The organism is Microcoleus sp. PH2017_35_SFW_U_B, assembly GCF_020737865.1.
Lineage (GTDB): Bacteria > Cyanobacteriota > Cyanobacteriia > Cyanobacteriales > Microcoleaceae > Microcoleus.
The window spans coordinates 1-57,671 of the sequence record NZ_JAEQDE010000116.1 but is presented as its reverse complement, the minus strand read 5'-3'; the positions used below and the strand labels follow the sequence as shown (position 1 = coordinate 57,671).

Below are 57,671 nucleotides of genomic sequence, written 5' to 3'. Positions count from 1 at the left end.
CATAGAGGTATTGTTCGAGCGGCGCGTATCCTGGGGAAAGCAAGTTAGTGTGAGTTTGTTTCGTGTCGGCGATAAAGTCGCGAGCAACACCGAAGTCTATCAACATTACTAGATGAGAATCGGCTCGCCGGATCATATTTTCTGGATTGATGTCTCCGTGTAGCAATCCGCTGTGGTGAACTGTACTTACCGCTGAGGCTATTTGCCGAATGTAGTGCAGGGCCTGGGCTTCTGGTAGCGGCTGACTGGTTTCGACTATTTGGGCGAGAGTTTGGCCCGGAATGTAGTCCATCGCGATAAAAGACTGTCCGGCTTCTTCAAAAAAGTCAATTACCCTGACGATGTTTGAATGCTGGCATCGAGACAGGCGCTGGGCTTCGGCAATAAACTGCTGCTGAAACTGGGCAGAGGCTGGGTGTTGGCGCAGACTTTCGTTGAGGGTTTTGAGTACGACGGTTTGGTTTAATTGGGTGTGGGTAGCTCGGTAAGTGATGCCGAACCCTCCTCTGCCTAAAGTCGCGTTAATTGTGTATTTGCCCTTTTGCAGGACTGTTGCTGGCGCTAAGTTCATCTTTAGTTGATGCCGGTTCCCAAACTATGCTACCGCCTTTGGGTTATGAAAGCAGAGTTAGGGGTGAGGTTCGATCGACGATCGGCGCCCTAGGGCGTCGGTTTTGCTCTGCCAGGTCATCTTTGCCTCTGGCGGTTATTTTATCTGTAGCCGTCGTCTCAAAACTTAACACAATTTTTTGCCAATAAAAATCCCGCTCTTGTGGAACGGGAAAGCCATCAGGGTGCATCTATATGACTATGACTATAGCCCATGGGGGGTATAACCCCTCTTGCCTTTATCAAATCTTTACCAATCGCAGGCTTATGTAAAGATTTAGGTTTTTATTTGACTTGTGGTCACTGTTATGATATATCTTTTCAAAAAGATGAAGTATTGACCAATCAATCCCTCAATCCCCAATCTCAAATCGAAAAATGGAAAATCTCAACTTGTACCTCCAGAAAGCTGAGAAAGTCTATAGAAGGGAGTCCTACTTATACCATTTATCAAAAGTAGTGCTACAAAACAAGTGTTCGGTTTGTTCGATCGACTCTGTAGGTAAGATTCGTTGCCGCTCGAAAAGTGAATTAATTTTAGGGATTGTTGATGTATCCGCACCTTACGAATAATGTTGCCAGAGTTTTGAAAATTCATATTACAAACATGGTTGTTTGGTGAAAGCGCAATGGCACAGGTGCGTCGCTACTTGAAAATAGAAAAGTCTATTTTTTTGACTAATTTTTAATAGCAGTGTACCTTATACTATTTTTCTAAGCTCTCATATTCGCGGACGTTGTTGGGAAGAGAGCCCTCTTGGTTTCAGTGGTTATATAACCTGTCAGTCATACCTCACCTTTTTGAGAAAGGCTATACGACGACAAGAGATTGTAATTTATAGACTTTCCGTATTTTCTAAAGTCTGTTATAAATTTAAAAAAATGGTATTAGGACTCCAGCGTATTGAACTTTAATCTTCCTTACAATAAAAAATTTGTTTAAAGCCTATGGGTTTGGCGTATAAATTAAAATCAGACGATTCATTACCCCAATCCTCGGGCTTCCAGGTAGAAGTTGCTGTCAATTGTCAACTGTCAACTGTCAACTGAATTACCGTGCTTCGGCAAATGGTGCAGCAAATACCAAAACACCGCTATATTTGCGATAAAAACCACCAGCTTAAGTACGGTAAAACCATGAAATAACTCATATATTTCGGGCGGGATACTGATACCTACCAGCGCTAAAACCAAAATAGTCGCCCACCCTTTTTCGTACCACAAACCAACTGCTTCAAGAGCAGTTAAAGCGGCATAAAGTCCTGCTGCAAGTCCGCTAAATAGTAATGTTTTAGGCTTTACACTTAGAACTTTATCTAGTAGAAGCTCAATTATTTTTAATTTACTTTCCAAGAAGTACGATTCCGAAAAATCTTCCAAGGCTTGATGATTCTTCAGCGCTAAAAGTAAAGCGACGGAAGTTACTGTCAAGAGGGCTGCTACAAAAGTTTTGTAAACGACAATTGCGATTAAACCAGGAGGACGCTGTTTTTTCACGTAAATTCTCAAAAAATCTAATAATGTGCGACGATCGGCTTGTGAATAAGGAAGAAAAAAGTTCGGCAACGAATTCGCTGGCGCGAGATTTAACGGATATAAGATGGCTGTGCGGCAACGAGTCAGTGTACCCGATTAACGGATACAAGATGACGGTAAAATTCAGCAATTATTAGCCGATATATTTACAAAAAATAACGTGCTGCTGACATATAGCCTTTCTCACAAAGATGAGGTATGACTGACAGCTTATATAACCTCCCAGACAAAGAGGGCTGAAGCCCAACAACGTACCTCATATGAGAGCTAGAGCCGCTATAGCAGACTAAGATTGAGGGTAACGTTGTGCTAAGAAAGAGATCGCGCTAGCCCGATCGCCCAAATCGCCATCCAACGCAGCCGCCAACAAATCATCCAACATTACCTTAAACCCAGGCCCGGGCTTGTAACCCAAAGCCTTCAAGTCATTGCCGTTTAAAGGCGGCTCAACATTCGCCAACCGGGTGATATATTGCCAAATCTGGCGGCGGGCGCTGCGGGGGCTTTGCAGGGCGATCGCAATTAACAGCGGCAACTCATAATTCCTCAACAGAAACACTAATTGACTGGGTAAATTACACTTCAGTAAACCCTTTGCTAATTCCTGATTTCCAGCTTCCAAAACTTCCAGCCGCTTAATACTGTCAGCAGGTAACTGAAGATTTGTAGCCACTTTAACCCGATATTCCGGTGCTAAATAAGCGATCAAAACTTCCAGCCGCATCAGCCAATCTGGAATATTGATAATTGGGAATTGGGAATTGGGCATTGGGAATTGGGAATTGGGAATTGGGAATTGGGCATCGGGCATTAGGAATTGGGCATTGGGAATAGTTTGTTCCTTCTTCCTTCTTCCTTCTTCCTTCTTTCCTCTTCCTTCTTCCTTCTTCCGACTTCCCTCTTCCTTCTTCCGACTTCCCTCGGATTTCTTCCTTCCATTCAAACATCGATCGAGCAAACGCAGTCGCCGCCACAACGGACGATCCAAATCTAAAGTAGGATGAATACAGCGCAAAGCTTGCAAATCTCCCAACATCTGCAAAGCAACCTGCCAATAAGGAGCTTGCAAAATGTACTTCAATTCACTTTTGAGGCGAGTTTCCAAAGCCGGAGCTCTGCCGTTTTCCCCCTGAATTCGGTAATAAATTCCGCTTTCCAAAGCGTGGCGGATGTATCCTTCAGTCTGCGATTCAATGGAAAATCCCAGCCGTACCGCAAACCGCACCGCCCGATAAATCCGCGTCGGATCTTCGATAAAACTGTTAGCGTGCAAAACTCGAATTTGCCGCGATTCCAAATCTAGCAAACCGCCAAAAAAATCCAACAATTCGCCGCTGCGGGGAACTCCCAACCGCACAGCCAGCGCATTAATAGTAAAATCCCTGCGGTACAAATCTTGGCGGATCGAACTCGCTTCAACTTCGGGATTTGCAGCCGGATAGGGATAAAATTCAGTACGAGCCGTAGCGATATCCAGCCACAGCGAGCCGAAAGCAGAGTCTTTGTGCCACAGCAGCGCGGCGGTTTGAAATTGACCGTGAACGTCTAAACGCGAGTCTGGGTATAATTTCTGGAGCGCTGAGGCTAATTCGACACCGGCACCGGAATCGTCGGTACCGCAGTTGCCATCAACTACCAAATCAATATCAGTTAGGGTAACAGGCAAGATGCCTGTTCCACAAGAGTTTAATGTTGTGGGGTGGGCATCTTGCCCGCCCTTGGTGTCATTCAAAGCTAATAATAAATCGCGGACTGCTCCACCGACAATATAAAGTTGCCAGCCGCGCTCTCGTGCAATGTTGGCAGCGATCGACAATAATTGCCATAATTCGCTACTAATGCCCGATCGCAACAACTGCTCAACCGACTCAGATACAGGATAATTAGACAATTGAGAATTACTTCCACTATCGCGCGCTTTTTGCTGGTGCAATTCCCGCAACACGTCAGTGCGAGTCACAATTCCCACCAGTTGGCCGTTTTCCAATACTGGCAAACGCCCGATATCGTATGTCACCATTAAAGCTTCAATTTCTGGCAGCAAGGTATCCGGGGCGATCGTTTTTAGCTGCGGAGTCATGTAACCCTTAACCGGAGCGTGACTGAAACCGTGGTGGAGGGCGATATCAATGTCGCGGCGCGAGATAATGCCTGCCAGTAGATCGCCCGTATCGACCACTGAAAGTCCAGAATGTCCGTAACGTAGGAGGATACGGTGAGCCTCTCCCACGGAGATTTCCGGGCGAATGCTCCTCACTGGGGATGACATTAATTCGCGGGCGGTGGGAGGGTGCGGGATTTGAGCTTTGAGTTCGTCGGCTAATTGATTTAAAGTCAGCAGGGCGTCAACATCTCGGGTGGCGAGGGATGCGGCGCGGGCGTGGCCTCCGCCGCCGAAAGGTTTGAACAATTCGCTGAGGTTTGTGCCTTCGATACGCGATCGACCGATAATAGCTAAGCGGTTGGAAACTGGCGATTGGGCGATGTTGCGGTTGTCGTTTTCGCTAAATTTATAAACATTGCCTAAAAGTAGAGCATCGGTTTCAGTTAAATCCAACAAGCGAGAAGCTAGCGCCGAAAGTCCGGGCACGTAGGCTTCAGTAGAAAGTAATACCCAAGCTACTGTATAACCGTGCAAGGTTTGCGATCGCAAATTCTCCAATGCTTCTCTGAGCAAATCCTGCAATTGCGGAGACAAACCGGGTTCTACATATTCAGAGATTACCCGCAAACTTGCTCCTTGTTCCATCAACCACGCCAAAGCCATTGCATCTCGCGCGGTTGCGCCGTCGAAGGTGAGGGAACCGGTATCGACGTGGATACCGAGGGCCATGACTGTGGCTTCTGAAGGTAAAAGCCGGGATACTGTATCGCCGTTTTCTGCTGAATTTTTGAGTTTTTCGCGGAGTTTTTCGACAATTAATGTGGTGGTTGCGCCGACAGCTTCGATTTGGGTAACAGTCGCGGGGATGTCCAAATCGGCTTGGAGATGGTGGTCAAAAACCGCTATTTCGTTGAGGTGTGGCAAATCTAGCCATTCGGCGGCTTTTCCTAAACGATCGCGCCCCGAGGCATCTACTATAGTAATCGATCGAATTTGTTGCGGATTGACCGATCGGCGTTCGATCAGCGGGTACTCGTCGCGGTGCAGCGCCAAAAAATCCCGCACTGTCGGGTGACAACCCCCAGTCAGCACAATTCTGCTACCGGGGCGCAGCACGCAAAGTCCCACCGCTGCTCCCAAGCTGTCAAAATCTGCTGTTGTGTGGCACAAAACTAAGTCCATAGCCGGAAAATCTCGTATCTCTCACTCCCACACTAGCAATTTCTGGGGCTTTGATACCGGGCGATCGCACTATAGCAAAACTTACGCATGGGGCTAGAAACCGGGTTTAGGTAAAAAAATTGCGACGAGGAACCAGAAATCACCTAATAAACCCGGTTTCCGAGGTTTAATGCGACCTCGACTGCTTAACTCAGCCTTCAGCCTGTCTTGAACCCAGTGTTCTGTCAAGTAGCGAACAATGATAAAATTGATGTAAATCTCAAGAGCCGCTGGCGCCTGTTCGCGCAACGCCCGAATTTGCAAAGTCTCTTTCGTATCAATCAACCGACAATTTCTGGATTACTATCGGGATACAGTCAGTCGATTGTAGATTGTAGATTTTAGATTTACTCCACAGATCGATCTGGGAGATGCAACTTTGGTCTAAGATTTTGAAATCTCCACGACGTAAGTCGGGGAAGTGAACCCGTTTTTAAATGGGTCAAAAACTATAATCTGGAATTTTTATCCAGATTATTACAAACTATTTCTCGTCAACGCACGGCTATATCGAAAGGAGAAAAAATGTTATCAATTCTGTTTCAATTGGTTTTACTGGCTCTCGTACTGCTGTCTTTTGTGATGGTAGTTGGCGTGCCTGTTGCTTATGCCTCTCCCCAAAACTGGAATCAGTCTAAATCCTTGATTTTTGTAGGTTCAGGTCTGTGGTTCTTGCTGGTTATTGCAGTGGCTGTATTGAACTTTTTGGTAGTTTAAGCTCGCCCATCGCTCTCGAATAAAGAAGGTAAAAGATAGAAGGCTGAAGGCATTAACCAGAATTTTGAAGGTATTCGGTATTCGGTACCCACTAAAAAATTTCCAATCCGCGCGATCCTGTATGTTTGTGCACTTGAGATTAAAATCAGATGTTTCTGCTTTCTAAACTTTACCTTCTGGCAAACAAAAATCTAAAATCTAAAACCTAAAATCTAAAATTAGAGCACTATGGCAGTTTTCGAGGGAAATTTTACTCAAACAGAATCTTTGCGATTTGCGATTGTCATCGGTCGTTTTAACGATTTGATTGTCAACAAACTTTTGGAAGGATGTCAAGATTGTTTGAAACGCCACGGCGTTGATATCAATCCTCATGGAAATCAAGTTGATTTTTATTGGGTTCCCGGATGTTTTGAAATTCCTTTGGTGGCCCGCAAAGCTGCTCTTTCTGGCCGCTACGATGCGGTAATCTGTCTGGGTGCGGTAATTCGCGGTCAAACTCCGCATTTCGATTTTGTAGCTGGTGAGGTTTCTAAAGGAATTGCTGCTGCTGCTTTTCAAAGTGGTGTCCCGGTGATTTTTGGCGTGGTGACGACTGACACGATGCAGCAAGCTTTGGAAAGGGCGGGAATTAAGAGCAATTTGGGCTGGAATTATGGGATGAGTGCTCTGGAAATGGGCACTTTGATGCGTCAAGTTAATAGTTTGGGTGGAAGTTCTTACGATCGATTACCGGAGGCTGCTGCTGTTCAAGTGCTCCCGGGCGATCGGGCTTAATATATCTTCTCAGATAACTCGGCGATTGAAATCGCGTCTACAAAAACAAAGTCCGCGCAACGCGAGACTAAGAAATAAAGTAGGTAAGGAAAGCTACGAATAGTGTCACCGCGAAAAGATTCTCGATCGCAGAATATCACCGTTTGGGAAAACTGGGATTTTTCGCTCCCGATGAGCAAGTAGAATTGATTCGCGGAGAAATTATCATCAAAGCTGCTAAAACTACGTTTCATTCTGTTTGTAATTCGCTACTATTAGGAGAGTTGTGCACGCTGGCGATAAAAAAGGCGATCGTGCGCGGTCAAGAGCCGATAATTTTATCTACTACAGATAGCGAACCAGAACCTGATGTGGTTATCGCCCGCAATCGTTCCGATCGTTATTTAGCTTCTCACCCGGAGCCTGCGGATATCTTGTTAGTAATTGAGGTTTCTGATTCTACTTTAAAGTACGATCGCGAAACAAAGCTATCTCTCTATGCCGAATCTGGAATTGCTAATTATTGGATATTTAATTTAGTCGATCGTCAACTCGAAATGCACAGCGAACCTTATCAAAAAAGACAAGGTGATTTCAATTATCGATCGCAAAAAGTCGTTCTGCAAAATGAGGCTGTCGTAATTCCGGGGTTTCCCGATTTGTCTCTGGATTTGTCTTTGGTGTTTCCAGCCTAAGCTGAATTGACTTTAAAACACTCCCTGAATTTTCAGTATAATTTTATACATTTATTGTCAATGGCGATCGCCCTTTGGCTTACTGAGTATCCTAGAATACATAAATTTCCTCAAATACTGATTTATCTGTAAATTTTTTAACTAAAAATCGCCCATTATCTAATATTCCTCAACAGTTTTATGAGATTTATCTAAATTTGGTTGCACAAATATGAGAAATTCGTTATGTTAAGTTTTGTGTAAGCATTGAGGCCGTCTCAACTCGATCCTAGGATGGCTTTCAGTACAAATGCTGTACAAACAGTATTTAACGTATTCTTAACAAACAGGTTTGAAAGTGAACTTTCAGGTCAATTGTTAACGTAATATTAAATAATTAATTTGTCCAGTTAATACCTAGGAAGCTTACCAACAAAGGGATTGATAATTTTGAGGTTCGCCCGGATACTTACAGTTACTTACCAACATGAAAGTGAAAAAAATTTATGGGTGACATTCAAGCTACGTTTACAGCTACCGATCGCGCTTTTCACATTGAAGGGTACGAAAAAATTGATTTCAGTCTACTCTATGTAGATGGCGCTTTCAAACTCGAAAATCCAGAAATTGCGGATAGCTATCGGCAATTTGGTCGCTGTCTAATGGTTGTAGACCAGACAGTGTATGGTTTGTACGGCAAGCAGATGCACTCTTACTTCCAGTATCACGAGATAGATTTAACCGTCTTTCCAGTGAGTATCAAGGAACCAGATAAAACCTTAACCACCTTTGAAAGCATCATAGATGCCTTTGTTGATTTCGGACTGGTGCGGAAAGAACCTGTCTTGGTAGTCGGTGGTGGATTGACTACTGACGTAACAGGTTTTGCCTGCTCCTCCTATCGCCGTCGGACTAACTACATTCGCGTACCAACAACCCTAATTGGGCTGATTGATGCGAGTGTGGCGATCAAGGTAGCTGTGAATCACGGTAAACTAAAAAACCGCCTCGGTGCTTACCATGCTTCGCAGAAAGTAATTTTAGACTTCTCTTTCCTGAAAACTCTGCCGATCGACCAAATACGCAACGGCATGGCAGAGTTAATTAAGATCGCGGTTGTTGGCAACAAAGAAATCTTTGAATTGTTGGAAAACTACGGCGAAGCATTGCTGCACAGCCACTTTGGGTATCTAGATGGCACATCAGAACTGCGAGAAGTGGCGCATCGCTTAACCTACAATGCGATTCAATCAATGCTAGCCTTAGAAGTACCAAACCTGCACGAGCTAGATTTGGATCGAGTGATTGCCTATGGTCACACTTGGAGTCCGACGCTGGAACTAACACCGGAAATTCCGATGTTCCACGGCCATAGTGTCGCCATCGATATGGCTTTTTCGGCGACTATTGCTCAACAACGGGGCTACATTTCGATCGCCTCGCGCGATCGCATCCTAGGATTAATGAGTCGCCTCGGACTAGCAATTGATAGCCCTCATCTTACATCAGAATTGCTCTGGAAAGCAACAACATCCATCGCCCGTACCCGTGACGGTCTCCAACGTGCGGCGGCTCCATGCCCCATTGGTGACTGCTTTTTCATGAATGATTTGACTCGGACTGAGTTAGATGAAGCCCTAGCGGTGCATCAAAAAATCTGTCATGGCTACCCACGCAATGGCGATGGCGAGAATATGTATGTGGTACTGAACAAAGTTGGAACTCCTTCCACCGCAGGGGTATAAGGATGAGACCTGTTACCCCAGTCGGGATTTTGGCTGCGAAACTGGAAAGTCTTGTGCAGCAGGTAGAGTCAATTGATGCGATCGATCGAGCTTTCAAGGCAGAATTACAACAAGCCTACGAATTGGCAAACGGTCTCGATCCCTACCTGAACCTTTGTACCACAGCAGAATCTCCCGCCTTAGCCACCTTAGTCAAGCGCACCCAATCAGAAGATTGGAGTAAGCGATTCTCCGACGGCGAGACAGTGCGCCACCTCGAACAAGAGATGCTCTCCGGCCATGTGGAAGGGCAAATGCTCAAATTTCTCGTCCATCTGACGAAGGCACAGCGCGTACTGGAAATCGGGATGTTTACTGGTTACTCAGCACTAGCGATGGCTGAAGCCCTTCCCGTTGATGGAAAAGTAGTCGCCTGCGAAGTAGATACTTACGTCGCTGAATTTGCCCAGAAGTGTTTCGACGAATCGACTGCTGGCCACAAAATATCAGTGAAAGTGGCACCAGCTTTAGAAACCATGAAACAATTGGCTGCTGCTGGAGAAGTGTTCGATTTAGTGTTTATCGATGCTGACAAAGGTGGATACACAGACTATCTCGACTTACTTCTGACGACTGGTTTGTTGGCTCCCAATGGCTTGATTTGTGCCGATAATACTCTGATGCAGGGACAGCCCTATTTGTCGGATACTGCTACTGCTAACGGAATTGCGATCGCTAAATTCAACCAGGCTGTAGTTGACGATCCGCGCGTAGAGCAGGTGTTAGTGCCATTGAGAGATGGGATTACCTTGATTCGGCGCGTTTAGGGATTTAATATAATTCATCTGCGTTTATCTGCGTTTATCTGCCTGTATCTGCGGTAAAAAAAGGGAATTTATTAACCGCAGATGACAATGGATTAACGCGGATTCACGCAGATGAATAAAAGAGAGATATGAATAATTTCGATGAAGGGCGGATTTGATATTGCCTTTAATTAGAGTACCTACTTACTAGAAAATTATGATCAAAACAATTTCAGTTGCAGCGATGCCATCTGAACAGGAAAAAAATGCGGGTAATCGGCGCTTCCAAACAGCACTTAAAACAATAGCAACTCTAACTTTGTTGCTATTAGTAATGCCCCTGAATCTAACTTTGACAATAGTGGCATTACTGAGATTCATCATCATCAAACCGTTCCAGTCTCGATCGCTCGCAGCCACTCCGCAAACGATTTTGATCAGTGGCGGCAAGATGACTAAGGCATTACAGCTAGCCCGATCGTTCCACAAGGCCGGTCATCGGGTAATTTTGGTTGAAACTGAGAAATACTGGCTGACAGGTCATCGTTACTCTTGGGCAGTCGATCGCTTTTATACAGTACCAAATCCCCAGACAGACGAATACCCGCAAGCACTCTTAAAAATCGTTCAACAAGAGAAAGTTAATGTTTACGTGCCGGTTTGTAGTCCAGTCGCCAGTTACTACGATGCCGAAGTCCAAAGCGTACTTTCTCCCCACTGTACGGTAATGCACGTAGATGTGGAAATGCTGCAAAGATTGGATGATAAGTATACATTTGCCGCTGCTGCGATCGCATTAGGGCTGCGAGTCCCGAAGTCTTACCTAATTACAAATCCCCAGCAAGTAATTGATTTTGACTTCACTGGTGCAAAGCGTCCATATATTATCAAAAGTATTCCCTACGATTCTATCCGCAGATTAGATCTCACTAAATTACCCTGCGAAACCCCAGCCGAAACTGCCACTTTTGTCAACTCTTTACCAATTTCCGAGAGTAAACCTTGGATTATGCAAGAGTATATTCCGGGACAAGAGTTCTGCACTCACAGTACCATCCGTGATGGTCATGTTCAGTTGCACTGTTGCTGTGAATCATCAGCATTTCAGGTAAACTACGAAAATGTCGATCGCCCAGACATCGAAAATTGGATTCGTCAGTTTGCCAAAAGCCTCAATTTGACTGGACAAGTTTCCTTTGATTTCATTCAGGCGGCGGATGATGGACAGATTTATGCGATCGAATGTAATCCCCGCACCCATTCAGCTATCACGATGTTTTACAACCATCCCGATGTCGCCAAGGCTTATTTAGATCGCGACTCTTTACCACAAACTGTGCAGCCCTTGGCATCTAGCCGCCCGACTTACTGGATTTACCACGAAATTTGGCGATTGGTGACTAATTTGTCGTCGCCAAAGCTAGTTTCTGAGCGGTTACAAATTATTGTTCAAGGTAAAGATGCCATCTTCGATTGGAACGATCCATTACCATTTTTGATGGTGCATCATTGGCAAATCCCATTATTGTTATGGGGAAATTTGCAGAAGCCGAAAGAGTGGATTCGGATTGATTTTAATATTGGCAAACTTGTGGAAATAGGAGGAGATTGAGTATGTCAGTATTACGGGTTTTGCATTTAGTTGGATCGGCAGTCAGTGATTTTTACTGTGACTTGTCACGCCTTTACGCCCAAGATTGTTTGGAGAATACGGCTAATTCAGCACTGTATGAATTTCATATTGCCTATGTTTCTCCCGATCGCACCTGGCGTTTTCCGACATCTCTCGATAAAAGTGCGATCGAGGCCGCTCATCCCATGTCTTTAGCGGGCGCTGTGCAGGTGCTGACCGACCTCCAAATTGATGTAATGATCCCCCAGATGTTTTGCATCCCAGGCATGACTCAATACCGCAGCTTGTTCGATCTCCTGAATATTCCTTATGTGGGTAATCCCGCAGAGTTGATGGCGCTGGTGGCTGACAAAGCAAGGACAAAGGCAGTGGTAGCAGCCGCTGGGGTAAGTGTACCGTTGGGAGAAGTTGTCCGTGCGGGCGATCGAACTTTGATTGATTTCCCGATCGTCCTCAAGCCACTAAATGGTGATAATTCCATTGGAGTTACCTTCGTTAAAGATGCCGCTGACTATGATGCAGCTTTGCAGAAAGCATTGACTCATTCAGATGAAGTATTAGTAGAAAAATTCATTGAATTGGGTAGAGAAGTTCGCTGTGGAATTATCGTCAAAGCAGGCGAATTAGTCTGTTTGCCACTAGAAGAATATGCTCTAAATGCTGAGACAATGCCGATTCGGAGTTATGCCGACAAGCTGAAACAAAATGACGATGGCAGCTTGGGTTATGCCGCTAAAGATAGTACCAAATCGTGGATAGTTGACATCAGCGATTCGGCAACTGAGAGAGTTTGGGATATGGCCAGAAAATCTCATATAGCTTTGGGTTGTCGCGATTATAGTCTATTTGATTTTCGGATAGATCCGCAGGGAAAACCTTGGTTCTTGGAAGCGGGGCTTTACTGTTCTTTTGCTCAGAAAAGTGTACTTTCTGCGATGACGAAAGCATCGGGAACTTCTCTGGATACTTTTTTTGAAAGTATGTTGCAAAATGCTTTATGTAAAATCCCAAATAACTAAGGAATGATATAGAGGAGACGGCAATGCCGTGTCCCTACAGTATTATTGTGGGTAGGGACACGGCACTGCCGTCTCCTAATTTCTTGAGCCATAATACAGTTTCTGTAGGGTGCGTCGCGATCGACTAATTCAACGCACAGCGACAATCTCATGGCGACGCACCTGACAATCACGGCGGTGCGTCGCCATGAGATTATGGGAGGGAGATTACGGAAAAATTTGCCAGCGACGCACCCTACTTTCTGGGGGTCAACTAAATACTGATTTTTGATTTAGTCGATCGGCGCGATCGGTATTTTGATATTATGGACACGAGACTATAGCAGACTTCACTTCCTATGTCAAGAGTTACTGATATTGATACGAGTAACTCTTGTGTAATATTTGAGCTTTCCGCATACTAATCACCAGACAGAGGAAACCACAACATGATCCAAACCATATCCAAAACAATCACGTTTAACAATCACGTTTGATGAGTTCGTTGCTTGGTATCCAGAGAACTCTGTCCATAAGTACGAACTACATAATGGAGTAATTGTTGAAATGCCTTTAGGAACCGGCGACCATTCGGAAGTTACGGGTTTTATACACTCAAAACTAGCAGTTGAAATTGACCGTCGTGAATTACCCTACTCAATTCCAGGTGACTGCTTACTCAAGCTTTCCCGTAACGAAGCAGGTTATCAACCAGACGTAATAGTCCTAGACAGAACCGCACTTGCAAATGAACCACGCTGGAAAAAAGAATCTATCATCACGATGGGGTCTTCGGTGCGATTGGCTGTAGAGGTTGTCAGCACGAACTGGCAAGATGATTACCTGGTTAAAGTAGCTGATTATGAAAGATTGGGTATCCTGGAATATTGGGTTGTGGATTATGCTGCTTTGGGCGGCAGACGCTTCATTGGCAATCCGAAACAACCTACTATCTCGGTTTACCAGTTGGTTGACGGGGAATATCAAATCAGCCAGTTTCGGGGAGATGACATAGTTGAGTCGCTGGCATTCCCAGAGTTGAAATTAACGGCAGAACAGATTTTTCGGGCTGGTCTGCCTGCAACCGAGCCAAGTTAGAATGAATAAGGCGATCGGTATCAAAAGGATATCAAATGGGGTACAAAACAACCCCAATTTTTTAACAAATCTGCGTTTTGTACCAAGTGCTGTTCTGTCAGGACGGGCGATCGGACTCACATCAGCTACAGTCCAATTTGTCAATGATAGCATCTATCGTTGTGTCATCTTTTAGCTTTCGGCATACTAATCACCAGACAGAGGAAACCACAAACAATCACGTTTGATGAGTTCGTTGCTTGGTATCCAGAGAACTCTGTCCATAAGTACGAACTACATAATGGAGTAATTGTTGAAATGCCTTTAGGAACTGGCCGCCATTGCCGCGTTATAGCTTTAACCAGGGACGAAATCATCGCAGAAATCAGGCGACTGAAATTGCCTTGCTTTATCCCCGCCCACTACCTGCTCAAACCCGTCCGCAACGAGGCGGGCTACCTGCCAGACGCAGTTGTCCTAGACGAAGCAGCTCTCACAAAAGAACCGCGCTGGGATAGGGAATCCATCATCACGATGGGGTCTTCGGTGCGACTGGCTGTAGAGGTCGTCAGTACCAACTGGCGGGACGATTACCATCTCAAATTCGCCGACTACGAAGAAATGGGCATCCCCGAATACTGGATTGTGGACTACCTCGGTTTGGGCGGCCGCAAGTTCATCGGTACTCCCAAACAACCCACACTATCGGTTTGCCAGTTGGTTGACGGCGAGTATCAGGTAAAACAGTTTAAGGGCGATGACATAGTTGAATCGCTGGCTTTCCCAGAGTTGAGGTTGACTACCGAGGTGATTTTTCGAGCCGGTCTGCCTCCAACCGAGCCGAGCTAGAACGACTGGGGGGCGATCGGATATTAAAAGAATATCAAAAATTGTACTTTGTACATTGTGTAATCTTCTAGCTTTCCGCATACTAATCACCAGACAGAGGAAACCGCAACATGATCCAAACCATATCCAAAACAATCACGTTTGATGAGTTCGTTGCCTGGTATCCAGAGAACTCTGTCCATAAGTACGAACTACACAACGGAGTAATTGTTGAAATGCCTTTAGGAACCGGCGACCATTCGGAAGTTACGGGTTTTCTTTCCAGTGAAATCAATTTTGAAATCAGACGGCTGCAATTGCCTTACTTTATCCCTGGTGATTGCCTAATTAAACCCGTCCGTGACGAAGCAGGTTATCAACCAGACGTAATAGTCCTAGACAGAACCGCACTTGCAAACGAACCACGCTGGAAAAAAGAATCCGTCATCACGATGGGATCTTCGGTGCGATTGGCTGTAGAGGTTGTCAGTACGAACTGGCAAGATGATTACCTGGTTAAAGTAGCTGATTATGAAAGATTGGGTATCCCGGAATATTGGGTTGTGGATTATGCTGCTTTGGGCGGCAGACGCTTTATTGGTAATCCGAAACAACCTACTATCTCGGTTTATCAGTTGGTTGACGGGGAATATCAAATCAGCCAATTTCGGGGAAATGACATAGTTGAATCGCTGGCATTCCCAGAGTTGAAATTAACGGCAGAGAAGATTTTTCTTGCTGGTTTGCCGAACTAACCAAAGCTGTTATTCCTAGACTTTCTGGTGTGATATAATCTGAAAAAGTGCGATCGATATTTATAAAAATTTATACCGTGCCGTAATGACTACGCCGCCGAATCCGCTGACTCCGACTCCGACACCATCCCAATCGAGTCCAACTCCTGTAGTGCCATCTCCTCCAGTAAGTACGAAATTGGGTACATTCACGCAAAAGTTAGTGATGAATGTTTTAGAGGTTGTCGATCAGGTGTTATATGGGTTAATGGGTCAACTTGGGAGAACAGTTTTTGGGTCAATTCAGGATGCGATCGCGATCGGTATTCTTTTAAAACTTCCCGGTTTAATCGGTGAAATTATTATCGGTAAAGATTTTTCAGGTTTCGATATTTGTCTAAAAGAAAGCCCTTGGGGTGTATCTCGTTATGCTTGTTTCATTATTGTAGCTTCTGATTTTTTGTTGTGGATAGTTCTCGCAGGTCGAATTATTGGTAGATTTTGGGCAGATTTAAAAGATTTGAAAAATAATCCCTAGGAGATATTTGATATGACTTTAGTCAACCGGAAACAAATTAGTCTTTATGAAGAAGCTGAAGCTGGATTAAATTCTTTAGTCAAGCAAACGGCTCAAGTTGGTGTTGGTTTGTTGGGGATACTGTTGCTGACAGGAGGAAGTCCGCCAGCTTTGACAGTAGGGTTAAGTGTAGTTGGGGGAATTGCGTTTGTTGCTTGGAGCGAAGAGAAGCGACTGACTAAATTTTATGCGAGGCAGACTCAGCTAATACAGAATTCTGTCATTGCGAGTGAAACGAAGCAATCGCAACTCAAACATCATCCTGTCATTGCGAGTGGAACAAAGCAATCGCAAATTCCTAATACCAGTGAGTCTGAGCCGACTAAATTTGAGGGACGACAATCGCAACTTCCTAACTCTAGTGAGTCTGAATTGCTTGCAAATGACATCAAACAAATCCTTGAAGCAGATACAGATAATTTATCGGAATTGATGAAACAGGCTGGTCTAAATCCAGATAAAGATTTAGCAGGAGCTGATTTAAGTAGTGTTAAAGCAGTTGGCTGCAAATTGAGCCGATTCAATCTCAGTGGCGCTGACTTAGATAATACCGATTTGAGTCGTACCGATCTGAGTTTTGCGAACTTAAGCAATGCTAAACTAACAAACGTAAAACTTTGTCGCGCTGACTTAAGTGGTGCTGACTTGAGAAATGCTTTGCTAATGGATGCCGACTTGAGTTTTGCCGACTTAAGCGATGCGGACTTGAGCGGTGCCGATTTGATTAATGCTGACTTAAGCAATGCCAATTTAAGCAATGCCAATTTGCACAATGCTAATTTGACAGCGACCAACCTGAGTACCGCCAATTTGAGCGATGCTAACTTGAGCAGTGCCAACTTGAGTGATGCCGATTTGAGCAATGCCGATTTGAGCAATGCCGACTTGAGCAATGCCAATCTGAGCACTGCCAAAGTAGAAAGTTCTCGATTTGGTAACAATGCCGGACTATCTGAAGATGCAAAGTATGAACTACAAAACCGAGGTGCAATCTTCCCGCAAGATTTCCCGCAAGACGAACGGATACTTGAATACGAGCTATAATAGTTGGGTAACTTTGGGGTAAGTAAAAAACTAACATGAATCAAACTTCTACAGTTACGATCGCCAATACATCTTATAAAATCCTCGCAGAACTCTCTGCAAACTCTGGAAAATCAATCCAAGCAGTTCTCGAACAAGCGATCGAACAATACCGAAGACAACAGTTTTTAGAAGCAGCAAACCAAGCTTATATTGCTCTACGCAATAACTCCGAAGCTTGGCAAGAAGAACTTGAAGAACGATCGGTCTGGGATATTACTTTAGAGGATGGTTTAGAATGACCTCAGCAGCAAAACCATCACGCGGTGATATATGGCTGATTGACTTGAATCCAATACGAGGACGCGAGCAGTCTGGCAAGCGTCCCTGTCTGATAGTATCTGTAGATTCATTCAATCAGGGTGCTTCGGCATTAGTCGTTGTGCTGCCAGTTACATCTAAGGATAAGGGAATCCCCTGGCACGTTGAAGTTAACCCTCCAGAAGGAGGACTTAGACAGCGAAGTTTCATCAAATGTGAAGATGTACGCTCAATTAGTATAGAAAGACTTTTTGAACTGTGGGGCGCAGTTTCTCCAACAACATTAATGATGGTAGAGGAAAGACTGCGTATTCTTTTAAATTTATAGAGAATCATCATATAAAATAATTCTGTACTGTGATAGATTTCCAGCGCAGAAACTCCCAAAAATCCGGTTTATTTGGTTTTGATGCTGAATTCCCGGTTCAAATTCACGCAACCTTGCAATTTTAGAAATTGTGTGATACCATAAAACGTTCTTGAAAATAGCGCAACAGCAAATATTACTGCATGGCAACGAAGCCAACGATCGCATTTACCCACCTCGGCTGCGAAAAAAATCGCATTGATACCGAACACATGATTGGCTTGCTGGCTCAAGCAGGCTATGAAGTCGATTCTAATGAAGAATTAGCCGATTACGTCGTCGTCAATACTTGCAGTTTTATCCAAGCTGCGCGAGAAGAATCAGTCCGCACCCTGGTAGAATTAGCCGAAGCTAATAAAAAAGTAGTCATCACTGGCTGCATGGCACAGCATTTTCAGCAGCAATTGCTGGATGAATTGCCCGAAGCCGTCGCAATTGTCGGCACTGGTGATTATCATAAAATAGTCGATGTGATGCAAAGGGTCGAAAAGGGCGATCGAGTTTCCCTCGTCTCTAGTGAACCTACTTACATCGCTGACGAAACTACTCCTCGCTATCGCACAACATCCGAAGGTGTCGCTTATCTGCGAATAGCCGAAGGCTGCGACTACCGTTGCGCTTTTTGCATTATCCCGCACTTGCGCGGAAATCAGCGATCGCGCACCATAGAATCTATTGTCGCTGAAGCTAAGCAATTAGCCTCCGAAGGGGTAAAGGAAATTATCCTAATTTCTCAAATTACCACCAACTACGGCAAAGATATTTATGGCGAACCCAAACTAGCCGAATTACTCCGCGCTTTGGGCGAAGTAGATGTACCTTGGATTCGGATGCACTACGCCTATCCTACAGGTTTGACTCCGCAAGTTGTGGCGGCAATCTGCGAAACTCACAACGTTTTGCCATACTTGGATTTACCTCTACAACACTCGCACCCGGAAATTCTGCGGGCGATGAATCGGCCTTTCCAAGCTGGGATCAATGATGCCATAGTCGATCGCCTGAAAGCATCAATTCCTGGTGCCGTGATGCGGACAACTTTTATAGTCGGCTTCCCTGGCGAAACAGACGAACACGCAGCACACTTGCTGGAATTTGTCAAGCGCCACGAATTCGATCACGTCGGAGTATTCACATTTTCCGCCGAAGAAGGCACCCCAGCCTACAGCTTGCCAAATCAACTCCCAGCAGAAAAAATGGAAATTTGGCGAAATGCAGTTATGGCGGCACAACAACCTATATCATTAAAAAAGAATCAAGAATCTGTCGGTCAGGTAGTTGATGTCCTGATAGAACAAGAACAACCAGAGACAGGTGAGTTGATTGGTAGATCCGCCCGGTTCTCCCCAGAAGTAGACGGACTCGTCTATGTGACAGGAGAAGCACGGCTGGGATCGATCGTACCTGTGAAAATTACAGACGCAGATTTCTACGACCTTCATGGTCAAGTAGAAATCGCTCGAACTGTCTCGTTAGCTAAAGCAGTATCAGCCCCCCGCTAGGAGCGTAGCCTCGCGTCGGGATGAGTGCCAGTGAGTTGACGATTCCACTCCCGCGAGTCGAATTCCAAGCCGTGCTGTGGAACAGCGACGGGGTGGATGAGGAAACGAGCAATTCTTCTGATAAAATTGGTACATCTTGACCACCAATGCCGTAAGCGAAAACCAAGCTCATAGGTACGTGTTGCCAGAAAAAGTATGGGTCTTGGAAGGACTCCTGCCCGGGCGAGGCAATGTAAGACCAATAGAATTACGGAGTTCTGGCGGCTGTTGCCAATGAATTGGGAAGCCCGTGCTCTACCGCAGGTCAGCGTCGGGTAGTTCACTGTTTTGTTTCTGAATGTAAAGAGTTATGCTAATATAAAGTCAGAAACCAGCGGGGAGAATTTGAGATTGCTTCGCCGTCCGCCCTACACCACAACGGTATCCCGAAAGAGTGTTGAGATGGATAGGCGGTAACGGTAGTCCAAAAACGGATAGAAGCCGCCGACGCCAGGAGTAGAGAGATTAAAATTTTAGACGCTAGTTCAAGCTGCCAGATTCATCTGTGGAGTAAATCTAAAATCTAAAATCTAAAATCTAAAATCGACTGACGGTCGCTACATACCCTGTTGAATCCCGCAGGCGACGGATTGCGGGATAGCGCCTGAACCAACAAAACTGTAACTACTATATATGTAGTAAAGTGGGGCTGGTCATCATCCTCACTATAAAATGCCCTAGAGAGAAAGCTTGCAAGTACCTCAAAGGAAGTCCAATGTACTGTTTAAAGAATGTTGGAAGCCGATAACCCCACCGCTGGCGGTTGGTATCGGTGATGTCAGAAAATCAAAGACGGCTGTCGAATCGGTAAATTAGTCACCATCGACGGAGCTGCCCTATACTCGATTGCTATTTGAAAAGGTGCGCGCAGGCGCAGCACCATACAGAACTCACAATGAGTTCCTGCCCTAGAGCAGAAATCCGCATCCGAGTTGGGCAACTTAGAAGGCTAAGACTCGTTATTAGGAGAATTAATGAATTTATTGTTTGAAGGTTTGGGTCTTTCCGAAGAACTCGTTCTCCATCTGGAAACACTCGGCTTTACAGAACCTACTCCCATCCAAGTACAAGCAATTCCGCACCTGCTAGCAGGCCGCGACGTTGTGGGTCAAGCTCAAACTGGAACGGGCAAAACGGCAGCATTCTCGTTGCCCATCTTGGAGCGGATTGATTTAGATCTAACTGCGGTGCAAGCATTGGTGCTCACACCGACTCGTGAATTGGCCATGCAGGTAACTGAAGCCATCCGCGATTTGAGCGGTATCAGCAGCGACGGCCCGGTAAAAGTCGGTCGCTCTCTGCAAGTTCTGACCGTGTACGGCGGTCAATCGATCGATCGCCAAATGCAGCGTTTGAAGCGCGGCGTTCACATTGTTGTCGGTACACCCGGACGCATATTGGATATGCTCAGCCGCGGCAGCCTGAAACTCGACAAGGTACAGTGGCTGGTTTTGGATGAAGCTGACGAAATGCTGAGCATGGGCTTTATCCAAGATGTGGAAAGAATCTTGGATGCTGCACCAAAAGACCGTCAAACGGCATTTTTCTCGGCGACGATGGAAGCTTCTATTCGGAAATTGGTAGCGCGGCATTTGCGGAACCCAGTCAACGTCACCGTAGAACAACCAAAAGCAACGCCGAAACGCATCAGCCAAGGCGTGTATATGGTTCCCCGCGGCTGGTCTAAGGCAAGAGCTTTGCAGCCAATCCTAGAAATGGAAGACCCGGAATCGGCGCTGATTTTTGTGCGGACTCGGCAGTCGGCGGCGGAACTTACTAGCCAACTGCAAGCAGCAGGCCACAGCGTTGACGAATATCACGGTAATTTGAATCAGGCACAGCGGGAACGTTTGCTGCATCGGTTCCGCCAATGTCAAGTCCGCTGGGTAGTGGCGACTGATATTGCTGCGCGGGGTTTGGATGTGGATCACTTGACTCACGTTATTAACTACGATTTGCCCGATAGCGTAGAAAGCTACGTTCACCGGATCGGACGCACGGGCCGGGCCGGCCGCGAAGGAACTGCGATCACGCTGATTCAACCAGTGGATCGCCGCAAATTGCGCTTGATTGAACGCCACGTGCGATCGAGCTTGACTGTACGAAACATTCCGACACGGGCACAAATTGAAGCTCGTCAGTTGGAAAAGATGCAGGGTAAAGTTCGCGAAGCTTTGGCTGGCGAACGGATGGCATCTTTCTTGCCTCTGGTGTCTCAGTTGTCCGAGGAATACGACTCCCATGCGATCGCCGCAGCAGCTTTGCAAATGGCCTTCGATCAAAGCCGTCCGGCTTGGATGGGCGCGGATTACGCTCAACAAGAAGATCCCCCTATTGGTGGAGAAAACAGCGTCAAGCCAATCTTGATCAAGAAGCGGGCTAAGACTGGCGCGCCGACTAATTCAGTCGGTTCGAGCGTTCCTGCTCCCGTTCCCCAGAACAGCTAATTAGTAGGGTGCGCGCTGCGCGCCTTATTTTCTAACTGGTAGGGTGCGAAATTCGCACCTTATTTTTTTATGTGTGGAATTAATCTATAGGTACGTAGTTGCGCTTCAGCGCTCTTTATATGTATGAAAGAGCGCTGAAGCGCAACTACGTACCTTGACTGCACGTGATGCTCAATACTTGTTTTCAGCAAACCTAAAAATCCTCTGAAGTAACAAGGACTGAAGTCCTCACTACAAACCTCTACAGGGGGATTTTTGGACTGCTGTGTAGTATTTTAGTTGAGCTGCGTGCCGACAATAATCTTTTGCACGCGATCGCCCTTCAGTTCCAAAACCAAATTAGAAGCCTTTTGGTCGTTGCTGTAAGTCAACCGACTCACTCCACCCTGCACGGATTGCGAGCTGTAACCGTAAGTTTTAAGGACTTTTTGACTTTTATCTCCTACCTTAATACTACTCGTTGTTACGTACTTGGGATTCGTAGTAGAAATTAAATAAACTTTGCCATTCCAGGCTGCTACCGTCAATTTCGAGTAGGTTAGCGTGCGAATCTTGCCACCCATAGCCTTGCTACCCGGTTTAGTTTCATCCCGCTGCGGTTTGCCCAACTTGCGTTTAGCCTCTTCTACAGACATCCCCAAACGAACTGGGCCAATCCCCAAGCGCGAATAGTCGATCGCCGCCGGCTTTTGTGTGGCGTTCAACATACTTTCTAGAGCCACAACAGTTTGATTCATACCCACAACAGGGCGAATTAAAGCAGCAAATCCGAAGCTCGAAATTGCGATATTGAGCATGATGCCAGCAACGGCTGTTGTCACAAACAATCTTACCATTTTTTTATACCTTTATTTTGCAGTTTATTCCTGCAATACCCTGTTATATCCGGATAAATACTAATGATTGCGGGCGAATACAATTCGCTCCTAAACAGGCAAAGTCCGCCTGCGAGGACTCAAGCAGTAAGGATATTCATCCCCAAAAATATAACATAGAGAAACCCGGTTTCAGCAGGGGGCGTACCCCCGTGTTCGTCTTGATTCGGGGTTTCTGAATACCAACACCATTTTACGTTTAATTAGCGCGAATACTTCATCACCGGAATGGGTGTGATATCCTAACAAAAGCCCTTTCTCCATAAAATTTGCAATTTAGATGACCGCCATAGATTCCACTAAACACCAGAAATCTAAAGCCCTGAAACCGGGCAGCCGCCGCCCCGCTAAAGAACTTTGCAGCGAGTGCGGTTTGTGCGATACATATTATATCCATTATGTCAAGGAAGCTTGCGCTTTCTTAACTCAGCATATCGCAGAACTGGAAGAGGAGATTCACGGGCGATCGCGCAATCTCGACAATCCCGACGATTGGTACTTCGGCGTCAGTCAAAATATGATGGCGGCCAAGAAAAAAGAACCAATAGAAGGCGCTCAGTGGACGGGAATTGTCAGCTCAATTGCGATCGAAATGCTGGAAAAAGGCATTGTTGAAGGTGTTGTCTGCGTTCAAAATACCAAAGAAGACCGCTTTCAACCGATGCCTATAATTGCGAGAAATCGCGAAGAAATTCTCGCTGCAAAAGTCAACAAGCCAACTCTATCTCCCAACCTTTCAGTGTTGGAACAAATCGAGAAGTCGGGGATGAAACGGCTGTTAGTAATTGGCGTCGGCTGTCAAATTCAAGCATTGCGTACAGTCGAGAAACAACTCGGTTTAGAAAAGCTCTACGTTCTCGGAACTCCCTGTGTAGATAATGTTAGCCGCGCGGGCTTACAGAAATTCCTAGACACGACTAGCCGTTCTCCTGAAACGGTGGTATCTTACGAGTTTATGCAAGACTTTAACGTTCACTTCAAACACGAAGATGGTTCTACGGAAAAAGTGCCATTTTTCGGATTGAATACAAAAGAATTGAAAGATGTGTTTGCTCCTTCTTGTTTGAGCTGTTTTGATTACGTTAATTCCTTAGCAGATTTAGTGGTGGGCTACATGGGCGCACCTTTTGGCTGGCAGTGGATTGTGGTACGAAATGATACCGGACAAGAAATGTTAGACTTGGTAATGGATCAGCTAAACACTCAGCCGGTGATGTCTCAGGGAAACAGAAAAGAGGCTGTTCAACAAAGTATTCCAGCTTACGAGAAAGGTGTGACTTTGCCGATGTGGGCGGCGAAGTTGATGGGAGTGTTTATTGAGAGAATTGGGCCGAAGGGTTTGGAATATGCTCGGTTTTCAATTGATTCTCATTTCACTCGCAATTATCTGTATGTGAAGCGGAATTATCCCGAAAAATTGGAGGCTCACGTGCCGGAATATGCTAAGCGGATTGTCGGGCAGTATAAGTTGCCAGAGGTTTAAGCTGGTAGGGTGCATGATATTATGCCCTGTTAATTACTATTAATAAAAAATGTTTGTAGTGAGGACTTTAGTCCTCGGATGGATGCGGACTAAAGTCCTCACTACAAACCAGTTTTTTTGTGGTAGCTAACTGACGCGCACTACTCCTTGGGCGATTGAAATTATGCAACTCCAAAGCCTGTATATTCGCGCGCGTAAGTTGGCTGAAGTCCTAGCACAATATCCTCTTTGGGTATTCCCATTTCTACCAATTCGTCAGCAATCTGCCTGTCTGTTTGATTTCGCTGAATCCAGATTTTGCCATTTTTAATATCCAAATGAAACACACAGTTATACACGCGGCGGTGTGTGTCCCATCCTAAATCGATGACAAGATAGCGATCTTTTTCTTTGTCAAAAATTGTTTCTACTTCAATTTCTCCGTTAATTGGTGCTATCTTGCTGTCTTCAATTAGCAGCTTTTGAATGCACTGACGGTAATGCTCTAGTCGATCCATTTGACTATTGCCTCCTGAGTTGATTTTAAATAGATATGTAAACTTGTAGGGTGCGTCAGCTAGAAGCTGCTGGATGATTCAACAAATAATCCTACTGACGCACCCTACGAGTCTACGCCTGAGCCGTCAGCTCCTTGCAGTAAACTATCTTGTCATGGCCTGCTTTGTAGAAGTCGCGAATCCGCGCTTCTTCGTCGTAACCGCACTTGCGGTAGAACGATCGCACGCGATCGAACTCCGGGAGTCCCGACGTTTCCACCAGCAACACGCGCCCGCTCCGCGCCATCAAGGTTTGTTCCATGTAGCGCAGCAATGTCGCACCGCGTCCTTGTCCCTGGCGATCGGGTAAGATGGCGATTAATTGCAAGTTCCACGTGCGATCGGTCATTGGTTCGAGCTCGCAGTAGGCGACACCCACGGGCCCGCCGTCGTCATCGGTAATCCAGAAGCGATCGCCATCGTTGTTAGTGGCGAAGTAATCGGCTAGCACATTCCTACAAATCAGCAGCGTGTTCCTTCAACTCGTTCAAAGAAACGTATTCCAAAGTTAAGACATGAGTCGCCGACAAAACCACAAGTGGCGCACATCCAGCATCCATTGCTTCCTTCCAGCGCGAAGCACACAAACACCAACAATCCCCTGGCTTCAATCCCGGAAATTTAAAATCGGGAACCGGGGTACTCAAATCGTTTCCCATTCTTTTGGTGTACTTCAAAAACTCTTCTGTCACTTTTGCACAAACGGTGTGAGCCCCTAAATCTCCGCCACCCGTATTGCATTTTCCGTCCCGATAATAGCCTGTCATGGGCGATGTGCAGCAAGTTTCTAATTTTGTTCCCAGCACATTTGTCGCTTCCGTAACCATCGCAACTCCTCCACACAACTCTGCGATCTAATTTTACACAAAAGGTGGTTTTTTATATATCTTTTTCCATTGCAAAGTTAATAAATTTTTGTCCTCTCCGCTCTACTTCTTGTTTTCTAATCAGAATAAATCCCTGGGTTTCAAAAAAAAGTCGAGCTGTAATGCTGGCTTCGGTAAATAACTTTCTAAGTCCTAACTCTTTGGCTTTTAACTCGATTTGTGTTAAAATTAGCGTCCCAACTCCTTGTCTTTGAAAGTCTTTGTGACAGTAAAAGCGATCGATATGGCCGTTGATTTCTAATTCTCCAAAACCTGCGATTGTATCGCCCTCTGCTGCTACGAAGGTAAATTTACTGCTTAAACTTTGCATCCACTTTTGAATGTCGGTATCTGCTGGCGCCCAAGCATCTACTTGGGCTGTTGTGTAATCGCGGATATTTACTTCGTGCACGGTGTCGTAAAATAGTTTGACAATTTTTTCAGTGTCGCCGATTTCGTAGGTTCGTACTTTCATGAGATTTAAGGTGCAGATTCCCACGATCGATTCGGGGCTTTTATGTGGAGATTGATGGCGGGGTGTTTTGGATTTCTGGCTCAAATCGCCGCGACAAATTGACTCCAAAGATAATTTTACTGCACCCCTTGACAAGCTCTGGTAGTCTGTGCAACATTAATTATAACAACTGTTCGATATACTTATATTTTCCAATATCAGCCGTCAAAAGCTTTTTGTGTATTCGTTTATACTATATCGGATGTTCGATATAGGAATATTTGGTCGATCGCCCTTAAATCTCCGATAACCTAGGATCTAGAATCAAAAATCTGAAGATCGATCCATGCCAAAAATAGTTGACCGCGAATTGTACCGCAAAGAATTACTGAACAAAAGTTTTGAGCTTTTTGCCGAAAAAGGCTATTCCTCCGTCACAATGCGAGAAATTGCCTCAGGAATTGGAGTTTCTACAGGAACCCTTTACCACTATTTCCCGAGTAAAGAAAGTTTGTTCGAGCAGTTAATTGTATATTTGAGCTATGAAGATACAAAAGAAGAAGCACTGGCTGAGTTAGGAAATCCACCAACTCTCGGAGAAAAAGTTGAACAACTGATGAATTATCTCAGCGGAATTGAAGATTATATGCTGAAGAATCTGTTAATTACCTTCGAGTTTTGCCACCAAAAAACTCGCAAAGAGATTGATAGCAATCAAGCACTCCAGCTAGCAGGAAAGCGTTATGAAGAGGCACTCATTTGCTACCTGGGTATCTCCGATCCAGCGCTCGCTAAATTTGTCATTTGTTATATTGACGGTTTGGTGGCAAGAAGATTTTATCAAGGCGAAAGGATATCTTTTACAGAACAAGCGAATGTATTAAAAAATATATTACTCGCTTATTTAGAAAAAAAACAATCGCAAATTTAGGAGGAATATGAATTTTCAATTTTTCATCAAGCCTAAAAATCCATTGGTAATGGGATTGGTAGTTGCTGGCGCTGCTATTAGCATCGGTACAACTTTTTACGGCATTTCTCAGTTTGGATCTTTAGCTAAAAATGCTGAACCTTTACCCGTAGAAACACCGCCGCCCAGGAAAATCACGGCTTTGGGAAGATTGGAACCGCTGGGGGAAGTGATTCGCTTGGGGGTGTCGCAGGCGTTGGATGGCGATCGCGTGGCGAAGCTTTTAGTCAAAGAGGGCGATCGCGTGAAAGCAGGGCAGTCGATCGCAATTTTGGATGCAGGCGATCGGCTAAAATCTGCTTTAGACGAAGCCAAAGAAAAAGTCAAAGTTGCTGAAGCCAGTTTAGCAAAGGTAAAAGCCGGGGCAAAGTCGGGAGAACTTGCAGCACAATCTGCGACAATTGGCAAGCTAGAAGCCCAATTGCAAGGAAACCAGGCGGCACAACAAGCAACAGTCGATCGCATTCAAGCGCAATGGAAAGGAGAAAAAACCGCACAGCAAGCAACCATCAGCAGAATAACCGCACAATGGCAAGGAGAAAGAAAAGTACAAACAGCCACAATTAGTCGCATAACTGCACAATGGCAAGGAGAAAAAACAGCACAAACAGCAGCAATTAACAAATTAAAAGCCGAGTCAAATAATGCCCAAACCGAATACCTGCGGCACAAAGAACTTGTTACCGAAGGCGCAATTTCTAACTCCGTCATGGACAGCAAACGACTGTCATTAGAAACAAGTCGCCAGGAACTTAAAGAAGCCGAAGCAAATCTCAGCCGCATCAACAGTACGGCCAAGCAGCAGCTTAAAGAAGGCGAAGCAAATCTCACCCGAATTAACAGTACAGGAATCCAGCAACTCAACGAAGCAGAAGCAAATCTTGCCAGAATTAACAGTACAGCAATCCAGCAGTTAGCAGAAGCAGAAGCAACACTTAAGCGCATCAAAAATAGTGGCAGCGAAGAACTAAAAGAAGCCCAAGCAACTCTCGACAAAATAGGCGAAGTGCGCCCGGTAGATATCCAAGCAGCCCAAACCGAAATCAACAGCGCCATCGCCCAAGTCAAGCGCGCCGAAACCGAATTAAATCAAGCTTACATCCGCACTCCCAACGCCGGAAAAATCCTCAAGATTCACACCCGCGCCGGGGAAAAAATTAGTGATGACGGCATTGCAGACGTAGGAGAAACTCAGCAAATGGTAGTCGTTGCCGAAGTTTACCAAACCGACATCAGCAAAATCAAGGTTGGGCAAAAAGCAGGTGTTACCAGCCAAGCATTTTCAGGAGAATTGCCGGGAACTGTTAAAGAAATCGGCTTAAAAGTCAGCAAGCAAAACGTGTTTAGCAACCAGCCAGGAGAAAACTTGGACAGCCGAGTTGTGGAGGTGAAAATTCACCTGAATCCTGAAGCTAGCAAAAAAGTTGCGGGATTGACAAATTTGCAGGTACAAGTAGCAATTCAAAATTAGGGAGATTGAGAAACATGGGAGAATTGGGGCCAGATCCAAACCGACCGTATCCGATGGTAGACCAGCGCCGGGTTTGCTTTATCAAAAACTTTATTAAATCGCCCAATATTATTGTCGGCGATTACTCTTACTACGACGATCCGATCGACCCGGAAAATTTCGATAGAAACGTACTTTACAATTACGGGAGTGATAAATTAATTATTGGTAAATTTTGTGCGATCGCCACCAACGTCAAATTCATCATGAACGGTGCAAATCACAAACTCGATGGCATTTCTACCTATCCATTTCCAGTCTTTGGGAACGGCTGGGAAACAGCTATGAATCTATTAATCGAACTACCAACTAAAGGCGATACAATTATTGGTAATGATGTTTGGATAGGTTACGAATCGGTGATTATGCCGGGAGTTAAAATCGGCGACGGTGCAATTATTGCTGCTAAATCTGTTGTAGTAAAAGATGTTCCCGCTTACACCGTTGTCGGCGGAAATCCCGCTGGTTTAATTAAGCAGCGTTTCAGCGATGCTGAGGTGGCGCAATTATTACAAATGCGCTGGTGGGATTGGGAAGTTGACAAGATTTCGCGCCATATTAACTTAATTATGCAATCCGATATTCAAGCGCTGAGTAATGCCGATCAGACTTAGGCAATCGCCGACAAAGAAACCGGATTTTTTACCGATATTAAAGGCTGCGATGCAATATCTTCGCAAAAAACCCGGTTTCTGCCCACCGGATGAGCCCAATTACCGCACTCGCCGACAAAGAAACCGGGTTTTTACCGAAATTAAAGGCTACGATGCAATATCTTCGTAAAAAACCCGGTTTCTGCCCACCGGATTATCCCAATTCCCAATTCCCAATTCCCAATTCCCAATTCCCAATTCCCCAAATATTATGTTTCGCAAAACACCCCTTGCTTGGTTGCAAGTAACCAGAGAAAAAACCCGCCTCGCTGTTGCTATCGCCGGAATTGCCTTTGCAGATATTCTGATTTTTGTGCAACTCGGCTTTCAAGATGCACTCTTCGATTCTGCTGTTAAGCCGCACGAAAGTTTACAGACAGATTTAGTGTTAATCAATCCTCAATTTGAAACTTTTGCTGCGGTAAAACAGTTCAAAAGAGAGCGACTTTATCAAGCACAAGGAGTCGCGGGAGTCAAGTCTGTCACTTCTTTATATATTGGGATGGGACAGTGGCGAAATCCCACAAACCGCACTACGCGAGGAATTTTAATTTTTGGCATAGATCCTGGCAACACAACATTTATTTTGCCAGATGTCAATCAGAATTTGGCTCAACTTCAAAAGTTCAATAATGTGTTATTTGACCAAGCTTCTAGACCTGAGTATGGGGAAATTGCCAATATTTTTAATACACAATCTACCCTCGAAACTGAACTTAACAAACGAAATATTCAAGTAGGAGGAGTATTTACTCTCGGTACTTCTTTCGTGGCTGATGGCAATGTCATTGCTAGCGATTCTACTTTCATGAATTTATTTCCAGAACGCAAACCAGATGAAATTGATGTGGGTTTAATTCAGTTGCAACCGGGGGCTGACATCCTCAAAGTTCAATCAATGTTGAAAGCTATTTTGCCGGATGATGTGAAAGTTCTGACTTTAGCAGAATTTGCGGAAATTGAAAAGGCTTATTGGGGAAATGCTACTCCGATTGGTTTTATTTTTGGATTTGGTACGATTATCGGATTCATTGTTGGTTTGATTATTGTTTACCAAATTTTGTATTCAGATGTTTCCGATCACTTGGCTGAGTACGCGACTTTAAAAGCTATGGGATATAGCGATCGCTATTTAGTCGGAGTTTTAGTTCAGGAAGCTTTGTTATTAGCTATTTTGGGTTTTATGCCGGGAATTGTTTTGGCTAACGGACTGTATTCCCTAGCGCAGTCTGCTACATTGCTGCCAATTGCAATGACAACAAATCGAGCGACTACTGTGTTGGGTTTGACGATTGTGATGTGTACTGGTTCTGGGGCGCTGGCTTTGCGGAAATTGCGATCGGCCGATCCGGCAGATATTTTCTAAGCTGTTGTGGCATTTTAATTTAATTTTTGGGCGGGCTAGAAGCCCACCCCACAAGAGATGGAAGAAACAGGATTGCCAAAATTAAATGTGTACCAGCTTAGAACCAAACAAAATACCTCCATTAATTGTGGCACGGGCGTCTCGCCCGTGACTTATAGAAAAAACACAAAAAATCACCATGCAAACCCTAAACTCTCCCGCCAACTTCGACGAAACCATAACAAATCAAGCTGTAATATCTGTCAAAAATCTCAACCATTACTTCGGTAAAGGTTCCCTGAAAAAACAAGCTTTATTTGATATTAATCTCGATATCAACTCTGGGGAAATCGTAATTATGACGGGGCCTTCTGGTTCGGGTAAAACAACTTTACTGACGATGTTAGGCGGCCTGCGTTCGGCTCAAGAAGGGAGTCTCAATATTCTGGGGGAAGAAATACGCGGCGCTAGTAAGAATCAGTTAACTAAGTTGAGAAAGCAAATTGGTTATATTTTTCAAGCGCATAACTTGATGACGTTTTTGACGGCTAAGCAAAATGTGCGGATGTCTTTGGAATTACATAAGGAAATGCTAAATCAGAATATGGATGCTTTGTCAATATCCATGTTGGAAGCTGTTGGTTTGGGAGAACGGGCTAATTATTACCCAGAAAATCTGTCGGGAGGACAAAAACAAAGGGTGGCGATCGCCCGGGCGTTAGTCAGTCGGCCTAAAATAGTCTTAGCTGATGAACCTACGGCGGCTTTGGACAAACAATCCGGGCGAGATGTGGTGGAGATCATGCAGACACTAGCAAAGGAACAAGGTTGTACGATTTTGCTAGTGACGCACGACAATCGGATTCTCGATATTGCCGATCGCATTATCTACATGGAAGACGGACGTTTAGTCACAAATTTAGCCGATCGACCTTAATCAGATGTCAACAAATCTCTTACAAAAGTTCTTTTTATCAAATTTTGGGACGGGCAAGATGCCCATCCCACAATATTTTCTTTTATTGTGGGATGGGCATCTTGCCCGTCCTAATTATTTTTGTAAGATATTCGCTACTTGGCCGGGCCCACGGCCTCGATCGCAGCCTCAAGGGCGATCGACACATGAGTCCAATGAGTACCCCCTTGACAAAAAGCCACATATGGTTCTCGCAGAGGCCCGTCTGCGGAAAATTCCGAGGTACTGCCATCAATAAAAGTACCACCAGCCATCACCAACTGACTCTCGTATCCCGGGGGGAATTTTGCTGCACCGCCCGACAGAAAGCAATTAACTTATCAGCAGAACCGAATTCGATCGCCTGAATTACATCCCTGCGCCTCGCCAAAGGAATCGGATTCACCCGATAACCCAACTTATAAAAAACATAAGCCGTCAAATGATTACCCTTCATCGCCTCGCCCACAAACCCCGGGGCCATGAACAAACCCTGAAACAGCAAGCGGTTCAAATCAAAAGTCGCGCCCCCGCTGCTGCCGATTCCCGGCGCTGTCAAGCGACAAGTTGCCGCCTCCACCAGATCGGCCCTCCCGGCCACGTAACCGCCCGCAGGGACGATCGTACCCCCCGGATTTTTGATTAAAGAACCCGCCATCAGATCTGCACCCACAGCAGTAGGTTCGCAATCATCAACAAACTCGCCGTAACAATTATCAACAAAGCAAATTGTGTTACGATTCTGATGTTTGACTAGATCGACGATTTTTTTAATCTCAGAAATAGACAGACTCGATCGCCAAGAATAACCGCAAGAGCGCTGGATCAAAACCAGGCGAGTTTTTGTTGAAATAGCAGAGCTCAGTGCCCGCCAATCCACAGTTCCTTCGCGAGTTAGAGGCAACTCACGGTAGCTAATGCCGAACTCAATAAGTGAACCTTGACCTTGCCCCCGCAAGCCGATCACTTCTTCTAAAGTATCGTAGGGAGAACCAGCAACTGCCAACATTTCGTCACCAGGACGTAGGATGCCAAACAGAGCACAGGCGATCGCGTGAGTACCCGAAACAAACTGTACCCGCACCGCTGCCGCCTCGGCCCCTACCACTTCGGCAAACACCCCGTCCAAAGTCTCCCGCCCTAAATCATCGTGGCCGTAACCCGTAACACCTGCAAAATGGTGGACTCCAACCCGGTGGCTGCGAAAAGCTTTTAAGACTCGTTGAAGATTTTGCTTGACTGTCGCGTCAATACCAGAAAAAATCTGAAAGAGTGCCTGTTCTGCTTCCTGTAGCCGTGAAACGCTATTCATCTATACCTCGCTCACCATTTGCGTGCGCGCTGCTGATTATCGCGTAAATGCGGCCCCTAGTTTGTAAACATAATATCTTCATGACGATTGCAACTTCCAAAAAAACTTCTCCTGATTGGCCTGTTGTAGGCTTTATGGCCTTTCTGCACACCGGCGCTCTATTTGCTTTGCTGCCGGGTAATTTTAGCTGGTCTGCTGTCGGCCTAGCAGTATTCCTGCACTGGGTAACAGGTGGTTTAGGAATTACTCTCGGATTTCACCGCCTCGTTACCCACCGTAGTTTTCAAACACCGAAATGGCTAGAGTATTTTCTAGTTATTTGCGGTACTCTGTCCTGTGAAGGCGGCCCGATCGACTGGGTAGGAATGCACCGGTTACACCACATCCATTCCGACACCGAAGAAGATCCCCACGATTCTAATCAAGGCTTCTGGTGGAGCCACATGGGTTGGATGATCTCAGATTTGCCGATGAGAGTTCAAATCCCCCGCTTTACAAAAGACATTGGCGACGACCCAGTATACAAGTTTCTCCAAGCATATTTTATCCCCATCCAAGTTGTCTTCGGTGTGTTGCTTTATTTATTAGGTGGCTGGTCTTTCGTGGTTTGGGGAGTGTTTATGCGGATTGTGGTGGTGTTCCACTGCACTTGGCTGGTTAACAGCGCTACCCACAAATTCGGCTACCGCACCTATGAGTCGGGCGATGGCTCTACTAACTGCTGGTGGGTTGCTGTCCTCACCTACGGCGAAGGTTGGCACAACAACCACCACGCCTTCCAATACTCTGCTCGTCACGGTCTCCAATGGTGGGAAATCGACATCACTTGGATGACAATTCAACTGCTGGAATCGCTGGGTTTAGCTACCAAAGTGAAGTTAGCAGAAAAATAGGGCGATCGGCAATTTAGTCATTGGTTGTCGGTCATCAGTTCTGGACTAATGGCTCGTGACCAATGCCTAATCCTGTTTTTGCGATCGCTAAAGGTTGGGTTGAACTGAGATTGAATCATCTTGTGCGATCGACCCAACCAAAACCATAATCAGTTATAATAGATTTGGGAAGAAAAATTTTTGTTTGGCAGCCAAAAGTTTTATTTTCAAAATTAAACCGTAAATTTTTCAAGTTTCATCCTAAATCTATAATTCATTCATTTTTGATTCGTTTGGGCAAGTGTGCACCAAAAAAGTTTACTGCTCAATCCAAACTATTATGCGTGAATCCCCGTCAGCATCTCATCACTAATCAAAAAAAGAATGACAATAGCAACGCAAGAAAAACTCCAATACAATTGGAAGCACGTTATTAGTTTAGCAGGACTGCATATCGGCGCTTTGTTCGCACTGCTACCCAGTAACTTCAACTGGACAGCAGTTGGTTTAACAGTATTCATGCACTGGATCACCGGCGGTTTGGGAATAACTCTCGGATGGCATCGTATGCTCACCCACCGCAGTTTTCAGGCACCAAAATTCGTAGAATACTTTCTAGCATTTTGCGGAGCCCTGGCCTGTCAAGGAGGAATAATTGATTGGGTTGGGCTGCACCGTTTGCACCACACCCACTCAGACCAAAATGCGATCGACCCTCACAACGCCCAGAATGGTTTTTGGTGGAGTCACCTCGGCTGGATGCTGTATAAAGGCCCGGCGCACGCTGAAATTCCCCGCTGCACAAAAGACATTTCGAGCGATCCATTTTACCGATTTTTGCAAAACTACTTTCTCCCGATGCAAATCGTCTTTGGCGTGTTGCTTTACTTCGTAGCAGGCTGGTCATTTGTAGTTTGGGTAATCTTTGCCCGCTTAGTTTTGGTATATCACTGCACTTGGTTTGTGAACAGTGCAACTCACAAATTTGGCTACCGCACTTACGAAACCGAAGATAGTTCTACTAACTGTTGGTGGGTTGCAGTTTTGACTTACGGGGAAGGCTGGCACAACAACCACCACGCTTATCAATACTCTGCCCGTCACGGTATGCAGTGGTGGGAATTTGACTTCACCTGGATGACAATTCAAGCCTTGGAAGCAGTAGGTTTGGCTAGTAAGGTGAAATTACCACCTTCCCGAGCGGAAGGTTAGTTATTGTAGGGTGCGTCAGGTGTGAATTTGACTATACGCAGATTAAGAATTTTCCACGCTAAACACCTGACGGTTAGTTAGCACCCCCCTTAGGAATGAGAATTAAATAACTTACAATTTTTATTGTTCTTGTGGGATGGGCGTCCCGCCCATCCCACAAATATGTGTAAATTATTTAATTTTCATTCCTTAGTAACGTCGTTGCTTGCGATCGTCAATCGGCGTGGTGCACTTTGAAAACTTCTAAGGAAACCGATCCTTAACGCGGATTAACGCAAATATTTTGTAAATGCTATAAGGTGCGTCGCTCGCTCGATTGTCGATATTGAGTTAGAAATTTTCTGTGGCGACACACCCTACGACTACGACTGTCAACTGTCAACTGTCAACTGTCAACTGTCAACTGACTAATGAGCCTGTTTTTGATCGCCCTTGCCGCGCAAATATTCCGCTAAAAACGCCAATCCTCCCGAACCGACTATCAACAGCACGCTCAGAGCATTAATATCAGGCTTCACACCAGTCCGAATCCGGCTAAAAATTTCCATCGGTAGAGTTGTAGTCCCGCTACCGGCGGTGAAACTCGCAATCAAAAAATCGTCCATGCTGAGCACAAAAGATAGCAGACAACCAGAAACAATTCCAGGTATTAATTGAGGTAGCAAAACCTGAATAAAAGCCTCAACAGGCGTTGCACCCAAATCCAAGGCAGCTTCTTCTAAATAAGGGTTTAAATCTGCCAATCTAGTAGAAACAGCTAGAGCGATGTAAGCCAGACAAAACACAACGTGGGCAGCGACAATTGTCCACAAACTCAGAGGAATAGCGAGTGCGGCTAAGAATACCAGAGTCGCAACCGCGCTGGCAATATCTGGAATAATAATCGGCAAGTAGGAAACTCCCTGATATAAATTTTTGCCGGGAAAGCGGTAGCGGGCTAAACCAACGGCCATTAAAGTGCCGAGTACAGCGGAGATGGCAACTGCACAAACAGCAACTGTTAAACTGTTTCTCAGGGCAATTAAAATCCGCGTATCGCTAAATAATTTAACGTACCAATCTAAAGTAAATCCTTCCCAGCCGGCGCTAAAACGGGATTTGTTAAAGCTGTAAAATGTGAGTACCAAAATGGGCAGGTACATATAAAAAAACATCAAAACTGTAAATATTGCCTGCCAAGAAATCTTAAATTTAGGTTTTAAGTACATATCGGGTTGTATTTCCTCCTGTGGATTGTCGGCGGTATTTTCCATATCTCGTTAATCGGGAATTGGTAATTGGTAATTGGTAATCGGGGAATTGGGCATCGGGCATCGGCCAAACAGGGCATCGGCCAAACAGGGCATCGATTTGAAGAGAATTTGTAGCGACTAATTAATGACTAATAACTAATGACTGCTGTCAACTGTCAACTGTCAACTGTCAACTGTCAACTGTCAACTGTCAACTGTCAACTGTCAACTGACTAAACTGCATTACGATCGCCATATTTGAGTAAAAGAGCAATTCCGATACTCACTGCAAAAATTAATACCATACTCAGAGCCGAACCTAGCCCCCAATTTTGAGTCGCCCCCAAAAACTGATTGTAAATTAAACGAGCTGCCGTCATGCTCGAAGCTCCACCAAGCAACTCCGGATCGACAAAATCGCCCAAACAGCTAATAAATACTAGCAAAGAACCCGCTGCAATCCCCGGCATTGTCTGGGGTACTGTCACTTTCCAGAAAGTTTCTAGTGGATTCGCGCCCAAATCCTGAGATGCTTCTAGCAATCTGCGATCGAGCTTTTCCAAGGAAGCGTAGAGAATGGTTACGATATAGGGCAAATAGCTGTAAGCCATGCCGATTAGAACGGCGGAACTTTGATTTAACAATTCTAGAGGAGGGATGCCCAAAAGTCCCAGGAGCGAGTTGAGAACGCCCGTAGGACGCAGAATTGTAATCCAAGCATACGATCGCAACAGCGAAGAAGTCCACAGCGGCAACACAAAGCCCAATAACGTTAAATTCCGCCACTTGGGCGAGACATTGAGCGCGATCCAGTAAGCGACGGGAAATCCCAGCAGTAAACACAGAATAGTCGTTCCGGTGGCAAAAAAGAGCGATCGACCCATCACCTGCAAATTCAGCGGCTCAAACACCCGCAGGTAGTTGCCGATTCCCGAAGGATTTACCAAATCTCCCGGCTTAATATTCGGCACCAAGCTAAGTTGAAAAATCACCAGAGTTGGTATTACTAATAATAAAACCAGGAACAAGCCAGAAGGGCCGAGCAATGCCAGCGGGCCTGTCCACTTTGACCATGGGGGGACGCTTTCAGGCTTGACTGGAGCAGTGGGAGGAATCGGAGGGGGAGCTTTGGTAGAAACAGCCATAAATAATAGTTTGGATTTTTGAGCGGTAGGGGCGGGTTCACCAAAATCTTTAATTTCAAAGCCCGAATTCGTATAAACCCGCCCCCACCCAACGGTAAATCTAAATGTACCAGATCGACTTATTGTCGGAAAAATTGATGCGGGCGATCGACTGTGGGGGCGAGAGTCAGAGATTGTTGGTCAAATTTGCTCCTACAGGTTAGGGTTAACCAGCGGTTAATTTAGTCCAATAGCGATCGTACACTTCCATAAATTTCCCTACTGGAGCCACACCTTCGCAATTTTTCAAAACAGCTTCCGAAGGGAAAAGAAGCTCGTTTTCGCGAACTTCCGGCGTCAGCAAACTAAAAGCATCTTCCGAAGGAGTTGAAAAACTGAGCCGTTCGACTAAAGAAGCAGCGACATCCGCTTGCAACATAAAGTTAATCCACTTATAAGCTGCATCGGGATTGGGAGCACCTTTGGGAATTACTAAAGTGTCAGTCCACAAAGAAGAACCACTTTTTGGTACGACATACTTCAATTTGTCGTTATCTGAAATGACTTCATTGGCATCAGAAGAATAGCACATGGCTAGCTTCAAATCCCCTGTCAGCATTTGCGGCCGCCAAGCGTCTGTCGTAAAAGATGCGATCGCAGGTTTGAGCTCCACCAGCTTTGCGTAAGCTTGTTTAACTTGATCTTGGTTCGTAGAATTCAGAGAATAGCCCAGCATTCGCAACGCAGCGCCCATGACTTCTCGAACATCGCTCGCTAGCGTCATTCGCCTTGCTAACTCTTTTTTGTGTTCCCACAAATAGCTCCAATCTTCAGGAGCTTCTTTGAGTTGTTCGCTGTTGTAAATCAAGCCTGTGGTTCCCCAGCTCAAAGGAACGCTGTAGCGGTTTCCTGGGTCGTATACAGGGTTTTGGAACTGTTTTTTTAGTCGATCGAGTCCGCCCAAAATTGAGTGGTCTAATGGAGTCAACAGCCCCAGTTCCGTCATCTGAACCACCATGTAGTCAGACGGGTAAATGATGCTGTAGGCGCGGCCGCCACCGGCTTGAACTCTAGCCAGCATCTCTTCGTTGGAGCTAAACACGTCGGCGACTACGCGAATGCCGGTTTTTTCAGCAAAGCGATGATTGTACGTCTGCAAGCCGCCAGCCGCAACTGGAAAGGGCTAACCCGGAAATTGTCGCCGCCGAATTTTTTAGGAACTGACGGCGTGTAGAATTAGCCGGGAAAATCCTGGAAATTGGTAGATTTGTCGGAGGCACAGTTCTAATTGGGATTTTAGATTTGGGATTTAGGAATTAGCTGATTTTAGATGTTCGAGCAAACGCAGATAAACGCAGATTAATACTGATGCTATTAGATACTGGTTAGTTTTGTCCAGTAACGATCGTAAACATCTGCAAATTTTCCTAGGGGTGCCACGCCTTCGCAGTTTTCTAAAGTAGCCTCAGCAGGAAAAAGAATTTTGTTTTTGCGAACTTTTGGAGTCAGCAAATAAAAAGCATCTTCTAAAGGAGTTGCAAAACCTAATCGTTGGACTAGGGAAGCCGCAACATCAGCTTGCAGTATGAAATTAATCCATTTGTAAGCTGCGTCTGGATTGGGTGCTCCATTAGGAATTACTAAGGTGTCAGTCCACAGGGCAGATCCGCTTTTCGGCACAATATACCGAAATTTAGGGTTGTTTGCAATTACTTCATTGGCATCAGAAGAGTAGCACATTGCTACTTTCAACTCTCCTGTCAGCATTTGCGATCGCCAAGCATCTGTGGTAAAAGAAGCGATCGCCGATTTGAGTTCTTCTAATTTTTCATAGGCTTTTTTAACTTGTTGTTGGCTTGTAGAATTGAGAGAATAACCCAGCATCCGCAGCGTCGCGCCCATTACTTCTCTAACGTCGTTTAGCAGAGTCATTCGCCTTGCCAATTCCTGTTTGCGTTTCCACAAATAACTCCAATCTTCGGGAGGTTCTTTGAACTGTTCGCTGTTGTAAATCAATCCAGTTGTCCCCCAACTAAAAGGCACGCTGTAGCGGTTTCCGGGGTCGTAAACGGGGTTTTGGAACCGCTTTTTGAGCCGATCTAGTCCGCCAACGATCGATCGGTCTAATTGAGTTAGCATCCCGAGTTTTTTCATCTGCATCACCATGTAGTCTGACGGGTAAATGATGCTGTAGACCTGGGGAACACCGACTTTAAGTCTCGCCAGCATTGTTTCCGTGGAGTCTAACACGTCGGCGACTACGCGAATGCCGGTTTTTTCAGCAAAGCGATCGAGCAAAGCGATTGTACGTCTGCAAGCCGCCAGCCGCAACTGGAAAGGGCTAACCCGGAAATTGTCGCCGCCGAATTTTTTAGGAACTGACGGCGTGTAGAATTAGCCCTGCAAAACCTGGAAATTGGTAGATTAGTCGGAGGCACAGTTTGATTTTAGATTTTAGATTTTAGATTTTAGATTGGGGAATTGAGGATTGGGAATTGGGAATTGGGAATTGGGAATTGGTAATTGGGAATTGGGAATTGGTAATTGGGAATTCTTCCGATACTTTTTTGCTAACGTTTACTAACAAACACATAAGTTAAATCGCTAAACAGCTTTTCAACCAAGGCGTATCAACCAATGCCCGAAGGAAGATCCCACGAGCACCATTTAGATCTCGGTTCATCTGATTTCCATCAGAATCTTTGATCATTCTGCTACCACCAATCTTTTTGACTTCTCCAGTCCATGAAACAGTCTTTGAAGTGTAAGCTTCGTTGATAGAAGTTAAAGCAACTTTGCCTTGCTCCCAAGCTTTCCACTCTAGATGTTTTTTAAACTGGTAATGACTCAGAGTCAGCATTTGACGAACAGTTTTAGAGCGAATCTTGCGACGTGACTTGCTCACCATCTGAGACGACTCAAAGGATGGAATTAATATCACGTCAAAATTATCAACTAAAAACTTAGCAGTCTTGTGATGCAACTCTTTGACAAGATGTTGAATCTTAGACTTTAATCTGTCCGCTGCTTTCTTGAATCTTTTGCGTTGCGGGCTATTCGTTTTACTCATCCTTGAGATCAACTTGTCTAACCTGAAACACAACTTTTGGATCAAAAGATTAGAATCATTCCCAACCCATCCATAAGATGACTCAGAAAAGAAAGTCATGAACGTTCTAACACCGGGGTCTAAGGCAACCACGCGACCTTGGTTATCGGTCTGACGTGGTTGCACTTCTTCAGATACAACAATGTAATACTCGCCATAGGCAAGGGTCAATCGTCCATCACTGAAGCCTTTGGGTAATGCCTCTTTCAGCTTTGACTGACCCAATTTTGTCGGATAAATTCCTTTCGTCCCAATAGCAGACTTCGGAATATAAACAGACTGTTTTGTATCTTTTCGACTGCGAAACTTGCAGCTACAAATCTTGCCAGTTTTCTTGAAATCTGCTTTGGCTTTTTTGACGGCACCACAAGCATCTTTAATGGCAATAGATTTAATTTGAAACGGTACAGGTTTTGCCCAATCAGGCAGCCCATTGAGTATTTCCGTTTTAATTGACATCCAATTGGCTTTAGTGCCTGGTTGCTGCAAGTATTTGATAGTTGCGTTGTAGACAAAACGACTAACTCCAAACCATTGTTTGAGCATTGCCTTTTGTTCAGGGCTTAGGAATAGTCGGATCTTCTTTGATTTTCTGGCTGTAGCTTCTAAGACCGTGCATTCGGCAACTAAACACGTGAAGGATGGCAAGAAGATCGGCTGTAAGTTCGGATTCGCTCGCGTGAACAGGATTTGAGAGAACCACGATTTCTCCACCGTTTTGTTTTGCCATGAACTCGAATAGTTCAAATCCGAATCTACACAATCTGTCTCTACAGGCAACAACAATCGTGAGCTGATCTGGGCGCATAAATCTGACCAGTAAGGCTTGCAGTCCTTTTCTTTTGAAATTGAGTCCAGAGCCGATGTCTTGGATGATTTCCGAGTCGGGGTATCGCTGTCGCATGAATTCGACTTGTCTAGCAAGATCGTCTTTTTGTTTGGTACTACTGACTCGGCAGTAGCAGATGATTGAGCAGATGCTTCCATCTTTTTGGTATGAGTCAACGTCGTAAAGGCGTTGCCCTGCTCCATTTTTGATTGATTTAATCTGCCCTTCATCTGCGTACTTCCTTAACGTGTTTGGATGCAGACCTAGAAATTCGACAGCCTTTCTAAGTGGTATGTATGCCATTCACCAAATATCACCCATCTAGTAGTGTATGTGAATGATTGTTAGAAAAATTGATACTGTGCGTCAACCCCTCTCCCCTCTCCCTTTCTCCCTTTCTCCCTTTCTCCCCCTCTCCATCGTTAGGATCGATCGCCCAAAGCGAGACAATCAGTAGTTCCCCAGTAAGCATAAATCGGCGTCTGCGGGTCTGGGAAAGAACCGCCCGTATTGGGTTGGCGCACCGTAATTTTATCGCCCGACGCCAATTCAACCACGTAATGAACGTGAGTGCCCATGTACATGATATTTTTGAGCCGCCCTTCAAAACAGTTAACCGACAATTCCGGCTGGTAGAGATTCAAATATACTTTTTCAGGCCGGACGCTAACCACCACAGAGTCACCGATGACACCATTCCACATATCCGACTGCTGAACGACTATTTTCAGATTGGCTGATGTGCGAACTGTAATAGTCGATCGGTCGATCGCCTCCACCGTACCAGAAAACAAATTCGTATCCCCAATAAAATCCGCCACAAAAGCCGTCTGCGGGCACTCATAAATTTCTTCAGGCGAACCAATTTGCTCAATCCTGCCCTCGTGCATCACCGCAATCCGGTTAGAAAGACTCATCGCCTCTTCTTGGTCGTGAGTCACCATCACAAAAGTCAAACCCAACTCTTGATGCAAATTCGACAATTCCAACTGCATCTGCTTCCGCAACTTCAAATCCAGAGCTCCCAGCGGTTCGTCCAGCAGCAGAACCGCCGGTCGATTTACCAGAGCTCTCGCCAAAGCCACCCGCTGCTGCTGGCCGCCCGACATTTGACCCGGAAACCTGTTGGCGAAAGATTCCATTTTCACCAATTGCAAAGCTTCCCGTACCCGTTCTTCTACTTCCGATTTCCCCAGCTTTTTAATCCGCAATCCAAAAGCGATATTGTCCCAGACATTCATGTGTCCGAACAGGGCGTAGCTTTGAAACACAGTATTTACCGGACGGCGGTAAGCTGGAGTATTGGTCATCGACTGGCCGCGAATCATCAATTCGCCCGCCGAGGGAGTCTCGAACCCAGCGATTAAGCGCAGCGTGGTAGTCTTACCGCAGCCGGAGGGCCCGAGAATGCTAAAAAATTCTCCTTGACGAATGCTGAGGTCAACTCCGCGGACTGCGGTTTCGCCATTAAATACCTTAAAGACCTTGCGGAGTTCAACGTCAAGCGCTGTATCCTTTGCTGTCGTACCTTGGTTGAGTGCTGTCTGAAACATATTCGCCCGTTCCTGGGGTAATGCACGCTATTTTAATACAGTTTAACTTTAGACTTTTCTGTATTTTAGGCGAGGAATGTTGGAATTGAGAGGTTTTAGAATTTGTTCTTTAGATTCTATCTCAGAGTGTTGCTGGGCAAGACCAAATCTGCTGTGTCCCGCACCAAATTCAATCCACCGATCATCTATTGATTTTCAGGATTTGGCGTGGGAGATGGCGTGGGAGAGGGTGTTTGCGGTTTCTCTGGTTTGGGCGCTTCTGCTTTTTTCCATTCAGACAAAGGTCGTTGGACGGCATTTTTAAAGTCAAACGGTACTAGCAGCACGGGCAAAGTTTCTGCCCCATTTTGAGGTGGGGCTTCCGCCGGGTTGGCTTGGGCGTACAAGAAGCGGCCGCTAAAGTCTGTTTTGCCTAAAACTAGGCGGTGAGTTTCCTGGTTGTCCAGCTTGACTGTGACTGTGGCTTGCGGTTGGTCGAGACCGAATTCTGGCAGTTGAGCGGCAGTAATATCTATTGTGCGATCGCTCTTTCCTGTTCCCAGCCTATCTAGCAAAAAATCCACCGATGCCTGACTCGCGTGTGCTTGCACCGGCAATTTCATTTCCCAGCTAGACTTACCTCCTTTACGAGCATAAACTCGTTCAAAAGTCAATATCTTTTCCGGAGTTTTGACTGTAAAGAATTGTACGCGATCGGACTTGAAAGTAAAAATTTTATGTTTTTCGTCCTTAGCCGCCTCCTGTTTTGGGGACACTTGCGTCTCGTACAAAGAAACCAACCCCGCCATGGTCAACGCAACAGCTATCAATATAAATGTATTTTTCTGCAATTTCATAATAATGAGGAATTCGGCATGGTCAGCAGTCATTAGTCATTAGTCAGCAGTCATTAGTCATTAGATTGTAGGGTGCGTCAGGCTTGAATATTTTGACACCGACTAATAATTTTTCCTCTGACGCACCTACGGGAATTAGTATCAGATTGTAGGGTGCGTCAGGCTTGAATATTTTGACACCGACTAATAATTTTTCCTCTGACGCACCTACGGGAATTAGCAATTGGTGGAAAAACAAGCAAGAAGCAAAGTAGTTATTGTAGGGTGCGTCAGGGTTAAATATTTTGATTTCAGACTAATAATTCCCCCCTGACGCACCCTACGGGAATTATGGATTAGGAATTGGAAATTGGGAATGGGTTGAAAAACAAGAAACAGGCAAATAAATCCGTTACATCCGTTAAATCCCGTACATTGCTCGTTGCCGAACTTGCTTCATAATTATCTTCTTTTCCACCAAATAGCGCCACCAACGCCCAGTCCCAGTAAAGGCCAAATCAGCCAAGCTAAAACCAACAATCCTACTTGGACATCATTCATGTTAATGCGGCGGTTGGTAGCTTTTTTCGGGCTGATAGAAAAGCTTTGCTGGTCTGGTTTGCTCAACCAACTCACTGAATTGAGAAACACGTCGCTATTGAGTTGTTGGTCAAACCAACCGTTAGTCACAAATTGAGATGTACCAATTACTACCATGCGCGATGTTTTTGTAGGAGTAGAAGGCACAGAAGGAGTTGTGCTTGGACTGGGAGATGCTGTGGGAGATGTTGTTGGTGTTGGTGTGGAAGATGTTGTTGGTGTTGGCGTGGGCGAACTTTCAGGAGATGCTGTGGGAGATGTTGTGGGTGTTGGTGTTGAGGAACTCTCCGGCGATGCTGTGGAAGATGCTGCCGGTATTGGCGAAATTGTCGGTACTGCTGGAGGGGTAGCTTCCTGGGAGACAATCACCGAGTAGCTGATTGGGGAAGCTGTCGGCGAGGTTGTTGGAGATGGAGAAGTTGTTGGTGATGGAGAAGTTGTTGGTAATGGGGAAGTTTTCGGCGATGGTGTCGGCGATGACGAAGTTGTCGGCGAAGTTGTCGGCGATGCTTGGGGTGAAGGCGATGTTGTCGGGGAAGTGGTCGGAGATGGCGATGTTTTCGGCGATGGCGATGTTTTCGGCGATGGCGATGTTGTTGGCGATGGCGAAGTTGTAGGAGATGGTGAAGTTGTCGCCGATGGCGAAGTTGTCGCCGATGGTTGGGGTGAAGGCGTGACTGGTGTTGGTGAGGCTGAGGGGTTTAACGGAGTGCTCTCAGAACCCGATCGCACCAAAGCCACACCTAATAATAACGGGCCTTGTCGATCGGTCTTCGGATCGAACTCCAATTTTTTAGTCGTCAAATCGCTTTCCGCCCAACTTTCCTGACTCGTCCAAATCAGCGGTTTTTCCTCTATCCCTACTACAGGCGAAGTTTCCAAAGCGCGTGCAAACGGATAAAATGAAATACCGCTACCGAAACTTTGAGTAATCGGATGTTCCCCGTAACGCCTGACTGTGGGAACCGTCGCGCCCAGGCCGAATCTTTGACCACTACCCGAAGCATCGATGGCCAAACGGGAGTCTAGTTTTACACCCCATTCTTGCAAAAATTTGTCTAATCCCGTATTAATTGCCGGGTCTACCATTAAGAATAAACTGCCACCGCGATCGAGATAAGCTTTTAGTGCTTTAATTTCTACATCCGAAAAAGGTTTATCCTGTCCAGGAACAATTAAAGCATCTGCATCTTCTGGAACTTCTTTGCGTTCGCTCAAATTCAGCGTTTGAGAGTTATAGTATTTATCTTTCAGAGCTTTTTCAGCTTGCTGAATTCCGCCTTGACCTTCTTTCAGCGGGCGAGCTCCTTTGCCTTGCAAAAAGTAAACTGTAGGAGTACGAGTGCTGAGAATTTCTTCTAAGCCATTTGTAAGTTTTATCTCCGAAAGACCTTGATTCGGGTCACTACCAAAAGCAGTACCACCTTTTTGCAGCACTTGTTTTTTTTCACCGGATTGCAAGTAAATTTCTCCGATGCTGGTAATACTAAACTCCCGGATTTTTCCCGGTTGGGCCTGGGGGTCAACAAACTCGTATTGAAACTTTTCGCCTCCCTCGCGTTTGTAACTTTGCAGCAATTCTTTAATTTGCGGATTTTGGATGGGGTCAAATACCCAAACCTTGACTGTTTGTTGCAGGTTTCGCAGGATTTGTTGAGTCTGGGGGGCGAGGGTAAATTGTTGGCTTTCGGTTAAGTCGATGCGGAGGGGATAGCGAAAGGCTATGAAGTTAATTACTCCCAGAATCACAAAGACGGCGAGGGTAGCAATCAGGGCGTTGGTACTCGCTTGAGTGGAACGTCGCCCCCAAAAGCCTTGTTCGTAAGTCAAGGATAGCAGCCAAAGTGCGATCGTCACTATTCCGGCAATAACTAAACCGACTGTCAGGGGTTCCCACGCTGCGGATACAAGTGCTGCTGTTACCCCCGCTGCGGTGAGGAGAGGGCCCAGCCAAAAAACGTATTTCCAATTTGTTTTGGTAATTTTCATAAGCTAAATATTGTTTGTGTGAGCAAATTCCGGTTCAAGAATGTTATTCTATATTGAATTAGTCTGCTCCAACCAGGCTGTTAAATCTGAGAGACTATTGAAATCCAGGACGGCATCTCCTAATTCTTCTAATTCCTGTAATCCTAATTGACGGATAGAGTTTTCTAGTTCCGGTTGGATTGTGCCTAAGCGTCGCACAAGTTGACGCAATATTAATGAGAGTTGAGCAGTTTTTGTCAGTTGTTCTCTTGCTACTTCTATCGCAATCTGCTGGTCTTGAATCCACTGTTCTTGGTTCTGCAACTCTTTTAATTCTTCTTGACTAAAATTGTCCTTCTTGGCAATTTTAAAAGCTTTCTGAATTTCGGGAACAGCACTCAGTGTTTCGGGGACTGTCTCCAGAATACTGGTATTTTGGAGAAAGTAAATCCATTGGTCGGCTCCTGTTTCTAATTGTGCTAATTCTTTACTGAATTTTGGCAGCTCCACAAATACTAATTCTATTTCAGTATCTGGACAATCAAATTTTTGCTCTTTTTCTTTGAAAACAAACCTAGTCATAAATTCAGGCTGATTTTCAAACATTTCAAAGTCGGCAATTTTCAAGGAAGTTACTGTTTTTAGTCTTTCATAGCGTTCTTCTCCTGTTAATTGCCCGCTGTAGGCTTTGGCAGCATTGTACAACACTCTTTTCTCGAAGGAAGGCACGTTGAGCAGTTGGATTTCAATCAGGGCGATTCTGCCACCGTTAATTGTGGCTTTGACATCTAGGTGTGTGTCTGGGACTCCAAAAGTTTTATTTCCCGGTTGGGAGTCGATTATTTCTAAGTCTTTAATGACAGGCTGTGCTTCATAAAGGATGGCGTTTAAAAAATTAATGAGGATGTATTTGCTGTCGCTGGAACCGAAGATCTTTTTGAACGCAAAGTCGATTTTGGGATTGATAAATCTCATTGTTTGATTTATTTGGTAGAATCATTTACCCTGAAAATATAACCGAATGTTGAAGGAAGAAGGAAGAGAGAAGAAGGAAGAGGGAAGAGGGAAGAAGGAAGAAGGAAGAGGGAAGAAGAAGGAATAAGTCAGTAGGCAGATTAATGCCCGATGCCCGATGCCCGATGCCCCATGCCCCATGCCCCATGCCCCATGCCCCATGCCCCATGCCCGTTGTTTTTAAGAACGCTGATATCGCAAAGCGTCGATCGACTGTGCTGTGAGAAATACTCCTAGAATGATGTAACTGGCAAAGATAATTATACTGCTAGTATCAAAAACTCCCTTGACAAGATTAGTGTAATGTGTTAGGAGTGAAAGCTGTCCTAATGCTGCTCCGAAGGGCCCGCCGATACCGACGGCGGCTGCATCGATTACCCACAGAAATAAGACTAGAGCGAAGGTGAGGATGGCGGATAAAATCGTGCTGTCTGTAAGGGATGAAATAAACATTCCGAGGGACAATATTCCGGCTGCTAGTAAGATTAGGCCGCCGTGTCCTAGCAGCACGACGCCGGGGGGTACGGGTGGGGTTGAGGAACTTAGGGCGATCGCCTCGCAGAAGAGCAGTGGCAGCAACATTGTGGTATAAAATGTTAAAACGCCGAGGAGTTTGCCGGTAGCAACGACCCAGTTGGTTAAGGGCGATGTGGCTAAAAGTTCTAAGGTGCCGCGCTTGCGTTCTTCTGCGTAAAGTCCCATGGAGAGTGCTGGTAATACGAACAGTGAAAGGGAACCCATGATTCGCAGAAAAAGTTGCAGGAATTCATAGGCTATGTCGATCGCAGGTTCGGTAATTCCCATTCTATCTCGCTGGGTGATTTGAGGAATTAGGCCGTCGGGGGCGAGGAGAATGGCGATTAAAAAGTAGCCGGTGATCAGCCAAAAGACTGCTGCGATAGCATAGGCAAATGGTGATGCAAAATAGCTTTGCAGTTCCTTGCGGTAAATGGCGATGATATTACTAATCATTACTAACATTTAGGAATTGGGAATGGTTCAACAGTTGACAGTTGACAGTTGACAGTTGACAGTTTGAAAGCTACTTCTACCTAGAAGGATGAGGATTGGAGTAATGAATAGTCTGATTTTAATTCCTCCGTCACTCGTGTTCCGGCTTTCAACCAATTATTTCTGGTAATTGGGTATTGGTAATTGCTTCATTCTGAGTCGCCTCCGGGTCGTGTTTCGCTGTCGTTGCTCTCTTGTTGCTTTCTTTCTATTTTTCGCTTTCTGTTGACAGGTGGTTGTTCTCCTTGAGAATCGCTACTCGGTTGTGCCCTTTTTTTAACTTGCCGATTTTTGACAACAGGTTCGGCTTTAGGTTCGCTCGACTCCAGGATTTCTGCAACAGGTTCTGCAACAGGTTCGGATTTTGGTTGAGGAAGCTCGATCGACTCTGCAATTTGGGTCACAGGTTCGCGAACAGGTTGGCTCGACTCTAGGATTTCTGCAACAGGTTCGGCTTTAGGTTCGATCGACTCTACGATTTCTGCAACAGGTTCTGCAACAGGTTCGCTCAACTCTACGATTTCTGCAACAGGTTCTGCAACAGGTTCGGATTTTGGTTGAGGAAGCTCCCTCGATTCTACGATTTGGGCCACAGGTTCGGATTTTGGTTCGCTCAACTCTACGATTTCTGCAACAGGTTCTGCAACAGGTTCGATCGACTCTACGATTTCTGCAACAGGTTCCAGTTGAGAAAGCTCGATCGACTCTACGATTTGGGCCACAGGTTCGGATTTTGGTTCGATCGACTCTACGATTTCTGCAACAGGTTCTGCAACAGGTTCGCTCAACTCTACGATTTCTGCAACAGGTTCGGATTTTGGTTGAGAAAGCTCGCTCGACTCTTGTCTTTCGACAATTTGCAGAAATTCTGCAACAGGTTGCATTTCTGGTTCTATATCATTGATTGTCTCTGATGTTTCTGCAAGTGTTTCGGATGCTGAGTGAGAATCATAAAGCGACTCTACTGTTTCCGCTTCTGGTTCTGATGCTGGCTCAGCAAGCTCGATCGACTCTGGGATTTGGGCCACTTCCCGATTGTCTACAATCGGTTCTGGTTGAGAATGTGCGATCGACTCCACTGTTTCTACAACTGGTTCTGATCCTGAATCAGAATGCTCGATCGACTCTGGGATTTGGGCCACTTCCAGATTGTCTACAATCGGTTCTGGTTGAGAATGTGCGATCGACTCCACAGTTTCTACAACTGGTTCTGATACTGAGATTCAGAATGTGCGATCGACTCTACAGTTTCTACAACTGGTTCTGATCCTGAATCAGAATGTGCGATCGACTCCACTGTTTCTACAACTGGTTCTGATCCTGAATCAGAATGTGCGATCGACTCCACTGTTTCTACAACTGGTTCTGATCCTGAATCAGAATGTGCGATCGACTCTACAGTTTCTACAACTGGTTCTGATACTGATTCAGCATCATAGAGCGACTCTTGCCTATCTGACTCTAGTGTTTCTAAAACTGGTTCGTCCGATACTGGATGAGCATCATAGAGAGATTCTAGTGTTTCTAAAACTGGTTCGTCGGATACTGGATGAGCATCATAGACAGATTCTTGCCTATCTGAAACTAGATTTTCCACAATCGGTGCTGATTCCGATTGATGAGAGTCGGCGATCGAGTCTTGAATTTCTGTCGCTGCTTGTAGATTGCGATCGACCTCGGGTTCGCTGTGAACCAGACTTTCTTCCGGTTTCTTTTGGGCCGCTGTCAGCCGTAAAAACACATCTTCCAAAGTAGCGCGATTGCGGCGCATTTCGCAGAGTCCGAATCCTGAGGCGATAATAGCTGCGGCGATTTCTCGTCCTGGTTCCACCTCCGATTCGCATTCTGCCCGCAGGCGGTAGCGACTGGCTAAAAATTGCTGGCTGGGAATCAATTCGATCGATCGAACTCCCCGCACATTTTCCAAAGAAGGCAACAGCAGACTGTTGAGCAAATCCGCCTCACCTTCGACTTCGACTTCGTAACCTTCCCCGGTGGCCAACTCTCCCATCAAACGTTCGGGAGTACCAGCGGCGACGATTTGACCGCGATTGATGATGGTGACGCGGCTGCAAGTCATGCTGACTTCCGGCAGAATGTGGGTAGAAAGGATAATAGTGTGTTCGCCTGCAAGACTTTTGATTAAGTTGCGGACTTCGATGATTTGTCGCGGGTCGAGGCCGACGGTTGGTTCGTCCAGGATAATGACGGGGGGATCGTGGACGATCGCCTGTGCAATACCAACTCGTTGCCGAAATCCTTTAGAAAGTTTGCGGATTAAAACTTTGCGTTTATCAACCAGGCCGCAGCGTTCGATCGCGGATGTGACACGTCGGGCGCGATCGCCTGCAGGGACTTGCTTGATCCGCGCCACAAAAAATAGAAACCCTTCCACGCTCATTTCTGGATAAAGCGGCGGGTTTTCCGGAAGATAGCCGATCCGCTGTCTGACAGCCATCGAATTTTCGTGAACGTCGAGGCCAGCGATCCGGGCGGTACCGCTGGATGCCGGCAAATATCCCGACAAAATCCGCATGGTTGTGGTTTTGCCGGCGCCGTTGGGCCCCAAAAACCCGAGTATTTCTCCTGCTTCGACCGAAAAAGACACGTCCGCGATCGCTGCGGTCGAACCGTAAGTTTTGCTTAAGTGTTCTACTTCAATCATTTGTCAAAGTCATGTCGATTTTAGGTTTGAGATTTGAGATTTGAGATTGACTCCGCCAACCACAGGTCGGACGCCTGTTCCACAACCACAGGTGGGTTAGAGCCGATTTCTCACATTAGCCTGCCAGAAACCCAATCTATCACAACTGATGATTGTACTTGGAAGCGGGACACTTGTTTTAGGTCGATCGTCTGGCGCCGGCTAGCGTTGAGCTTGCTGTTGCTGGTTGGAAAATTCTCACATAAAAACAGGCAAGATGCTTGTTCCACAAAGAAAAAAGTGAATTTTGTTGTGGTCATTCTCCCCGCTTTGGATCGTATGGCGGGCGATCGCGTTACAAGAGAACCGAAAAATCTGTCAAAGTACCGTCTTATGAATGATCGAAGCCAAGCATAATTTCACTTTAAAAAACCCATGCTACGAACAGTTAGTAAGCGATGCCTTCTTCTGCCCCGTCTTCTTCCACAGACTTCTTTCCAACCCCCAGCCTGCTAAACCCGACTTTTTCCAACTCAAGGGGGCTACAAAAGTGCCGACTTTTCTATACTGAAAAATTTGGGCTTCCCTGACATCATATGAATAGGTTAAGTTAATCAAGTGAAAAAGGGAGTTAATCAATGCGTTTTGGATTTTTGAGTTTTGGTTTGCTGGTTCTCTCAGGAGCGATAATTGCCGTAGATGTCGCACCTTCTTTAGCAGCAGCAAGCGCCCAAACAAACAGAGAGTTGTCACAGTCGCAGGCACAAGAGCGATCGCAGCAGCTAATTGCCTGTGGTTGCACTAGCAGAGGTTGTAGTAGCTGTAGCCGTCCTACTCGCGGTGGTCGTAGATAGGATAATTAGCAGCTATCGAGTGACTGCTGTTTTTAGATAGTTGAGGATTGGGCATAAAAGAATAGTCTTTTTTCAGTCCAATCCTCTGTTTGTAGAACTTAATTGGTAGATCGATTCACCAACAAACTTGCTTGCTGCTACTAAGGAACGAAAATTTAATAACTTACACATATTTGTGGGATGGGCCAGAAGAACCCGTCTTTTCTGGACGGGCTCTTCTGGCCCATCCCACAAGAACAATAAAAATTGTAAGTTATTTAATTCTCATTCCTAAGCTTTATTAACGGGGAATACTCCAAATCCTAACAGAACTATCTGGACTGCCACTGGCAAGAGTCTGCCCATCGGGGCTAAAAGCAACAGAATAAACCGAATTTGAATGTCCGGTGAGAGTTTGCAATAATTCGCCAGTATGCAGGTTCCAAAGTCTAATGGAGCTATCATAACTGCCGCTTGCCAGAGTTTTCCCATCCGGGCTGATAGCCAGACACCAAACCCAACTTAGATGTCCAGTAAGAGTGCGCTGCAATTCCCCTGTTTTCGGATTCCACAGTTTAATACTATTTTCAGCAATACGGCTAACTTCGTTCCAGCCACTACTGCTAACAAGGGTTTGACCGTCAGGACTAAAAGCGACAGACAAAACTTGCGCTGAATGTCCTTTAAGAGTGCGAATTAATTTCCTACTATTCAGACTCCACAACTTAATAGTCAGATCGTCACTGCCGCTAGCAAGGGTTTTGCCATCAGGATTAAAAGCGACCGAAGTAACGTTGTTAGTGTGTCCGTAAAAAGTATAAAGCAGCTCTCCTGTGTTAACACGCCACAGTTTGATTGTTTTGTCATGGCTGCTGCTAGCGATGGTCAGACCATCCGGGCTAAAAGCAATCGATCTAACATCGCTAGAATGACCTTTGAGAGCGCCCAAAAGCATCCCAGTATCTAGATTCCACAACTTAATTGTTGTGTCCTTCTCATTTTTCGCATCCTCCTCCAGTAGCGGCCCCGTAGCTAGCAATTTTCCATCCGGACTGATTGCAACCGACCAAAGCTTTGATGAAGCTCTAGATAGTTTTTTAATGACTTTCCCTGTACGCCAATTGTAAAGTTCGATCGGTTCATCGTAACTACCTCTGACAAGGGTCTGTCCGTCAGGGCTAAAAGCAACTGAGGTGACTGCATCAAATACTTCCGAACCTCCTTTCAAGGTGTTGATTAGAGAAAGATTTTTTAAAGGTGCAGGAGGTTGACCTTGTAAAGGAACAAATTTAGGTAAAATTAATACACTGACGCAGGCAAATGCTGTTATTCCAATTCCGACTAATGCTTTCTTAGTTTTAGCAAATGACTTCAGCCACTTTCTTTCAGTATTCAGCGGGCTAATTCCCTGTAACTCAGTCGGAGGAACTGCCGACAACCCTTCTTCACTAGGGCATTCAATCTTAGCTATAGCCTGTAAAATTGCTTCGGGATTTTTCGGTCTATTCTTCGGATAGAAAGCCATCAGCTCATCAATTAAATCTGCCAGCAATCCCGAAATTTGTGGTGCTTGATCTCGCCAAATCACCTCTTGATATAGCTCGTCTTCAAGGTCAGTTGGATTTTTTCCGGTTAAAAGAAAGACAAAAGTGCGTCCCAAGGCATAGAAATCGGATTGAGGCAGCGCTTTGCCTTTTATTTGCTCGAACGGAGCGTAGCCTTTGGTATATATCTTTGTAACTTCCCCCTCATTCTCGTCCGCAATTTTTGAAAGGTAAGTGTTTGTGATTATCCGCACTGCTCCAAAGTCGATTAACACCAGTTGACCGTCAGGTTTTAATATGATATTTGCTGGCTTAATATCTCGGTGAAAATAATGCTGCTGATGCAAGTAAGCTAGAATATTTACCAGTTGCTTTAACCAATTAATTGCTTGTTGTTGGCTGATGGGTTGATAATCTATCTGCTTTAGCCACTGCTGCAAATTATGACCGTAAATTTTATCCATCACTAGACAGTAAAGCGTGTTTCCTCCTTCTTGATAGAGAAAATATCCGTCGGGTTCTACTTTAGGAATTCCTGGATGATCTAGTCGTATTAAGACATGAGCCTCTCGCTCAAACAGGGATACTGCTATTTGTTTTTCCTGCAAGTTTGAACAATTCTCAAAATGCAGAACTTTGAGAATTTTTGGCGTCCCTCGCTCCTCAACAATATCAAAGATTTTGCCAAATCCTCCGGGAGTATCCAAATCTAACTCTTGCACAATACGATAGCGATTTTGAAGTATCAATCCAGGCTGAAGCATGGCAAATAAAATATGCTTTATTTCAACTCTTCGGACAGTTTTCGATCGCCAAAAGCGTAGGAGCAGGGTTTCAGGGCGATCGAGAATGAGGGGAACGCTAACAAAGCACACTATAGGCTTTCGGGAAAATCAAAGATTTCAGAGTACGACCTAAAAATTGTTATTTGTTACATACAATAATGATTAATAACATATTTCCTAATTACAGGCTGTAGCCTAAACAAGTCTTGACCGATTTCGGTTTCGATCAGCGATCGCCAACTTAATGACTCCAAAGCATTCATTAATGTTGAGCTAGATATATCTGACGAAATCTCCGATCGCAATTGATTAAAGTCAACAGATTTGTTAAGTATAGCTAATTGACACATTACTTTTATTTCTAAATCAGTTACACGTTCAAACATCTGGGATAAAACTACCTCTATTTGACCTCCTATAAAAATCGTACCTGTTCTGAGAAAATCAGAAGTTTTACCAGCAAATAAAGTGATAATTGTTGCTGAAATCATCCATAGTGCTAAAGGATTTCCTTCGTACCTTTCAATAAAATCATTCCATTCTTTTTCTTTTACTAACCCTCGTTCGAGAAGAATTTGCTGTGCGGGTTCATTTTTCAAGCCACTCACTTTATGAGAGCGAACAAGGCGAGTTCGATTTTCTAATAATGAAATGTCGATAGATTTTTCTGAAGTTGTCAATACCAAGCAGCTTTTATGGTTCAATTCACCTACTTTTTTGAAAAATCTACCGTAATCCTGATATCCGTCTCGATATCTGCCAGCCAACAAACCTGTTTCCATAATTGTCTCGACTCCATCAATTATTACCAAACATCGGTGCGCGTTTAAACACTCGATCGCTCGCGAGATGGCATCAGAGGGTGTTTCTGGTAAATTTGTTTCCTCTTGGCTACAGATAAATCGGATGATGTCTTTGAGGACGGTATGTATGGGTGGAGTGCGATCGAGACTTCGCCAGATAATAAAATCAAAATCATTTTGAATTTTTTGTGCCAGTTTGACAGACAGAGACGTTTTGCCAATTCCCCCCATGCCCAACAGTGCCACCAGCCGACAGCGGTCTGTTACAATCCACTGCTTCAGTGCGGTCAATTCTTCTGTACGTCCGTAGAAAACAGAGACATCAGGGGCTTCCCCCCAATCTTGTCGAGAAGGGGCGATCGCTGATTCTGGCAATTTTTCGGGCAGCGGAAGAGTTGGTGAGGAGCGATCGTCTTCTGCAAGTATATTCTTAAAGCTTTTTTTCCTAACCTCTTTCCCCAGTGCAGATGACAGCAGTTGCCAGAATTCGGAACCTAACTCCTTAGCATAACTCAGGTTGCAGTTACATTCACTGGAAATTTGCTCGTAAGTCTTATCTTCTAATACCTTACGAAATATGTTTTTTTGCAGATCGGTTGGGGATCTCCCCGTCCGAGCATGAAAAGACGCCTCTGCAAGTTCTAACGCAGTGTCAACGTTCATATTTGGGAGTTATGCAAAAATCATACTTCAGTATAACCCATTTTCCGATCGCCCTACTTTTTCCAACTCTTGCCGACCAACTCAGCCAAAAGCGACTTTTATCGACAAAATTGAGCTGTGAAACAACCCACTTTACCAGACTGAAAAATTATTGGTTTTGAAACAACATAGTAAATGTCAAGTCAATCGATGAAAACAGGAGTAACGATTGTGCCTTTACCGACAACCGACCAACAGTGGGATTTACAAAGTGGAGATGGCTGGCAATTTGACGATAATTCCAGTACAGGTGGTAAGCTTACCAATATCAAAGAAGCCTCACCAGAAGTGAAACAACTCTCTAGGGAATTGTCTCAAAAACTGGTTGGATTCTCCGCCCCAATGAGTGCTGGTTATGCCTACGAATACAGCGGTGCTAATGGCAATCCCTACAATGGTAATAATGTCTCCCACGCTGGGATTGATTATGCAGTTGGTGCGAACATAAATGTCTCAGCGGTAGTTCCGGGAAAAATCATTAATGTTGTATCTTATGGTGCAACTGGGCAATTTGTGACTGTAGAAGGTAATGATGGAAAGCGCTGGATATATGGTCACATCCAAACCAGCAAGAGACCTGGAGATTCTGTGAATATTGGAGATCCGATCGTCGGTACAGTCAAAAACCAAGGTCGGAACACTCATCTCCACATAGAGGTTCAAACTGCACCTTTTGATTCCAGTATTATTGGTGGAATTCCCTATCAAACAAAAGGAAGTCGGAATTTTGTTCTAACCAATACAATGAGTCCACTTCAAGCCTACTCGGAGTCGAAAAATGGTGGCGGTGTTCCTGTAAACACAAAAAGGGGCACAGAAGGGGACGATCGCATTAGTGGAGGAGCCGGCAACGATACTTTAATCGGTTTGGGTGGCAATGATAGCCTGTACGGCGAAGCGGGCAATGATTCCCTCATTGGCGGCAATGGAAATGATTACCTTGACGGCTATGCCAGTTATGTCAGTCGCGAATTTGACACTTTAACGGGTGGAGCTGGTGCAGATACTTTTGTACTTGGCAATGCACGACAAGGAGTTTTCTATCAAGGTGACGGTAATGCAATTATTACAGATTATTCAACTCGAGATGACTACATCCAACTCAAAGGAAGCGCTAACGACTATCAGTTAATCCGTCAGGGTTCTGATACCATAATTTCCTTGAAAAACGCAGATAGGATTGGTATTGTTCAGGGGGTAACAGACTTGAGCTTAACTGCCCGAACGGGAAGAGTTGATTTCAAATTTGTCTGATGTTGAGTTTCTTGATTTCTTCTCACCATTAATATCGAAGGTAAAAGAGCGATCGCCCAAGATTTCATACAAGCGATCGCTTGTATGAAATCATCTTAAATCCTTGGCAACTTAGCCCTGATTTTTGACAACCTTAAATAGAGGTTCGTTTACTAGGAGGACTGTGATGGAGCGCATAAGTAAATTGACAGCAGCACTAGAACAATATTCCGATCGCACTCCCCAAGATGAACAACTATGTCAACTCATTTTAACTATTTGCTCGCAACCTCGCGATAGTTTGCAGCGTCGAAAATCAATGGAGCGATTGTTGCTGAAAGTGCAACGCTTGCCAAAATTGTCAAAAAGTTCTCATCCCTATTATTTAGAAGCGGTAAATAAAACTTGGGAATGGTTAGACAATAACCTTCACAATTTTCATCCCCGCAGTTCTCCGATTCGAGACAGTTTCGTGACTTGGATTAACGGTAATCTCCGGTATCGAATTAGAGATTTATACGCTGCAAAACCCAAAAATATGGTTTCCCTAGATGTTAGAGAACGCAGCCAATTTTACCACCCATGTTTGGGCAGTATTGACGCTTATATCGAACCGCTTGAAGCTGAGGAAAACAAAAGTTTAGCACGAAAGATCGCGCAATACATTAATCGAGATCCCGAAGCTAAACTGCGAAAGTGTTATCCTAAAAATCGTCCCGACTGCAACTGTCAAATTATTGCTAAAAAAATGTTTTTGCACCAGTCGCCAGAAAAACTAAGCGAGATCGCGCGACAGTTGAATATCAATACCCAAACCATTCACTCTTTTTGGAGGAGGAAGGGATTCCCAACAGTGCGATCGCTCGCCAGAGAAATTGCTCAAATAAACTCTGATATTATGTCCGGATAATTGGTTTTTGTCTGTGATAGTGACCTTCATTCTCTCTCTTTCCGAATGCGCACGGCCCCTTAACACTACAAAAAAACACAAGCCCCAATCTGGTATTCAGAAAGGATCTGGAGTTATGTAAAATAAACCAGGCATCGAGCTATTTTCTCAGGCAGTGACCCGCCAAATATCTTCGCCACCGCAGCGTTTAACAACCGAGTTCGGGATGGAATCGGAGTGGTGCCAC

49 protein-coding genes, 1 rRNA gene and 4 pseudogenes (1 of these 54 running past the window's edge) are annotated in these 57,671 nt (G+C 45.2%); 27 read left to right on the top strand and 27 right to left on the bottom strand.

The window, feature by feature from the left end; all coding sequences use genetic code 11:
• The 4 genes from JGK36_RS28460 to JGK36_RS28445 form a co-directional block, all read right to left on the bottom strand.
• On the bottom strand, positions 1–571 hold the beginning of the coding sequence (locus tag JGK36_RS28460) for a protein kinase (protein ID WP_293184906.1). 1,001 nt of this gene lie to the left of the window's left edge; 571 of the gene's 1,572 nt are visible here — the first part of the coding sequence; it begins with the start codon at positions 569–571; its stop codon lies beyond the left edge, outside the window.
• Between the two features lie 1,073 nt (positions 572–1,644).
• The gene (locus tag JGK36_RS28455; protein ID WP_293184907.1) at positions 1,645–2,175 is read right to left on the bottom strand and encodes a DUF2127 domain-containing protein; all 531 of its coding nucleotides are present in this window, start codon (positions 2,173–2,175) and stop codon (positions 1,645–1,647) included.
• A gap of 256 nt (positions 2,176–2,431) precedes the next feature.
• Positions 2,432–5,431: a CBS domain-containing protein gene (locus tag JGK36_RS28450; RefSeq protein ID WP_293198241.1), complete on the bottom strand. Its 3,000-nt coding sequence runs from the start codon at positions 5,429–5,431 to the stop codon at positions 2,432–2,434.
• A gap of 93 nt (positions 5,432–5,524) precedes the next feature.
• Entirely contained in the window at positions 5,525–5,755 is a 231-nt protein-coding gene (locus tag JGK36_RS28445; protein ID WP_293184908.1) for a hypothetical protein, read from the bottom strand.
• Between the two features lie 240 nt (positions 5,756–5,995).
• Here JGK36_RS28445 and psbZ point away from each other — a divergent pair, with 240 nt between their 5' ends.
• The 15 genes from psbZ to rimO all read left to right on the top strand — a co-directional run bounded on the left by psbZ (position 5,996) and on the right by rimO (position 19,207).
• Positions 5,996–6,187, top strand: coding sequence for a photosystem II reaction center protein PsbZ (psbZ, locus tag JGK36_RS28440; RefSeq protein ID WP_293184909.1), 192 nt, complete (start codon positions 5,996–5,998; stop codon positions 6,185–6,187).
• 228 nt (positions 6,188–6,415) lie between these two features.
• Positions 6,416–6,964 (top strand): 6,7-dimethyl-8-ribityllumazine synthase, encoded by a 549-nt coding sequence (gene ribH, locus JGK36_RS28435; protein WP_293184911.1) that lies wholly within the window; start codon positions 6,416–6,418, stop codon positions 6,962–6,964.
• Positions 6,965–7,089: 125 nt separating this feature from the next.
• Positions 7,090–7,638 (top strand): Uma2 family endonuclease, encoded by a 549-nt coding sequence (locus JGK36_RS28430; protein ID WP_293184977.1) that lies wholly within the window; start codon positions 7,090–7,092, stop codon positions 7,636–7,638.
• Between the two features lie 485 nt (positions 7,639–8,123).
• A complete protein-coding gene (locus JGK36_RS28425; protein WP_293191712.1) occupies positions 8,124–9,362 on the top strand; it encodes a sedoheptulose 7-phosphate cyclase in 1,239 nt (412 codons plus the stop codon).
• Positions 9,363–9,364: 2 nt separating this feature from the next.
• On the top strand, positions 9,365–10,168 hold the full coding sequence (locus tag JGK36_RS28420; RefSeq protein WP_293198239.1) for an O-methyltransferase: 804 nt from the start codon (positions 9,365–9,367) through the stop codon (positions 10,166–10,168).
• 196 nt (positions 10,169–10,364) lie between these two features.
• Positions 10,365–11,759, top strand: a complete 1,395-nt coding sequence (locus tag JGK36_RS28415; protein WP_293198237.1) for an ATP-grasp enzyme — start codon at positions 10,365–10,367, stop codon at positions 11,757–11,759.
• Between the two features lie 2 nt (positions 11,760–11,761).
• Positions 11,762–12,799 (top strand): ATP-grasp domain-containing protein, encoded by a 1,038-nt coding sequence (locus tag JGK36_RS28410; protein WP_293184917.1) that lies wholly within the window; start codon positions 11,762–11,764, stop codon positions 12,797–12,799.
• A 465-nt stretch (positions 12,800–13,264) separates the two neighbouring features.
• The gene (locus tag JGK36_RS28405) at positions 13,265–13,876 is read left to right on the top strand and encodes a Uma2 family endonuclease (RefSeq protein ID WP_293198246.1); all 612 of its coding nucleotides are present in this window, start codon (positions 13,265–13,267) and stop codon (positions 13,874–13,876) included.
• Positions 13,877–14,065: 189 nt separating this feature from the next.
• Positions 14,066–14,704, top strand: a complete 639-nt coding sequence (locus JGK36_RS28400; RefSeq protein WP_293201240.1) for a Uma2 family endonuclease — start codon at positions 14,066–14,068, stop codon at positions 14,702–14,704.
• A 110-nt stretch (positions 14,705–14,814) separates the two neighbouring features.
• Positions 14,815–15,438 carry a Uma2 family endonuclease gene (locus tag JGK36_RS28395; RefSeq protein ID WP_293184919.1) on the top strand — a complete coding sequence of 208 codons (624 nt, stop codon included), beginning with the start codon at positions 14,815–14,817 and terminating at the stop codon, positions 15,436–15,438.
• Positions 15,439–15,523: 85 nt separating this feature from the next.
• Positions 15,524–15,955 carry a hypothetical protein gene (locus JGK36_RS28390; protein WP_293184920.1) on the top strand — a complete coding sequence of 144 codons (432 nt, stop codon included), beginning with the start codon at positions 15,524–15,526 and terminating at the stop codon, positions 15,953–15,955.
• Between the two features lie 12 nt (positions 15,956–15,967).
• A complete protein-coding gene (locus JGK36_RS28385) occupies positions 15,968–17,038 on the top strand; it encodes a pentapeptide repeat-containing protein (protein WP_293184921.1) in 1,071 nt (356 codons plus the stop codon).
• A 35-nt stretch (positions 17,039–17,073) separates the two neighbouring features.
• Entirely contained in the window at positions 17,074–17,319 is a 246-nt protein-coding gene (locus JGK36_RS28380) for a hypothetical protein (protein ID WP_293184923.1), read from the top strand.
• Positions 17,316–17,666: a type II toxin-antitoxin system PemK/MazF family toxin gene (locus tag JGK36_RS28375; RefSeq protein ID WP_293184925.1), complete on the top strand. Its 351-nt coding sequence runs from the start codon at positions 17,316–17,318 to the stop codon at positions 17,664–17,666. Before JGK36_RS28380 ends, JGK36_RS28375 begins: the two co-directional genes overlap by 4 nt.
• 182 nt (positions 17,667–17,848) lie before the next feature.
• Positions 17,849–19,207, top strand: a complete 1,359-nt coding sequence (gene rimO, locus JGK36_RS28370) for a 30S ribosomal protein S12 methylthiotransferase RimO (protein ID WP_293184926.1) — start codon at positions 17,849–17,851, stop codon at positions 19,205–19,207.
• Here rimO and JGK36_RS28365 read toward each other — a convergent pair.
• Entirely contained in the window at positions 19,182–19,379 is a 198-nt protein-coding gene (locus tag JGK36_RS28365) for a hypothetical protein (protein WP_293184928.1), read from the bottom strand. The genes rimO and JGK36_RS28365 overlap by 26 nt on opposite strands.
• Positions 19,380–20,220: 841 nt before the next feature.
• Between JGK36_RS28365 and JGK36_RS28360 the strand changes: the two genes are divergently transcribed.
• Positions 20,221–21,693: a DEAD/DEAH box helicase gene (locus tag JGK36_RS28360; protein ID WP_293184930.1), complete on the top strand. Its 1,473-nt coding sequence runs from the start codon at positions 20,221–20,223 to the stop codon at positions 21,691–21,693.
• Positions 21,694–21,968: 275 nt separating this feature from the next.
• Here the strand turns inward: JGK36_RS28360 and JGK36_RS28355 are convergent, their stop codons facing one another.
• Positions 21,969–22,529, bottom strand: coding sequence for a hypothetical protein (locus tag JGK36_RS28355; RefSeq protein ID WP_293191722.1), 561 nt, complete (start codon positions 22,527–22,529; stop codon positions 21,969–21,971).
• A gap of 319 nt (positions 22,530–22,848) precedes the next feature.
• On the opposite strand from JGK36_RS28355, the gene JGK36_RS28350 reads away from it, so the two are divergent.
• Entirely contained in the window at positions 22,849–24,051 is a 1,203-nt protein-coding gene (locus JGK36_RS28350) for a Coenzyme F420 hydrogenase/dehydrogenase, beta subunit C-terminal domain (RefSeq protein ID WP_293198235.1), read from the top strand.
• Positions 24,052–24,212: 161 nt separating this feature from the next.
• Here JGK36_RS28350 and JGK36_RS28345 read toward each other — a convergent pair whose 3' ends face one another.
• The 4 genes from JGK36_RS28345 to JGK36_RS28330 all read right to left on the bottom strand — a co-directional run bounded on the left by JGK36_RS28345 (position 24,213) and on the right by JGK36_RS28330 (position 26,036).
• A complete protein-coding gene (locus JGK36_RS28345) occupies positions 24,213–24,548 on the bottom strand; it encodes a XisI protein (RefSeq protein WP_293184934.1) in 336 nt (111 codons plus the stop codon).
• 112 nt (positions 24,549–24,660) lie between these two features.
• A complete protein-coding gene (locus JGK36_RS28340; protein WP_293184936.1) occupies positions 24,661–25,038 on the bottom strand; it encodes a GNAT family N-acetyltransferase in 378 nt (125 codons plus the stop codon).
• A gap of 4 nt (positions 25,039–25,042) precedes the next feature.
• Positions 25,043–25,414: a DUF2237 domain-containing protein gene (locus JGK36_RS28335; protein WP_293184938.1), complete on the bottom strand. Its 372-nt coding sequence runs from the start codon at positions 25,412–25,414 to the stop codon at positions 25,043–25,045.
• 52 nt (positions 25,415–25,466) lie between these two features.
• Entirely contained in the window at positions 25,467–26,036 is a 570-nt protein-coding gene (locus JGK36_RS28330) for a GNAT family N-acetyltransferase (protein WP_293201238.1), read from the bottom strand.
• A gap of 217 nt (positions 26,037–26,253) precedes the next feature.
• Between JGK36_RS28330 and JGK36_RS28325 the strand changes: the two genes are divergently transcribed.
• From JGK36_RS28325 to JGK36_RS28305, 5 genes are all read left to right on the top strand, one after another.
• The gene (locus tag JGK36_RS28325) at positions 26,254–26,838 is read left to right on the top strand and encodes a TetR/AcrR family transcriptional regulator (protein WP_293198234.1); all 585 of its coding nucleotides are present in this window, start codon (positions 26,254–26,256) and stop codon (positions 26,836–26,838) included.
• 7 nt (positions 26,839–26,845) lie between these two features.
• Positions 26,846–28,348, top strand: a complete 1,503-nt coding sequence (locus tag JGK36_RS28320; protein WP_293191728.1) for an efflux RND transporter periplasmic adaptor subunit — start codon at positions 26,846–26,848, stop codon at positions 28,346–28,348.
• 14 nt (positions 28,349–28,362) lie between these two features.
• Positions 28,363–29,001, top strand: coding sequence for a Vat family streptogramin A O-acetyltransferase (locus JGK36_RS28315; RefSeq protein WP_293184942.1), 639 nt, complete (start codon positions 28,363–28,365; stop codon positions 28,999–29,001).
• A gap of 250 nt (positions 29,002–29,251) precedes the next feature.
• Positions 29,252–30,406, top strand: coding sequence for an ABC transporter permease DevC (devC, locus tag JGK36_RS28310; protein WP_293184944.1), 1,155 nt, complete (start codon positions 29,252–29,254; stop codon positions 30,404–30,406).
• 178 nt (positions 30,407–30,584) lie between these two features.
• A complete protein-coding gene (locus tag JGK36_RS28305) occupies positions 30,585–31,322 on the top strand; it encodes a DevA family ABC transporter ATP-binding protein (RefSeq protein ID WP_293184946.1) in 738 nt (245 codons plus the stop codon).
• 134 nt (positions 31,323–31,456) lie between these two features.
• On the opposite strand, the pseudogene JGK36_RS28300 reads toward JGK36_RS28305, so the two are convergent.
• Positions 31,457–32,652: pseudogene (locus JGK36_RS28300) on the bottom strand (aminotransferase class I/II-fold pyridoxal phosphate-dependent enzyme).
• 80 nt (positions 32,653–32,732) lie between these two features.
• On the opposite strand from JGK36_RS28300, the gene JGK36_RS28295 reads away from it, so the two are divergent.
• On the top strand, positions 32,733–33,545 hold the full coding sequence (locus tag JGK36_RS28295) for an acyl-CoA desaturase (protein WP_293184949.1): 813 nt from the start codon (positions 32,733–32,735) through the stop codon (positions 33,543–33,545).
• A gap of 363 nt (positions 33,546–33,908) precedes the next feature.
• Positions 33,909–34,736: a fatty acid desaturase gene (locus JGK36_RS28290; RefSeq protein WP_293198233.1), complete on the top strand. Its 828-nt coding sequence runs from the start codon at positions 33,909–33,911 to the stop codon at positions 34,734–34,736.
• A gap of 407 nt (positions 34,737–35,143) precedes the next feature.
• On the opposite strand, the gene JGK36_RS28285 is transcribed toward JGK36_RS28290, so the two are convergent.
• From JGK36_RS28285 to JGK36_RS28225, 13 genes and pseudogenes are all read right to left on the bottom strand, one after another.
• Positions 35,144–35,989 (bottom strand): ABC transporter permease, encoded by an 846-nt coding sequence (locus JGK36_RS28285; RefSeq protein WP_293184951.1) that lies wholly within the window; start codon positions 35,987–35,989, stop codon positions 35,144–35,146.
• A gap of 212 nt (positions 35,990–36,201) precedes the next feature.
• Positions 36,202–37,113: an ABC transporter permease gene (locus JGK36_RS28280; protein ID WP_293184952.1), complete on the bottom strand. Its 912-nt coding sequence runs from the start codon at positions 37,111–37,113 to the stop codon at positions 36,202–36,204.
• A 205-nt stretch (positions 37,114–37,318) separates the two neighbouring features.
• A pseudogene (locus JGK36_RS28275) lies at positions 37,319–38,372 on the bottom strand (PotD/PotF family extracellular solute-binding protein).
• A 94-nt stretch (positions 38,373–38,466) separates the two neighbouring features.
• Positions 38,467–39,530, bottom strand: a pseudogene (locus tag JGK36_RS28270) (PotD/PotF family extracellular solute-binding protein).
• Positions 39,531–39,688: 158 nt separating this feature from the next.
• A complete protein-coding gene (locus JGK36_RS28265; protein ID WP_293198232.1) occupies positions 39,689–40,747 on the bottom strand; it encodes a transposase in 1,059 nt (352 codons plus the stop codon).
• Between the two features lie 10 nt (positions 40,748–40,757).
• Positions 40,758–41,333, bottom strand: coding sequence for an IS607 family transposase (locus tag JGK36_RS28260; protein ID WP_293184957.1), 576 nt, complete (start codon positions 41,331–41,333; stop codon positions 40,758–40,760).
• Positions 41,334–41,452: 119 nt separating this feature from the next.
• Entirely contained in the window at positions 41,453–42,583 is a 1,131-nt protein-coding gene (locus JGK36_RS28255; RefSeq protein WP_293184958.1) for an ABC transporter ATP-binding protein, read from the bottom strand.
• A gap of 185 nt (positions 42,584–42,768) precedes the next feature.
• Positions 42,769–43,338 (bottom strand): DUF4340 domain-containing protein, encoded by a 570-nt coding sequence (locus JGK36_RS28250; protein ID WP_293201237.1) that lies wholly within the window; start codon positions 43,336–43,338, stop codon positions 42,769–42,771.
• A 522-nt stretch (positions 43,339–43,860) separates the two neighbouring features.
• The gene (locus JGK36_RS28245; RefSeq protein ID WP_293184960.1) at positions 43,861–45,987 is read right to left on the bottom strand and encodes a Gldg family protein; all 2,127 of its coding nucleotides are present in this window, start codon (positions 45,985–45,987) and stop codon (positions 43,861–43,863) included.
• Between the two features lie 48 nt (positions 45,988–46,035).
• Positions 46,036–46,941: an Rpn family recombination-promoting nuclease/putative transposase gene (locus JGK36_RS28240; RefSeq protein ID WP_293184962.1), complete on the bottom strand. Its 906-nt coding sequence runs from the start codon at positions 46,939–46,941 to the stop codon at positions 46,036–46,038.
• Between the two features lie 219 nt (positions 46,942–47,160).
• A complete protein-coding gene (locus JGK36_RS28235; RefSeq protein ID WP_293184963.1) occupies positions 47,161–47,961 on the bottom strand; it encodes an ABC transporter permease in 801 nt (266 codons plus the stop codon).
• Between the two features lie 179 nt (positions 47,962–48,140).
• Positions 48,141–49,184, bottom strand: a complete 1,044-nt coding sequence (locus JGK36_RS28230; RefSeq protein ID WP_293201235.1) for a hypothetical protein — start codon at positions 49,182–49,184, stop codon at positions 48,141–48,143.
• 521 nt (positions 49,185–49,705) lie between these two features.
• A pseudogene (locus JGK36_RS28225) lies at positions 49,706–50,656 on the bottom strand (ABC transporter ATP-binding protein); the annotation flags it as partial.
• A gap of 617 nt (positions 50,657–51,273) precedes the next feature.
• Here JGK36_RS28225 and JGK36_RS28220 point away from each other — a divergent pair.
• A complete protein-coding gene (locus JGK36_RS28220; protein WP_293184968.1) occupies positions 51,274–51,489 on the top strand; it encodes a hypothetical protein in 216 nt (71 codons plus the stop codon).
• 280 nt (positions 51,490–51,769) lie between these two features.
• On the opposite strand, the gene JGK36_RS28215 is transcribed toward JGK36_RS28220, so the two are convergent.
• A complete protein-coding gene (locus tag JGK36_RS28215) occupies positions 51,770–53,887 on the bottom strand; it encodes a serine/threonine-protein kinase (protein ID WP_293198231.1) in 2,118 nt (705 codons plus the stop codon).
• Positions 53,888–53,943: 56 nt separating this feature from the next.
• The gene (locus JGK36_RS28210; RefSeq protein WP_293198229.1) at positions 53,944–55,263 is read right to left on the bottom strand and encodes an NB-ARC domain-containing protein; all 1,320 of its coding nucleotides are present in this window, start codon (positions 55,261–55,263) and stop codon (positions 53,944–53,946) included.
• A gap of 174 nt (positions 55,264–55,437) precedes the next feature.
• On the opposite strand from JGK36_RS28210, the gene JGK36_RS28205 reads away from it, so the two are divergent.
• On the top strand, positions 55,438–56,556 hold the full coding sequence (locus JGK36_RS28205) for a peptidoglycan DD-metalloendopeptidase family protein (RefSeq protein WP_293191742.1): 1,119 nt from the start codon (positions 55,438–55,440) through the stop codon (positions 56,554–56,556).
• A 166-nt stretch (positions 56,557–56,722) separates the two neighbouring features.
• Positions 56,723–57,445 (top strand): hypothetical protein, encoded by a 723-nt coding sequence (locus JGK36_RS28200; RefSeq protein ID WP_293191745.1) that lies wholly within the window; start codon positions 56,723–56,725, stop codon positions 57,443–57,445.
• 126 nt (positions 57,446–57,571) lie between these two features.
• Here the strand turns inward: JGK36_RS28200 and rrf are convergent.
• Positions 57,572–57,671, bottom strand: a 5S ribosomal RNA gene (gene rrf, locus JGK36_RS28195); the annotation flags it as partial.

Excerpts from the sequence above, each read along its gene's own strand:
- JGK36_RS28200 (WP_293191745.1), top strand. The coding sequence starts at position 56,723 with ATGGAGCGCATAAGTAAATTGACAGCAGCACTAGAACAATATTCCGAT.
- JGK36_RS28305 (WP_293184946.1), top strand. The coding sequence starts at position 30,585 with ATGCAAACCCTAAACTCTCCCGCCAACTTCGACGAAACCATAACAAAT.
- JGK36_RS28425 (WP_293191712.1), top strand. The coding sequence starts at position 8,124 with ATGGGTGACATTCAAGCTACGTTTACAGCTACCGATCGCGCTTTTCAC.
- JGK36_RS28385 (WP_293184921.1), top strand. The coding sequence starts at position 15,968 with ATGACTTTAGTCAACCGGAAACAAATTAGTCTTTATGAAGAAGCTGAA.
- JGK36_RS28320 (WP_293191728.1), top strand. The coding sequence starts at position 26,846 with ATGAATTTTCAATTTTTCATCAAGCCTAAAAATCCATTGGTAATGGGA.
- JGK36_RS28335 (WP_293184938.1), bottom strand. The coding sequence starts at position 25,414 with ATGGTTACGGAAGCGACAAATGTGCTGGGAACAAAATTAGAAACTTGC.
- JGK36_RS28395 (WP_293184919.1), top strand. The coding sequence starts at position 14,815 with ATGATCCAAACCATATCCAAAACAATCACGTTTGATGAGTTCGTTGCC.
- psbZ (WP_293184909.1), top strand. The coding sequence starts at position 5,996 with ATGTTATCAATTCTGTTTCAATTGGTTTTACTGGCTCTCGTACTGCTG.
- JGK36_RS28360 (WP_293184930.1), top strand. The coding sequence starts at position 20,221 with ATGAATTTATTGTTTGAAGGTTTGGGTCTTTCCGAAGAACTCGTTCTC.
- JGK36_RS28290 (WP_293198233.1), top strand. The coding sequence starts at position 33,909 with ATGACAATAGCAACGCAAGAAAAACTCCAATACAATTGGAAGCACGTT.
- JGK36_RS28365 (WP_293184928.1), bottom strand. The coding sequence starts at position 19,379 with ATGAGCTTGGTTTTCGCTTACGGCATTGGTGGTCAAGATGTACCAATT.
- JGK36_RS28260 (WP_293184957.1), bottom strand. The coding sequence starts at position 41,333 with ATGGCATACATACCACTTAGAAAGGCTGTCGAATTTCTAGGTCTGCAT.
- JGK36_RS28450 (WP_293198241.1), bottom strand. The coding sequence starts at position 5,431 with ATGGACTTAGTTTTGTGCCACACAACAGCAGATTTTGACAGCTTGGGA.
- JGK36_RS28280 (WP_293184952.1), bottom strand. The coding sequence starts at position 37,113 with ATGGCTGTTTCTACCAAAGCTCCCCCTCCGATTCCTCCCACTGCTCCA.
- JGK36_RS28210 (WP_293198229.1), bottom strand. The coding sequence starts at position 55,263 with ATGAACGTTGACACTGCGTTAGAACTTGCAGAGGCGTCTTTTCATGCT.
- rimO (WP_293184926.1), top strand. The coding sequence starts at position 17,849 with ATGGCAACGAAGCCAACGATCGCATTTACCCACCTCGGCTGCGAAAAA.
- JGK36_RS28255 (WP_293184958.1), bottom strand. The coding sequence starts at position 42,583 with ATGTTTCAGACAGCACTCAACCAAGGTACGACAGCAAAGGATACAGCG.
- JGK36_RS28390 (WP_293184920.1), top strand. The coding sequence starts at position 15,524 with ATGACTACGCCGCCGAATCCGCTGACTCCGACTCCGACACCATCCCAA.
- JGK36_RS28205 (WP_293191742.1), top strand. The coding sequence starts at position 55,438 with ATGTCAAGTCAATCGATGAAAACAGGAGTAACGATTGTGCCTTTACCG.
- JGK36_RS28265 (WP_293198232.1), bottom strand. The coding sequence starts at position 40,747 with ATGCTCAAACAATGGTTTGGAGTTAGTCGTTTTGTCTACAACGCAACT.
- JGK36_RS28240 (WP_293184962.1), bottom strand. The coding sequence starts at position 46,941 with ATGAGATTTATCAATCCCAAAATCGACTTTGCGTTCAAAAAGATCTTC.
- JGK36_RS28245 (WP_293184960.1), bottom strand. The coding sequence starts at position 45,987 with ATGAAAATTACCAAAACAAATTGGAAATACGTTTTTTGGCTGGGCCCT.
- JGK36_RS28295 (WP_293184949.1), top strand. The coding sequence starts at position 32,733 with ATGACGATTGCAACTTCCAAAAAAACTTCTCCTGATTGGCCTGTTGTA.
- JGK36_RS28375 (WP_293184925.1), top strand. The coding sequence starts at position 17,316 with ATGACCTCAGCAGCAAAACCATCACGCGGTGATATATGGCTGATTGAC.
- devC (WP_293184944.1), top strand. The coding sequence starts at position 29,252 with ATGTTTCGCAAAACACCCCTTGCTTGGTTGCAAGTAACCAGAGAAAAA.
- JGK36_RS28285 (WP_293184951.1), bottom strand. The coding sequence starts at position 35,989 with ATGGAAAATACCGCCGACAATCCACAGGAGGAAATACAACCCGATATG.
- JGK36_RS28315 (WP_293184942.1), top strand. The coding sequence starts at position 28,363 with ATGGGAGAATTGGGGCCAGATCCAAACCGACCGTATCCGATGGTAGAC.
- JGK36_RS28355 (WP_293191722.1), bottom strand. The coding sequence starts at position 22,529 with ATGGTAAGATTGTTTGTGACAACAGCCGTTGCTGGCATCATGCTCAAT.
- JGK36_RS28345 (WP_293184934.1), bottom strand. The coding sequence starts at position 24,548 with ATGGATCGACTAGAGCATTACCGTCAGTGCATTCAAAAGCTGCTAATT.
- JGK36_RS28350 (WP_293198235.1), top strand. The coding sequence starts at position 22,849 with ATGACCGCCATAGATTCCACTAAACACCAGAAATCTAAAGCCCTGAAA.
- JGK36_RS28235 (WP_293184963.1), bottom strand. The coding sequence starts at position 47,961 with ATGTTAGTAATGATTAGTAATATCATCGCCATTTACCGCAAGGAACTG.
- JGK36_RS28220 (WP_293184968.1), top strand. The coding sequence starts at position 51,274 with ATGCGTTTTGGATTTTTGAGTTTTGGTTTGCTGGTTCTCTCAGGAGCG.
- JGK36_RS28415 (WP_293198237.1), top strand. The coding sequence starts at position 10,365 with ATGATCAAAACAATTTCAGTTGCAGCGATGCCATCTGAACAGGAAAAA.
- JGK36_RS28410 (WP_293184917.1), top strand. The coding sequence starts at position 11,762 with ATGTCAGTATTACGGGTTTTGCATTTAGTTGGATCGGCAGTCAGTGAT.
- ribH (WP_293184911.1), top strand. The coding sequence starts at position 6,416 with ATGGCAGTTTTCGAGGGAAATTTTACTCAAACAGAATCTTTGCGATTT.
- JGK36_RS28420 (WP_293198239.1), top strand. The coding sequence starts at position 9,365 with ATGAGACCTGTTACCCCAGTCGGGATTTTGGCTGCGAAACTGGAAAGT.
- JGK36_RS28325 (WP_293198234.1), top strand. The coding sequence starts at position 26,254 with ATGCCAAAAATAGTTGACCGCGAATTGTACCGCAAAGAATTACTGAAC.
- JGK36_RS28380 (WP_293184923.1), top strand. The coding sequence starts at position 17,074 with ATGAATCAAACTTCTACAGTTACGATCGCCAATACATCTTATAAAATC.